The organism is Geobacter psychrophilus (genome assembly GCF_056821595.1).
Genome location: NZ_JBXDTU010000004.1, coordinates 4,648,630 through 4,706,300 on the forward strand (window position 1 = coordinate 4,648,630; position 57,671 = coordinate 4,706,300).

The 57,671-nt window shown below is 55.1% G+C and carries 53 protein-coding genes (2 of these 53 only partly in view); 32 read left to right on the forward strand and 21 right to left on the reverse strand.

Annotated elements, in window-relative coordinates; genetic code table 11:
- From ACOCF6_RS24130 to ACOCF6_RS24140, 3 genes are all read right to left on the reverse strand, one after another.
- Nucleotide 1 carries a 1-nt sliver of a prephenate dehydrogenase gene (locus tag ACOCF6_RS24130; protein WP_482463110.1) on the reverse strand. Its footprint begins 863 nt before the window's first position, so only 1 of the gene's 864 nt is visible here; only part of the start codon is in view: it crosses the left edge, with 1 base visible at nt 1; the stop codon falls past the left edge of the window.
- A gap of 12 nt (nt 2–13) precedes the next feature.
- Entirely contained in the window at nt 14–1,093 is a 1,080-nt protein-coding gene (gene pheA, locus ACOCF6_RS24135; RefSeq protein WP_482463112.1) for a prephenate dehydratase, read from the reverse strand.
- Between the two features lie 122 nt (nt 1,094–1,215).
- Nucleotides 1,216–1,764, reverse strand: coding sequence for an HD domain-containing protein (locus tag ACOCF6_RS24140; protein WP_482463114.1), 549 nt, complete (start codon nt 1,762–1,764; stop codon nt 1,216–1,218).
- A gap of 169 nt (nt 1,765–1,933) precedes the next feature.
- Here ACOCF6_RS24140 and ACOCF6_RS24145 point away from each other — a divergent pair, with 169 nt between their 5' ends.
- A complete protein-coding gene (locus tag ACOCF6_RS24145) occupies nt 1,934–2,092 on the forward strand; it encodes a hypothetical protein (RefSeq protein ID WP_482463116.1) in 159 nt (52 codons plus the stop codon).
- A gap of 122 nt (nt 2,093–2,214) precedes the next feature.
- Here the strand turns inward: ACOCF6_RS24145 and ACOCF6_RS24150 are convergent, their stop codons facing one another.
- From ACOCF6_RS24150 to ACOCF6_RS24220, 15 genes are all read right to left on the reverse strand, one after another.
- Entirely contained in the window at nt 2,215–3,282 is a 1,068-nt protein-coding gene (locus ACOCF6_RS24150) for a protein-glutamate methylesterase/protein-glutamine glutaminase (RefSeq protein WP_482463118.1), read from the reverse strand.
- 54 nt (nt 3,283–3,336) lie between these two features.
- On the reverse strand, nt 3,337–3,825 hold the full coding sequence (locus ACOCF6_RS24155; protein WP_482463120.1) for a chemotaxis protein CheD: 489 nt from the start codon (nt 3,823–3,825) through the stop codon (nt 3,337–3,339).
- A complete protein-coding gene (locus ACOCF6_RS24160; protein WP_482463122.1) occupies nt 3,822–4,691 on the reverse strand; it encodes a CheR family methyltransferase in 870 nt (289 codons plus the stop codon). The genes ACOCF6_RS24155 and ACOCF6_RS24160 overlap by 4 nt, the downstream gene beginning before the upstream one ends.
- 78 nt (nt 4,692–4,769) lie before the next feature.
- On the reverse strand, nt 4,770–5,246 hold the full coding sequence (locus ACOCF6_RS24165; RefSeq protein ID WP_482463124.1) for a chemotaxis protein CheW: 477 nt from the start codon (nt 5,244–5,246) through the stop codon (nt 4,770–4,772).
- A 73-nt stretch (nt 5,247–5,319) separates the two neighbouring features.
- Entirely contained in the window at nt 5,320–6,999 is a 1,680-nt protein-coding gene (locus tag ACOCF6_RS24170; protein WP_482463126.1) for a methyl-accepting chemotaxis protein, read from the reverse strand.
- 114 nt (nt 7,000–7,113) lie between these two features.
- Complete coding sequence (locus tag ACOCF6_RS24175) at nt 7,114–9,216, reverse strand: chemotaxis protein CheA (protein ID WP_482463128.1); 2,103 nt, start codon at nt 9,214–9,216, stop codon at nt 7,114–7,116.
- A gap of 4 nt (nt 9,217–9,220) precedes the next feature.
- On the reverse strand, nt 9,221–9,586 hold the full coding sequence (locus tag ACOCF6_RS24180) for a response regulator (RefSeq protein ID WP_482463130.1): 366 nt from the start codon (nt 9,584–9,586) through the stop codon (nt 9,221–9,223).
- Nucleotides 9,586–9,945, reverse strand: a complete 360-nt coding sequence (locus tag ACOCF6_RS24185) for an STAS domain-containing protein (RefSeq protein ID WP_482463132.1) — start codon at nt 9,943–9,945, stop codon at nt 9,586–9,588. Before ACOCF6_RS24185 ends, ACOCF6_RS24180 begins: the two co-directional genes overlap by 1 nt.
- A 33-nt stretch (nt 9,946–9,978) precedes the next feature.
- Nucleotides 9,979–11,820 (reverse strand): methyl-accepting chemotaxis protein, encoded by a 1,842-nt coding sequence (locus ACOCF6_RS24190; protein ID WP_482463134.1) that lies wholly within the window; start codon nt 11,818–11,820, stop codon nt 9,979–9,981.
- 84 nt (nt 11,821–11,904) lie between these two features.
- Nucleotides 11,905–12,303 (reverse strand): response regulator, encoded by a 399-nt coding sequence (locus tag ACOCF6_RS24195; protein WP_482463136.1) that lies wholly within the window; start codon nt 12,301–12,303, stop codon nt 11,905–11,907.
- Between the two features lie 74 nt (nt 12,304–12,377).
- Nucleotides 12,378–13,604, reverse strand: coding sequence for a sensor histidine kinase (locus ACOCF6_RS24200; RefSeq protein WP_482463138.1), 1,227 nt, complete (start codon nt 13,602–13,604; stop codon nt 12,378–12,380).
- Nucleotides 13,605–13,686: 82 nt separating this feature from the next.
- Complete coding sequence (locus tag ACOCF6_RS24205; protein WP_482463140.1) at nt 13,687–14,157, reverse strand: cytochrome P460 family protein; 471 nt, start codon at nt 14,155–14,157, stop codon at nt 13,687–13,689.
- 91 nt (nt 14,158–14,248) lie between these two features.
- Nucleotides 14,249–15,727 carry a DUF342 domain-containing protein gene (locus tag ACOCF6_RS24210; RefSeq protein ID WP_482463142.1) on the reverse strand — a complete coding sequence of 493 codons (1,479 nt, stop codon included), beginning with the start codon at nt 15,725–15,727 and terminating at the stop codon, nt 14,249–14,251.
- A 214-nt stretch (nt 15,728–15,941) separates the two neighbouring features.
- A complete protein-coding gene (locus ACOCF6_RS24215) occupies nt 15,942–16,838 on the reverse strand; it encodes a chemotaxis protein CheW (protein ID WP_482463144.1) in 897 nt (298 codons plus the stop codon).
- 53 nt (nt 16,839–16,891) lie between these two features.
- The gene (locus ACOCF6_RS24220) at nt 16,892–17,983 is read right to left on the reverse strand and encodes an HD domain-containing phosphohydrolase (RefSeq protein WP_482463146.1); all 1,092 of its coding nucleotides are present in this window, start codon (nt 17,981–17,983) and stop codon (nt 16,892–16,894) included.
- Nucleotides 17,984–18,214: 231 nt separating this feature from the next.
- Between ACOCF6_RS24220 and ACOCF6_RS24225 the strand changes: the two genes are divergently transcribed.
- The 19 genes from ACOCF6_RS24225 to ACOCF6_RS24315 all read left to right on the forward strand — a co-directional run bounded on the left by ACOCF6_RS24225 (nt 18,215) and on the right by ACOCF6_RS24315 (nt 43,282).
- Entirely contained in the window at nt 18,215–18,682 is a 468-nt protein-coding gene (locus tag ACOCF6_RS24225) for a deoxycytidylate deaminase (protein ID WP_482463148.1), read from the forward strand.
- Between the two features lie 12 nt (nt 18,683–18,694).
- Nucleotides 18,695–19,189 carry a transcriptional regulator NrdR gene (nrdR, locus tag ACOCF6_RS24230; protein WP_482463150.1) on the forward strand — a complete coding sequence of 165 codons (495 nt, stop codon included), beginning with the start codon at nt 18,695–18,697 and terminating at the stop codon, nt 19,187–19,189.
- 60 nt (nt 19,190–19,249) lie between these two features.
- A complete protein-coding gene (ribD, locus tag ACOCF6_RS24235) occupies nt 19,250–20,356 on the forward strand; it encodes a bifunctional diaminohydroxyphosphoribosylaminopyrimidine deaminase/5-amino-6-(5-phosphoribosylamino)uracil reductase RibD (protein ID WP_482463153.1) in 1,107 nt (368 codons plus the stop codon).
- A complete protein-coding gene (locus tag ACOCF6_RS24240; protein ID WP_482463155.1) occupies nt 20,341–20,982 on the forward strand; it encodes a riboflavin synthase in 642 nt (213 codons plus the stop codon). Before ribD ends, ACOCF6_RS24240 begins: the two co-directional genes overlap by 16 nt.
- 15 nt (nt 20,983–20,997) lie before the next feature.
- Nucleotides 20,998–22,203 carry a bifunctional 3,4-dihydroxy-2-butanone-4-phosphate synthase/GTP cyclohydrolase II gene (locus ACOCF6_RS24245; RefSeq protein WP_482463157.1) on the forward strand — a complete coding sequence of 402 codons (1,206 nt, stop codon included), beginning with the start codon at nt 20,998–21,000 and terminating at the stop codon, nt 22,201–22,203.
- Nucleotides 22,203–22,745 (forward strand): epoxyqueuosine reductase QueH, encoded by a 543-nt coding sequence (locus tag ACOCF6_RS24250; RefSeq protein ID WP_482463159.1) that lies wholly within the window; start codon nt 22,203–22,205, stop codon nt 22,743–22,745. The genes ACOCF6_RS24245 and ACOCF6_RS24250 overlap by 1 nt, the downstream gene beginning before the upstream one ends.
- Nucleotides 22,742–22,957 carry a DUF2905 domain-containing protein gene (locus ACOCF6_RS24255; protein ID WP_482463161.1) on the forward strand — a complete coding sequence of 72 codons (216 nt, stop codon included), beginning with the start codon at nt 22,742–22,744 and terminating at the stop codon, nt 22,955–22,957. Before ACOCF6_RS24250 ends, ACOCF6_RS24255 begins: the two co-directional genes overlap by 4 nt.
- 46 nt (nt 22,958–23,003) lie before the next feature.
- Nucleotides 23,004–23,756, forward strand: a complete 753-nt coding sequence (locus tag ACOCF6_RS24260; RefSeq protein WP_482463163.1) for an AAA family ATPase — start codon at nt 23,004–23,006, stop codon at nt 23,754–23,756.
- Nucleotides 23,757–24,129: 373 nt separating this feature from the next.
- Nucleotides 24,130–24,396: a hypothetical protein gene (locus tag ACOCF6_RS24265; protein WP_482463165.1), complete on the forward strand. Its 267-nt coding sequence runs from the start codon at nt 24,130–24,132 to the stop codon at nt 24,394–24,396.
- 156 nt (nt 24,397–24,552) lie between these two features.
- Entirely contained in the window at nt 24,553–27,405 is a 2,853-nt protein-coding gene (locus ACOCF6_RS24270) for a tail fiber domain-containing protein (protein WP_482463167.1), read from the forward strand.
- A 12-nt stretch (nt 27,406–27,417) separates the two neighbouring features.
- Nucleotides 27,418–28,455, forward strand: coding sequence for a hypothetical protein (locus ACOCF6_RS24275; protein WP_482463169.1), 1,038 nt, complete (start codon nt 27,418–27,420; stop codon nt 28,453–28,455).
- A gap of 741 nt (nt 28,456–29,196) precedes the next feature.
- Nucleotides 29,197–31,746 (forward strand): hypothetical protein, encoded by a 2,550-nt coding sequence (locus ACOCF6_RS24280; protein ID WP_482463171.1) that lies wholly within the window; start codon nt 29,197–29,199, stop codon nt 31,744–31,746.
- Between the two features lie 167 nt (nt 31,747–31,913).
- On the forward strand, nt 31,914–32,663 hold the full coding sequence (locus ACOCF6_RS24285) for a DsbA family protein (RefSeq protein WP_482463173.1): 750 nt from the start codon (nt 31,914–31,916) through the stop codon (nt 32,661–32,663).
- Nucleotides 32,664–32,695: 32 nt separating this feature from the next.
- Entirely contained in the window at nt 32,696–34,564 is a 1,869-nt protein-coding gene (locus ACOCF6_RS24290; protein ID WP_482463175.1) for a putative metal-binding motif-containing protein, read from the forward strand.
- Between the two features lie 17 nt (nt 34,565–34,581).
- Nucleotides 34,582–36,195 carry a hypothetical protein gene (locus ACOCF6_RS24295; RefSeq protein ID WP_482463177.1) on the forward strand — a complete coding sequence of 538 codons (1,614 nt, stop codon included), beginning with the start codon at nt 34,582–34,584 and terminating at the stop codon, nt 36,193–36,195.
- A gap of 51 nt (nt 36,196–36,246) precedes the next feature.
- Nucleotides 36,247–37,893, forward strand: a complete 1,647-nt coding sequence (locus tag ACOCF6_RS24300; RefSeq protein ID WP_482463178.1) for a putative metal-binding motif-containing protein — start codon at nt 36,247–36,249, stop codon at nt 37,891–37,893.
- Between the two features lie 30 nt (nt 37,894–37,923).
- Entirely contained in the window at nt 37,924–39,582 is a 1,659-nt protein-coding gene (locus tag ACOCF6_RS24305; protein ID WP_482463180.1) for a hypothetical protein, read from the forward strand.
- Between the two features lie 139 nt (nt 39,583–39,721).
- A complete protein-coding gene (locus ACOCF6_RS24310) occupies nt 39,722–42,109 on the forward strand; it encodes a hypothetical protein (RefSeq protein ID WP_482463182.1) in 2,388 nt (795 codons plus the stop codon).
- A gap of 48 nt (nt 42,110–42,157) precedes the next feature.
- The gene (locus ACOCF6_RS24315; RefSeq protein ID WP_482463184.1) at nt 42,158–43,282 is read left to right on the forward strand and encodes a BACON domain-containing protein; all 1,125 of its coding nucleotides are present in this window, start codon (nt 42,158–42,160) and stop codon (nt 43,280–43,282) included.
- Nucleotides 43,283–43,395: 113 nt separating this feature from the next.
- Here the strand turns inward: ACOCF6_RS24315 and ACOCF6_RS24320 are convergent, their stop codons facing one another.
- Nucleotides 43,396–43,563 carry a DUF362 domain-containing protein gene (locus ACOCF6_RS24320; RefSeq protein ID WP_482463186.1) on the reverse strand — a complete coding sequence of 56 codons (168 nt, stop codon included), beginning with the start codon at nt 43,561–43,563 and terminating at the stop codon, nt 43,396–43,398.
- Nucleotides 43,564–43,808: 245 nt separating this feature from the next.
- Between ACOCF6_RS24320 and ACOCF6_RS24325 the strand changes: the two genes are divergently transcribed.
- Complete coding sequence (locus tag ACOCF6_RS24325; protein WP_482463188.1) at nt 43,809–45,074, forward strand: acetate kinase; 1,266 nt, start codon at nt 43,809–43,811, stop codon at nt 45,072–45,074.
- A gap of 317 nt (nt 45,075–45,391) precedes the next feature.
- The gene (locus ACOCF6_RS24330) at nt 45,392–46,213 is read left to right on the forward strand and encodes an HDOD domain-containing protein (RefSeq protein WP_482463190.1); all 822 of its coding nucleotides are present in this window, start codon (nt 45,392–45,394) and stop codon (nt 46,211–46,213) included.
- A 15-nt stretch (nt 46,214–46,228) separates the two neighbouring features.
- Here ACOCF6_RS24330 and truD read toward each other — a convergent pair whose 3' ends face one another.
- Nucleotides 46,229–47,425, reverse strand: a complete 1,197-nt coding sequence (truD, locus tag ACOCF6_RS24335) for a tRNA pseudouridine(13) synthase TruD (protein ID WP_482463192.1) — start codon at nt 47,423–47,425, stop codon at nt 46,229–46,231.
- 28 nt (nt 47,426–47,453) lie between these two features.
- Nucleotides 47,454–47,918 carry a tRNA (cytidine(34)-2'-O)-methyltransferase gene (locus ACOCF6_RS24340; protein ID WP_482463194.1) on the reverse strand — a complete coding sequence of 155 codons (465 nt, stop codon included), beginning with the start codon at nt 47,916–47,918 and terminating at the stop codon, nt 47,454–47,456.
- 132 nt (nt 47,919–48,050) lie between these two features.
- Between ACOCF6_RS24340 and serA the strand changes: the two genes are divergently transcribed.
- From serA to folP, 10 genes are all read left to right on the forward strand, one after another.
- On the forward strand, nt 48,051–49,676 hold the full coding sequence (gene serA / locus ACOCF6_RS24345) for a phosphoglycerate dehydrogenase (protein WP_482463196.1): 1,626 nt from the start codon (nt 48,051–48,053) through the stop codon (nt 49,674–49,676).
- Nucleotides 49,677–49,691: 15 nt separating this feature from the next.
- Nucleotides 49,692–50,480 carry a prolipoprotein diacylglyceryl transferase gene (lgt, locus tag ACOCF6_RS24350; RefSeq protein WP_482463198.1) on the forward strand — a complete coding sequence of 263 codons (789 nt, stop codon included), beginning with the start codon at nt 49,692–49,694 and terminating at the stop codon, nt 50,478–50,480.
- Nucleotides 50,477–50,956 (forward strand): SRPBCC family protein, encoded by a 480-nt coding sequence (locus ACOCF6_RS24355; protein WP_482463200.1) that lies wholly within the window; start codon nt 50,477–50,479, stop codon nt 50,954–50,956. Before lgt ends, ACOCF6_RS24355 begins: the two co-directional genes overlap by 4 nt.
- Nucleotides 50,957–50,959: 3 nt before the next feature.
- Nucleotides 50,960–51,922, forward strand: a complete 963-nt coding sequence (pfkA, locus tag ACOCF6_RS24360) for a 6-phosphofructokinase (RefSeq protein ID WP_482463202.1) — start codon at nt 50,960–50,962, stop codon at nt 51,920–51,922.
- Nucleotides 51,882–52,997, forward strand: a complete 1,116-nt coding sequence (gene corA, locus ACOCF6_RS24365) for a magnesium/cobalt transporter CorA (protein ID WP_482463204.1) — start codon at nt 51,882–51,884, stop codon at nt 52,995–52,997. Before pfkA ends, corA begins: the two co-directional genes overlap by 41 nt.
- 15 nt (nt 52,998–53,012) lie before the next feature.
- Nucleotides 53,013–53,357 carry a phage holin family protein gene (locus tag ACOCF6_RS24370; RefSeq protein ID WP_482463206.1) on the forward strand — a complete coding sequence of 115 codons (345 nt, stop codon included), beginning with the start codon at nt 53,013–53,015 and terminating at the stop codon, nt 53,355–53,357.
- Between the two features lie 52 nt (nt 53,358–53,409).
- Nucleotides 53,410–54,036 carry a YajG family lipoprotein gene (locus ACOCF6_RS24375; RefSeq protein WP_482463208.1) on the forward strand — a complete coding sequence of 209 codons (627 nt, stop codon included), beginning with the start codon at nt 53,410–53,412 and terminating at the stop codon, nt 54,034–54,036.
- On the forward strand, nt 54,033–55,427 hold the full coding sequence (gene tilS / locus ACOCF6_RS24380; protein ID WP_482463210.1) for a tRNA lysidine(34) synthetase TilS: 1,395 nt from the start codon (nt 54,033–54,035) through the stop codon (nt 55,425–55,427). Before ACOCF6_RS24375 ends, tilS begins: the two co-directional genes overlap by 4 nt.
- A 96-nt stretch (nt 55,428–55,523) precedes the next feature.
- Complete coding sequence (gene ftsH / locus ACOCF6_RS24385) at nt 55,524–57,398, forward strand: ATP-dependent zinc metalloprotease FtsH (protein WP_482463212.1); 1,875 nt, start codon at nt 55,524–55,526, stop codon at nt 57,396–57,398.
- Between the two features lie 2 nt (nt 57,399–57,400).
- A protein-coding gene (gene folP, locus ACOCF6_RS24390) for a dihydropteroate synthase (protein ID WP_482463214.1) crosses the window boundary here: on the forward strand, nt 57,401–57,671 show its 5' end (the start). 938 nt of this gene lie beyond the right edge of the window; only the first 271 of its 1,209 coding nucleotides appear in the window; the start codon lies at nt 57,401–57,403; its stop codon lies beyond the right edge, outside the window.

Consider the following 57,671-nt stretch of genomic DNA (forward strand, 5'->3'; position numbering starts at 1 on the left):
TGGCATGGATTCCCTACATTGACCGCGGATACGAACCGAGGACTTTCAAAAACTGGCAGCAGCCTTTCAGCTCCTCCAGTGCAACCGCTACGTCCGGGTCAGAACCATGACCGAACAGGTCGAGGAAGAAGATGTATTCCCAGGCCTTCTTCTTGAAGGGGCGGGATTCGATCTTCGAAAGGTTGATGCCGCGCTTGGCAAACGGCTCCAGCATGCGGCACAGGATCCCCGGTTCATCCTTGACCGAGAACATGACCGATGTTTTGTCATTGCCGGAGCGCTCAGTGGCGGTACGGGAAATCACCAGGAAACGGGTGAAATTGTTGACCTGGTCTTCAATCCTGCTGCGGACGACCTTGAGATCGTAGAGAGTGGCAGCCAGCTCACTGGCTATGGCAGCGGCGGTATAATCGTCGCTGACAATCTGGGCCGCGGTGGCGGTTGAGGCAACATCCACCACGGGAATGCCGGGCAGATTCTCATCCAGCCACTGGCGGCACTGGGCCAGAGGCTGCGGATGGGAATAGACCTTTTTGATATCCTCCATGCGTCCGGTGCGGGACAGCAGGTCGTGATGGACCTCCAGCAGGATCTCGGCGGTAATTTTGAGGCCGCTTTCCATGAACATGTCCAGGGTGTGGGAAATAACCCCCTCCGTGGAATTCTCAACCGGCACCACCCCGTAGAGCGCCTTGCCCTTTTCCACCTCTTCGAATACGGCAGGAATCGACTTGAGTGGCACCAGCTCTGCCGACAACCCGAATTGCTGCATGGTCGCCAGATGACTGAAAGTAGCCTTGGGCCCCAGAAAAGCAACCTTCATGGGGGATTCCAGAGCCAGACAGGCCGAGATGACCTCACGGTAAATACTGCGCAGGGCATCATTGGGAAACGGCCCGGGATTGTTGTTCAGCAGGCGTTCATAGATCTGGCGTTCACGGCCGGGGACATGAAACTGTAGATTGCTGCCGGATTTGAGTTGACCGACTTCCAGCACGACCCGTGAGCGCTCGTTCAGGAGATCAACAATCCGGTCGTCGATACTGTCAATTGAGGTTCTAAGCTCTTCGATTGTATGTGTGGTCTTTTTCAAGGGAATCACCTGGAGGGACTGATATAAACTTCACGGTAAAACGGAACGCTTTTATACTGTAAAGACCCTTGAAATGCAACAACTTATTGTAATAGCGGAGCATCCTCACGGAAACACCTTGGTCAAATTGCCGCCCCGAACAACTCCATCCACCTGTCAAAAATTTGAACTTTGTCTTCACCAAAACCGGCAAGCTTGATTCTGACCTGTTCAGGTGACTTTTGCAGGGTAATTTTGCCCGGGCTCTTGGAATAAAACAGGTCGGCAAAACAGATGACCTGTTCAGGAAGCGACAGGGGCAGCATGTCCCGTTGCGGCAGGGGCAATTGCCGGCTGATGATATCTGCCACCGTAAGGCCGACACCGATATGCCGCTCACACACCAGTGCATGCAGCGGAAGACCCTCATTCTCAAGAATTTCCCGACCGATGATGCCATGCATGATATAGGGATGCTCACCATGCAACCCCAATTTAGGGGCATTTATCCGACACACACCGATATCATGCAGCAATGCGGCCTCCTCCACGAAACTGCACTCCTGCTCCGACAAGTTCAGCCGCTGGCATATATCCAGGGCAAGATCTGCTACAACCCTGCCGTGACAAGCAATTACAGCCAGGGATTCCCCCTTGAAAAACCTTCCCAACAGCTCAATCTCCCAGCTCATACAACCCCAAACCCTGTCAATTTATTGAATATCCCTTGAAAAAATCGCCCATACACGCGTCAACATTACGACACACCATCACAACAAGCTGTTTTAGCTACATTTATTTATTGGCACACAACATGCTATATTGAAATCACCCAAACTGCATCATAGCGAGGTAACGATCATGTATGCCAAATTTCCATTTTATTCTGTTGCCCAGATGTATGCAATAACACTTAATGCACCGGTCTCGATTCTGCTTGGACGGGACAACCTCTATTGGGTAGTCGACCAGGGCATGACAGTCCAGTATATGGGAGAGGGGTGCTCGCTTCTTCATTGAAACACCTGACCAGATCACGCACCATTACTCGATGCTCCCAACAAAAAAATGCCGGCATTAACCTTGCCGGCATTTTTATTCTTGTATCACACAATAAATTCCCGCGACACCTCTTTTCCGTTTCAATAGCAGAGCCGCAATACCTCATCCGCAATTTTATGCAGCGGCAGACTTTTGTGGACACCACCCATCTTGACCGCCTCATTCGGCATCCCGTACACAACACAGCTGGCTTCATCCTGGGCAATATTAATGGCCCCGGCGTCGAACATCTCCTTCATGCCACGGGCACCATCGTCTCCCATGCCGGTCATGATAACACCGACTACATTCTTGCCGGCATAGCGCGCGGCAGAGCGGAACAGCACATCCACCGAGGGACGGTGCCGGGATACCAGCGGCCCATCCTTGATCTCGACATAATAGCGGGCGCCGCTGCGCTTGAGCAGGGTATGATGATTACCCGGTGCTATCAAGGCCCTGCCACGTACAACCGAATCATTGTCAGCAGCCTCTTTGACGGTAACGCGGCAGATGGAATCCAGCCGTTTGGCAAAGGCGGCGGTAAAGTGTTCAGGCATGTGCTGAACGATGACAATACCCGGCGCGTCTTCCGGCAGCATCTCCAGAAAAATCTTCAGCGCTTCGGTGCCTCCGGTCGATGCCCCGACGATAACCACCTTTTCAGTTGTCTGTACCATCGCCTTGCTGGTCGCCTTCTCTATAATAACATCCGCGGTAAGCTTGGGGGCAACCTCACGAACCTGATGCACAGGACGCTGTCTCCCTTTTGTCATGGCAGCCGCCTTGACCGTGTCGCAGATACTGACCCGCGACTCTTCAATAAACTGTTTGGTGCCCATCTTGGGCTTGACAATGATATCAACAGCTCCGTACTCCAGCGCTCTCATGGCGGTTTCGCTGCCAGATTCGGTCAGGGTCGAACACATCACCACCGGAATGGGGTGCTGGCTCATGATTTTCTGGAGAAAGGTTATGCCATCCATGCGCGGCATTTCCACATCCAGCGTGATCACATCGGGAGTGCACTCCCGCATGCGCTCCGCGGCGACAAACGGGTCGGGAGCAGCAGCCATAACCTCAATCTGCGGGTCTGAAGAAAGTATCTCGGTTAGTGCCTGCCTGACAAGTGCAGAATCATCAACGATCAGAACCTTTATTTTTTGCATGTTTCATCTCCAAGCAGCTTCTGCAATTTCATGCAGGCGCTGGCACACAGGTAATCAGGCCATTGATTTGCCTATTTTTTTCAGGAAGACATCCCCGGTATGCGAATTAAAAAACAGCTTGCGGCCCTGCTTGCCGCCAACATCCGACGCCTTCGGGACTATTCCTAAGGCAGCAAGTCGGCGCCGGGCTTCCTGAATATTCTGGCAACCGACCGACAATCTGCTGCCCTGTAATTCGCGGGGCAGCAGGACGTCGGCTCCGCCGAATATTTTAACATCGCATTTTGCTGGCCGTATCCCCATGCCGGCGATCCTCTCAACCATGTAACCCAGCGTCGAATCGAGAAACTTGAATCCGTCATCCATGGGCCCGGACGGCAGCATCACATGACACATGGCCCCCAGACGCGCTCCAGGTTCAAAAAAGGTGATTGAGACACATGACCCCAGAACCGTTGTAACAATTGCAGGGTCACGGGAAAGAAACAGCTCTCCCGGTTTCAAAAATACGTGTGGCAGGTGGGTAGTGCGAAGACTTTTCATAGCTTGCGATAGACGGTTGAAGCCACCGCTGTCAACGGCACATTAAGGCCGCTCAGGGTTTCGGAATGCCCCAGAAACAGGTAACCGCCCGAAATCAGTTGCTTGCAGAACCTGTTCAGCAGGCGCTCCTGGGTCGGCTTGTCAAAATAGATGATCACATTTCGACAGAAGATTACGTCCATATGCTCATGCATGCCGAAATCCTCCATGAAATTCAACCGGCGAAACTGGATCATGGAACGAATGGCAGGGGCCATGCGCACAAGCGGTTTGCTCTTGTCCTTGCTCTTGAGCAGGTATTTTTTCTTCAGCTGTAGCGGGATGGTGTCGACACGGTCTTCGGCATAAATGGCATTTTTTGCTTTGGAGAGCACCACCGTCGAGATGTCCGTTGCCAGGATGGAGGACTTGAATCCTGGTTGAGATGCGGCAAATTCCGACAGTACCATGGACATGGTATACGGCTCTTCACCCGTGGAACAGCCAGCGCTCCAAATCTTGAAAGGCCTGCTGAAGCCGGCACCATGGGCATCTACCAGAGATGGAATGGCACTCTTTACCAGGTATTCAAAATGGACCGGTTCACGAAAAAAATCGGTCTTATTGGTCGTAACAACATCGATCAGATTGACAAGTTCTTCACTCCTGCCTTCGGCGCTGAAAACGAAATCCGCATACTCCTCGAAACTCCTGAAGGCATGAGCCTTGAGACGTTTATTCAGGCGGGCCTCCAGCATGGTCTTCTTGGCCGGCGGAAGCTTTATGCCAACCTCTTCGTAGATAAAGCTGCTGAAGCGATTGAAGACCTTGTCACTGAGAACTGCCGGAATATTGGCAGACTGGGATGTATGCGCGTGCTGCTTCATTGAACTCCTTAAACAAGAGGCAAGGGGCAAGAGAAGTAAATGACGTTAATTCTGCTTGCCCCATGTATCTGATTCCATCTACTCGTGCACCTTTGACAGTTCCTCACTGGTGAAAACCTTATCGATATCCAGAATCATGATAAAACGGCCGTCGTGCTTGCCCATGCCCTTGATAAAGTCAGTGTTCAGACGGGTACCGATATGGGGAGCTGCTTCGATCTGCTCCGGCTCCATCTCGATGACTTCCTGAACGCTGTCTGCCAGTGCGCCCAGTACAATTATCTCGTCCTCCATCTGCACTTCGGCGACAATGATGCAGGTATTGACGGTCTGCTCAGTAGCAGTCATGCCGAACTTGAGCCGCATGTCGATAACTGGCACCACACTGCCGCGCAGGTTGATGACCCCCCGCATGAAATCGGGGGTCTGGGGTACTTTGGTAATATTGCTCTGCTCCAGTATTTCACGGACTTTGGCCACATCCAGGGCAAAGGTCTCATCAGCCAGCTTGAAAGTCAGGTATTGAACAGTATCGTTTATATCAGTCACGCTCATCGCGCAATTCCTCCTTGAGAGGGGTAAAGACAGATCGCTTACCCCTGATTTTCCTGTTCATAGACACGCTGAATCAAAATTTTTCAAACTCGTCATCCAGGTGATCCGCCCCCATATCGAGTGCCACGCCGCCACTGGGTGCCCGACGGGCAGGAGGGGCTGATTTGTGGCCGACATGTGCGATCTGGGTATGCTTCTTCTGTGGTGGACGGCGGGCACTGCCTGCGGAACTGCTGCGCATGCTGTTGGCGTCGATGCGGAAGAAGCTGATGGTATCCTTCAACTGCTCGGCCTGGCCAGAGAGCTCTTCCGAAGTAGAGGCCATCTCTTCCGAGGCAGAGGCATTCTGCTGAATGACGCTGTCCAGTTGCTGGATGGCCTTGCTGATCTGCTCGGCACCGGTGTCCTGCTCTTTGCTGGAGGCGGAAATTTCCTGGACCAGTTCGGAGGTTTTCTGAATATCCGGAACCATCTTATTGAGCATCTCGCCGGCGGTTTCGGCGACCTGCACGCTGCGGGTAGAAAGGGTGCTGATCTCTCCGGCAGCCGCCTGGGAGCGCTCGGCCAGCTTGCGGACCTCGGAGGCGACAACGGCAAAACCCTTGCCGTGTTCGCCGGCGCGGGCCGCTTCGATGGCGGCATTCAGGGCCAGCAGGTTGGTCTGGCGGGCGATCTCTTCGATGATGGAAATCTTGGTGGCGATCTCTTTCATGGCGCTGACGGTTTCGGTGACGGCCTTGCCGCCCTCTTTGGCATCAACAGCTGATTTGATGGCGATCTTCTCGGTCTGACCCGAGTTATCGGAATTCTGCCTGATACTGGAGGTCATCTCTTCCATGGAGGAGGAGATCTCTTCAGCCGAAGCGGCCTGCTCGGTAGCGCCCTGGGAAAGCTGCTGGGCAGTGGCCGAGAGCTCCTGGCTGCCGGAGGCGACGTTGTCCGAGGCGCTCATGACATCACCGACGACCTGCTTGAGCTTGTCCACCATGGTCGCTATGGCGGCCATCATCACGCCGGTCTCGTCCTTGCTCTTGGACTCAACCGTGATGGTCAGGTCACCACTGGCCAGGGAGTTGGCGATCGATACGGCCTCATTCAAAGGGCGCACGATCCCGCGGGTAAGAAAGATTGCAGTTATAATTCCAATCAGCAATGCGACCGCACCCAGACCGAACATGGTATTTCTGGAGGATGCATATTCCTTGGTTGCTTCTTCAAAACGAATTTTGTTGCGTTCAGCGTTGTGATCAATAAGTTGATTGATCTCTTCAGACAATTTTCTTCCCAGGGGAGCTGCTTCCTTGCTCAGCAGAATCCCGGCCTCGGCATCTTTTCCTGCGATGGCGAGCTCGATAACCTTGTTATTTGCCGCGGCAAAGTTTGGAATAGTTTCTTTTATCTTCGCAATGATCTCCCAGGACTGTTTGTCATCCTTACTGGTCAATTCCTCTACTTTTTTAAAGCTGGCGGCATACTCTTCACGGTTTTTCACGATGCGCTGCTGATATTCCTTGATCTTTTCAGGATCATTGGAAATTATCATGTTGCGGACATTGATAGAAATCTGGTCTATGTTTTTATAGATATCATTGCTCAGATCCATACGGACATTATTGACCGTTACGATCCGTTCCAGATTTCCCTCAATACCTTTCATCCCGGAGATGCCTTCCCAGATCAGAATGACCATGATCAACAGCACCAGCCCGAAACCCAGCGTCATCCTCTTACCGATCTTCATGTTCGCCAGCATACTTCCTCCTTGGTGGTATCAATGAAATGACTTAATATATTGGAGAAAGCTTACCAGCAAAAATGCCGGACGCAAGCGCCCGGCATCATAAAAATCTTATAAATGCAATTTAAGCTAAATGGTGTGTTCCAGGTCCTCGGCCGCCTGGTACAGCACCCCCATATCCAGGATCAGGGCTACGGTGCCGTCCCCCAGGATCGTCGCACCCGATACGCCCTTGACATCGCGGTACATCCTCCCCAGCGTCTTGATGACTGTCTGGTGTTCGCCAATCACGCTGTCCACCACGAAGCCGACCTTGCTGCCGTTGATGCCGGTGATGACGATCTGCTCAATCTCAGGGCGATTGCTGGTGATCTTGAACTGCTCACGCAGCGGGATGTAGGGGATAATGCTGCCGCGCACATTGGCCAGGTTACGGCCATGGGAATTTGATATATCCTCACGGGTCAACTCGACACACTCCTCCACATGGGATAAGGGCAGCACGAAATAGTTGGTATCGATCCGCACCAGCAGGCTTTCGATGATGGCCAGGGTCAACGGAATCCGCAGGGTGATGGTACTGCCGACGCCCCTGGTGCTGGCGATCTCGATCGAACCACGCAGTGCCTCGATACCCTTCTTGACCACATCCATCCCCACGCCGCGGCCGGAGACACTGGTCACCTTGGCGGCAGTTGAGAAGCCGGGGGCGAAGATCATGTTATAGATCTCCTTGTCCGGCAGTTCGGCATTGGCGGCAATCAGGCCCCGTTCGACGGCCTTTTCGCGAATCCTGTCCCTGTCCAGACCGGCACCGTCGTCACGGATGGTTATCAGAACACTGTCGCCGGAATGAACCGCGCCCAGATGGACAATACCCTGAGCCGGTTTTCCGGCGGCCCTGCGCACTTCCGGCATTTCGATACCATGATCGATACTGTTGCGGATCAGGTGCACCAGGGGGTCATTGAGGCGCTCGATAACCGTTTTGTCCAGCTCGGTTTCAGCACCCTCTGTTTCCATCTCGATCTCCTTGCCCAGTTCCTGGGAGAGGTCACGCACCAGGCGTTTGAACTTGGTGAAGGTGGAACCGATCGGCAGCATGCGGATATTGAGGGCCGTGTCGCGCAACTCCTCGGTCAATCGTTCGACCTCTTCGGCGATAGCGGCAAACTCGGCATTATTCTGGAGAGCGGCGGTCTGGCTGAGATGGGCCTGAACAGTTACCAGTTCTCCCACCAGGTTCACCAACTGGTCGAGTCGCTCGGCCGGCACGCGGATGCTGGTGGCGGCATCCTGTGAAGCCCGTTCCTGGCGAACATTCTTGACCTGCTGTTGTTCCACCAAAGCCGACTGGATCTTGTCAGGCGTCACCGCACCGACAGAGACGGCCAGTTCCCCGAATCGTTTCTGCAGACTGAGGATTTTCTGCATCTCCACATGGCTCAAGTCACCGCGTTCCACCAGGATTTCACCCAGATTTTTGTATTCCTGGTCTGAGTCACTGTCTCCGTCGTCAACCAGATCGATCTTCAGTTCACAGTCGTCTTCACAGAAGATGAATACATCCTTAATGGCATCCATCCCGCGGGAAGTCGTCAGGACGACATCCCAGTACAGATAACAATGTTCCGGGTTCATCTCGCTCAGATGAGGGATCAGATCGGTGTGGGCGATCACATGGCAGGTGCCCAATTGGCGCAGTTCATTGATCAGCCCTAGAGGGTTTGTTCCTGACAGGAAAATCTCCGGAATCGGCTTGAAGCGGATGCGCCAGGTTTTCTGGTCCCCTGCGGGAGCCTGGGCAACAGGGGCAGATGCCTGGGCAGACCGGACGATTTCTACCGGCTCCACACCGGGAACAAGCTGCTTGAGCCCGGCAATAATGGCATCACCCTCAGTACGGTTGATTTCTCCACCCGACACCGATACGTCCAGCAGGGACTTGATATGATCGCGGGCCCGCAAGGTCAGATTGAGCAGCTGTTTCGTCACTGCCATCCTGCCGTTACGCACCATATCGAAGACCGTCTCAACCTCGTGGGTAAAGCCGGCGATCTCATCGAAGCCGAACATGGCGCCCGACCCCTTGATGGTATGCATGGCCCTGAACACACGCCCGATCAGCTCGGCATCATCGGGGGTTTCCTCCAGTTCAAGCAGTGACGTTTCCAGTTCCGTCAGCAGTTCATTGGCTTCTTCACGATAGGTGGCAATATGTGCTTCGATCATTGTTTCACCCCAGAACTTTTTTTATCACCGCAATCAATTGCTCCGGCTTGAAGGGTTTGACAATCCATCCGGTAGCTCCGGCGGCTTTGCCCTCCCCTTTTTTTGCCTCCTGGGACTCGGTCGTAAGCATGATGATCGGGATAAACTTGTTCAGTGTCCCGGCCCGCACCCCTCTGATCAGGCCGAACCCGTCAAGGTTGGGCATGTTCAGGTCTGTAATCAGCATATCGACCTTCTGGGTGCCGAGCTTGGTAAGGGCATCCTTGCCATCCACCGCTTCCACCACATCGTAACCGTTCTGTTTAAGAGTGAAGCTGACCATCTGACGCACACTGGCCGAATCATCTGCTGCCATAATCAATTTTGGCATTAACGTATACCTCCATACCAGATACATGGTTTATTATCATTCTGACTACAGGGCAAACCTTGGGGACCGCCCATGCTACTGCCAAATGAGGCCATGCAGACAGGCATGGAATCAGGCTCACAATCGTAGCCGCGCCCCATCTTTGCCGCAGTCTTGCAGCCTGCGCAAATCACCTGCATGCTGGTCATGTCGAGACTCTCAAGCGCACGCAGATTCAAGGTTACCTGTTGTGACTCGTCAAGCGACTCTGCCAGGATCTTATGCAGCTCGCCGCTTGTCTCGATGGACAACGTCCCGCCGAGAACGATTGAAATCGATCCGTCAGCATTGGTATTTTTAGCTATGGTGTAGTTGCTCATTGATTGCCTCCGTCTGCATCAATCATGTAACAATTAAAACAAATCCACATTGTCGCCAAATTCTGATTCATCTACGGCAGCGACCACCTTTTTATCAGCAATATCCACTGCGCTGCTGCCACTGCGTTTGCGGGCGATTGATTCGTGTATATGCCGCTCACTGTCCATGGTGTAACGCTCTTCCATATGGCGCAGATTGTCTTTGAATTCCAGGCTGGCCGGTTCAAGTTCCCGTGCAGTGGCTACGATCCTGTCGAGATTGGCCATGGCTTCATCTGCCATGCGCGATACCCGCTCATGAACATCAATGGAGGCGGTAGCCCGTTCAATATCTTCAGTCAACCCCCCTACACGCTGCCCCAAACCGGACAGAAGAACCATCAGGTTGTTGTTCATGCTGCCGAGCGAAGTCAGAATCATCGTCAGCTCCTCTTCCATAACTGTAATCCGTGAACCGAGCTGTTTCGTTTCATCAGTAGCCTCATGAAAGAGGTGTTCCGTGGACTGATTGATCTGCGTCAGCGTCTGGGAAACCAGTTCTGTCTGGGAAATGGCATCAACCGACAAGCGTTTGATGGCCTCTGCCAGCACACCCAGCGCAGCGCCTTCCTGTCCGGTATGGGCGGCTTTGATCTGGGCGTTGAGGGCAATCAGGTCGATTTCGGTGCCGATCTCCTCAATGTCCGTCACGAAACCGGAGACTTCCTGCATGGTATTGGCAACCTTCGATAGCGTAGTTGACATTTCGAGGTCCGAATGGGCGCACGACGCCAGCACGGCAGTAACGGTACCCATTCCGCGGCTCATGGCATCCATGAATGATCCGCCGGATGAATCTGCAACACCGGCAGTCGATAACGACTCGGATGCCATGAGCGCCTGCTTGCTGGCTACGTCCCGCAGGTTGTCCACGATGGAGTGCACGGCGCCGCACAATTCGGACGCGGCAAATCGCAACTGTGCGGACTGTAGCTCGCACACATCCCCTGTCTCGATGATCAGCTTGCGATAACGTTCCGGTTCAGATGCAACTTCGGCAGGATTCTGCAGCTTCACAGAGAGGCGATCCAGTGCTTCGACAATATGTTCGACCTGCTGGCGGGTCATGTCGTGCATCTGCATCGATGAAACAACCTCGCTGATATTGGCGCTCACCTCGCTGGAAACCGATGAGACCAGAGAGCCAAAGCTGCTGCAGCGACTGTTGACCGAGACCAGATCTTCAAGACTGTTGGAGGTACTGGCAAGCACGCCGCCCAACTCCTTGTCCTGAACCTCCTCGCTGCTGCGGACGATCCGCAGATTGTCGCCAATCATCCGGGCAAGCAGATGACGGTGACTGAGAATATTGGATGATTTTTCACTGACAAGCTGGGAAAGCTTTTCCACATCCTGGGCCAGGGTCAGAAAGCCGAGCCCCATTTCCCCCAGCCGTGAACTTTCGATCTTGGTAGACACCCCCAGCATGTGCAGGGTTTTGGTCATTTTCTGGAAGCCTTCCAGCGGACGGGAAACTAGATCAAGCTGTCCCAGAATCTGCTCCAGGGTGCCGCAACTGACGGAGCTCTGGCTGCGAGCGCTGGCGAGATAGGACTCCATATCAACCATCATCTGGCGCAGGCGGTCGATCAGGAACTGAACCTGTTCGCCTGAAACAGATTCCACCAACTGGTTGGCCATGGAGGTAATTTCAAATGAACGCTGGTAGAAATCCTGCATCTGAGAACCGATCTGGAGAAACTCATCCTCAGTCGTTCCGGCCAATTTCTGCAGTGTTTCCCGAGAAGGCGCAATAATGGCATACCATTCATCGATCACAGATGTATCTGCCGGCAGTTCAGCTTCTATGTTCAGATTGTGCGTTGAAATAGTCATGAAAAATCCTTGCGGGACATCCTGGTAAGGTTGAATCAGCTTTCAGCAGGTACTGGACCGGTTATCGCACTCACCTTTTCAGGGTCAGGCAATCAGCCCGAAGGTACGCAGCTCACGAATCAGCTTCTGCTTGCTGATTGGCTTTACCAGATACGACGTTGCGCCGCCCTTGTATAAGGAGTCGATCACTGTCTTGGGGTCATCCAGAGCGGTAGTCATGATGACCTTGACCTCGATCTCAGGAGGGATAGCCAATTCTTTTTCAAGCTGGCGAATCTGTTTGAGCGCTTCATTACCATCGAAACCGGGCATCATGATATCCATGCAGATCAGGTCGTAGGGGCGTTTGCCCTCGTGTGCCATACGAAATGACATAACGGCTTCCTCACCGTTGACGGCAATATCACACTCACAATAGCCTGACAGAAGTTCCTTCAGGATTCGACGGGATATAAAATCATCTTCAACAATCAGGCATTTCATTTGATATCCTCCCAAGCTCAGTTCTGATCACATATAATTCAACTTGCGAACCCTGCATTACAGGATACGTGCGATTACGAATTCACAGCCACCTGCATGATAAAATTGAAGCTGCTGCCCTCGCCGGGTGAACTCTCTACGTGAAGCTGGCCATTCAGCACCCGTGCAATCTGGCGGGCGATACTCAATCCCAGTCCGGCGCCACCGAAACGGCGGGTCGATGAACCATCCACCTGTGTGAACGGATCGAAAATACGCTCGTGCATGTCCGGAGGGATGCCGATACCGCTATCTGTAACGGTCACCCGGATAACCGCCCTATCGCCCTCCATCCGTTCCAGGGCAATATCCATCCGGGCACCCCCTTTTTCTGTGAATTTGAAGGCATTGCACAGCAGAATATCAAGCAGTCGAGAAAGCTGTTCACCGTCACACCTGATACGACGCGGCACACCCGGGGCCATCTGGACGTCGAAAGAGAGGCCTCTTTCGGCAAACCTGGAACGATGGTCCATGGTCACCGCTTCGATTGTGACCGCCAGGTCGAGCACTTCATGGCAGGCAGCAGCACCGCGACCGATACCATCAGAAAATGTGAGCATCCGGTCGACCAGTTCCATCATGTTATCCGCGGCCTGACGAGCCAGCAAAAGGTACTCCCGCTGCGTACCGGTCAGCCCGGCATCTGACAACAGGTCGAGTCCACCAATAACACCGTTCATGGGCGTACGCATCTCGTGAGTAACAGTAGCCATGAATTCGCTTTTGTCATTGGCGGCTTTAATCAGAGCCAACTTGGCTGTACTCAGTTGCGAAACCGCATTTTTCAGTTCTTCGGTGCGTTGTGCTACGGTCTGCTCGAGCTCAGCCCGGTAATTTTTTTCCATGTACAACAGCTTGGAGTAATTAACAGCTTTTTCGACAACCTTGCGCAGATAGGCAAAGTCAAACGGTTTGTGAATAAAATCAAAGGCACCGTTTTTTATTGCATTTACAGCGACCTGCAAATGAGCAAAACCGGTAATGATGATAACGGGGACTTCAGGCAGTCTTTGGTGAACCTTTCCAAGAAAAGTGATGCCATCCTCGCCCGGCATCATGACGTCGGTGATGATGGCATCAAACTCGAACGCATCTATCAAGCGGTGGGCTTCTTCGGCATTGGTGGCCAGGCTGACCTGATACTGTACCTGCTTGAAGCAAAAGGAAACCATCTGGAGAATATCCTCTTCGTCATCCACAACAAGGATATGCGGTGTTCGCTCCAGGGATGTTTTTTTCAGGTCAGGCGCATCAGCCATGGCATTACCTTTACCCTGATATAAATGATAACTTGTTAGCCACATGCTTTCCGCAAAGCGAGATCAAAAAATCAAGAGCAACTTACAAGCGCTTAAAATCCTTGATGGTTGAAATAACAAAATCGCGCCCGGCAGCATCTTTCTGATGACAACCGAAACAGGTACTGACAGGATCCAGACCACTCGGTTTGCCATCGGCGCCGTACCCCGCAAACAGCCAGCCTCCGGTCTCTTTTTTACGTTTGTCCTTGCGCATCAGCACGACCATGTTTTTCGGCCCGTCAACAGTGGTGTCACCACCTTTAAGGTTAAAATATTCGACAACGATCGAACTCCCCTCAGTAAACCTGTTGCCTGCCTGATAGCCCTTCATGGCCTTTTTGTCGGCATAAATGTAATGAATGCCATAAAAGAGAGAACTCTTGTCTGTCACCAGCTTGCGTTCGCTTTTCTGCCATGCGGTATAGCCCTTGGGCAGCGGCGGCGCAGCAGCGGCAGCAATCAAAGGAAAAATCAAAACAGTAATCAGGGATGTAATCAGTACCTTCATCATCAGTACACGTTCTCCTTATATTAATTTTACGAAACTATACCATACATACTTCGATTGTCACCTACTGTAAGCAAATACTCATTTTAAATAATCAATAGTTTCCGGGAAGCTGTCGTTTGTGGGCATTTTCCCTGACAAAGGCCAGCTCGATATCCGCCGCACGGACATCAAGGCTGGTCATGGACAGGAAGCGCAAACCGCCTTCGATAGTGTTCTCGATGACACTGAAAGGTCCGTCCCGTTCATCAACCTTCTCTTTGGCATTCAATCCAACCCGAAGAAAGGTATTATCATACAGGATCCCTTTGACATTTATTTTCGGGTTGGCGATTTCAGAAGAACGGCTACGAATAGCCATCAGACTTTCTGTCAATTCTGCTCTGGATTTGCGAAGAACCTCCATATCCTGAAACGAACTCGTCTGTTCCATCTGGGCCGTATTTTTTTCCAGCTCTTCGGTAATGCGCTCGAGTTCCGGCATATCGCGATAGTCAAAACCTGCCCTGAGGGTTGTTTTGATGGATGATGCAGATCCGGCCTTCTTTGTCTCGATTCCGCCCAGCGCCGTATAGCTGCCGCCTGCAATGGCGCCCCTGTTGACAACAATTCGACCGAGTGTCTTGACATGGCAGTTGTGCAGTTCGACATCGACATTCAGGTCCCCGGCACACGTCACCAGAGCACAATCGTGAATAAAGTTGGCCGTGATCGACCCGCCACATTCGATTGTCCCCTTTTCAATTCCGTCCATTCCACAAAAACTGATATCGCCATCACTCTTGATTTGACAGGCGCCGATATTGCCGCTGACACGCAAACCCTTGACGGCGGTGACATTGAAACCGTCCAGGATATCGCCGCGCACCTCCACATAGCCGTTAAAGTTGATCGATCCGACCCGGAAATTAACATCACCCGCCACAACGTATTCCTGGGCAACAGTGATTTCTCCGGAACCAGTACACACCCTGCCGGCAACATCGGCAATCAGCAGGGAGCCGTCATCAGTTGTGCGGATATTTTCACCAATTTTTATATTGAGCGGCTTGGGCGGCTGCGGCAGAATAACCTGTCCGGTCACGCTGCGACCAGCAGTTCCCTGTTCAGGCGGGATAATGCGACCGATCTCATCCCCGGGCATGACATTGATAAAGGTCTGCACATTGTGAAGATCAAGATTTTCAGATTCATCGACGTCGTGGGCAACTGTAACCGATGGTTGAGCAGTAAAGGAAAGCCAGCCATCCTTGCCAGGTACCGGCGGGGAACCTGCGGCAACCAGCACCATACTGAGCGCCTGACCGGCAGCAGCCTTGAGGGCAAAATCCTCCAGAGCATCCGGCATGAAGCCTTCTTTGACTCCGGACTGCGCCAAGAAGGCATTCAACTCGTCACGGGTCATCATGCTGCCCTGTTCACGGGGAACATAGCTGCAGCGGCACTCCAGCTTATCATCCGAGATCCAGACGTACAGGCTGTATCCGAGTTTTTTGCATTCCTTTCCGGCAATGCCGCCACTCGTTCCGGCAGCAGTATTTGGACCTGTGTTTTGGTTTGGATCAGCAGACATGAGTGCACTCTCCCCGGCGCTTGTGATTACTGACAGCACAAGGTTAAATTAGCACAAAACAGCCCCCCGGCACCAACATTAAAACATCCGCTTTCAGGCATCATCGGACATTCTGGCATCAAACATGGGAACTCAGCACAGCGGGGCAAGTCAGCCTTGAAGACCATACCCTTCAGATGCGGTGTTATGCCGGGTCATAAGTGTTACAGGCCCGTTACTGCACCAGACTGAAGATTTCTCCGGCCAGTGAATCAGGATCGAACTTGGCCACGAACCTGTCGGCACCGCACTGTTCGGCCTTGATCCGGTTGGAGGGGTTGCTCATCGAACTGTGCAGGATGACCTTGAGATGCTTGTAATGCTCATTTTCACGCATGGTGCGAGTGAAGGTGAACCCGTCCATTCCGGGCATTTCGATATCCGATATCACCAGGTCAACCCGGCTGTGTTCCTGTTCCAGGTACTCCAGTGCCTGGGTGGCCGACATCCGTGCGGTATTGGTAAAGCCCATTTTATCCAGTACGGATTGCAGCAGCAGGATAGCAGTACGCGAGTCATCCACCACCAGGACATGCCGGCCGCTTCCCTTGCCTTCAGCCTCTGTCATGGCCAGGCTTTTGAAATCGCGCTCAATGCCGATGATCTCGGATAGAATCGACTCGATATCCAGCAGCATAATGGCCTCACCGCCGTCGGCATATGCAATCGCCACCAGCGACTGGGCATTTACCCCTGCCGGCTTGTGTATATCCTGCCAGCTTCGCGTCAGGAGCGTGTCGGGGCTGTGGATGATGAAGGCCGTCAGGCTTTGGTTATATTCGCAGATAATGATGTATGCCAGCTCATCACGGAAATCCTTGGAGGGGAGCCCTACCGCTTCAGACAGGTCGATGACGGCCAGGGCGTTGCCGCGAAAATCAAGTGCCCCCTTGACCGCAGGATGCGAATTGGGCATGCGATCGATGTGGTGAGGGCACTCGATGATTTCAATGATCTTGAAAACATTTATGCCATACAGTTGTTCATCTGTCAGCCGGAAGGTCAGCATCTCCATCTGGTTGGACTGGGCAAGTTTCGTACGTTGCAGTGCTTCGTCGAGTGAGGATGTCATAATGCCTCCGGGAAATGTGTCTGCTCATGTGAAGTACAAAGATCACGGGGACATCACTCCACCGTATCGTTGATGTGGTTGAAGCGCTCTTCCAGCGCGATAAAGGCCTTGATAATCTCCGGATCAAAGTGGCTGCCGGACTCTTCCAGCAGAATCTCTCTCACCTTTGTATGATCAAGCCCCTTTCGATAGCAGCGATTTGAACGGATTGCATCGTAACAGTCCGCTACCGCCATGATCCTGGCAGAAAGGGGGATATTTTTCCCGACCAGCCCATCCGGATACCCGGAGCCATCCCAGCGCTCATGGTGGTACAGGGCTATTTCGATTCCCATGCCGATAAAAGGATTATCGGCATAGCGGTTAAAAACGGTCTGCATGTTTTCAGCACCGATAACAGTATGTGTCTTCATTACCTCAAATTCTTCAGGTGTCAACCTGCCCGGCTTTAAAAGAATCCTGTCAGGGATGGCCACCTTGCCGATATCATGAAGCGGCGAGGCATGCTGAATGCAGTCGATAAATTCAGCAGAGATATGGTCGTCATAGGGGGAACCATCGCCAAGCTGCTGCGCCAGCAATGCACAGTAGTCACGCACCCGCTCCAGATGGGCGCCGGTATCATCATCACGCAGCTCGGCCAGCTTTGCCAGGGTAAAGATGGTGGCCTGCTGCGCTGCAGACACCTCGCGAACTTTCATCTCGACCAGTTTCTGGTATTCGAGCTTATGGCGCAGGGAACTAAGCTTCAGGTGTGTTGCAACCCGGGCCTGAACCTCCTCGGATTGAAATGGCTTGGCAATATAGTCGACGCCTCCGGCATGGAATCCCCGGATCTTGTCCTCAGTTGCGTTCAGACCGCTCAGGAATATGACCGGTATATCCACCAGATCAGGATTCTGTTTGATATGTCCGCACAACTCCAGTCCGTTCATATCCGGCATGGTTATATCCAGCAGGAACAGATCCGGCTGTTCGTTTTTGGCCGCCTCAAGCGTAGCGGCACCGTTGGAACAGGAGATCACATCATAGCCGTGATGTTCCAGCATATACTTCAGCACTTCAAGGACATCAGGATCATCGTCCACGGCAATAATCCGCGCCTTCTTCTGCGACTCCGGATAGTCGCTTGATAATATTTTCACAGGCACCTCACAATAATCTTCGTACGTCGCCCCCAACAGGTTTATCCCGGCTGAGGTTGTTCCGGCTTTATGTCTCCTGAACAAATACCGACAAATTGTGCATAAATATACTACATCGTCTTTAAACAAAACAAATAATATAATATTGCCAAGATCGGCATCATTATTGACCTTATCGTCAGAGTGGGGTAATTTGTGTAAATTCTTGTCAGAGGAAGGAAACCACCATACATGCAGCGCCCCTCCTGGGATCAGTATTTCATGGATATCACCCGACTGGTGGCAACCCGTTCCTCCTGCCTGCGCCGGCAGGTAGGAGCGCTACTGGTCAAGGATCGCAATATCCTTGCAACCGGGTACAACGGTGTACCTTCCGGGATTACCCACTGCCAGGCGGTCGGCTGCCTGCGTGAGCGGCTCAAGGTACCGTCCGGCGAACGCCACGAACTCTGCCGTGGTCTTCATGCCGAGCAGAACGCCATTATCCAGGCCGCCAAGCACGGCACAAATATCGATGGCGCCACCCTGTACTGCACCACCATGCCCTGCATCATCTGTACAAAAATGATCATCAATGCCGGTATAACCAGGGTAATCTACGGCGAAGGATATGCCGACGAGCTGGCCCGGGAAATGATCACCGAGGCAGCCCTGGACGTAGTTCATTTTGCACAAAACCCTGACAAACAGGACCAGTAAAGGCGAATCACCATGAAATGTCCGTTTTGCGGCAACCCCGACAGCAAGGTTATCGATTCACGCCCGGACAAGGGGGGCACGGCCATCCGCCGCCGACGTGAATGTGAGGAGTGCACGAAACGTTTTACCACCCATGAACGGGTGGAAGAGATGCTGCCGCAGGTCTGCAAAAAGGACGGCCGCCGCGAACCGTTCGACCGTATGAAAATCATCTCCGGCATCAAGAAGGCCTGCGAAAAACGACCCATCCCGGTTGAGGACATCGAACATATGGTCGATCGCCTGGAAGCGCGCCTGCAGGAATCGACGGATAAAGAAATATCGACCACCGCCATCGGCGAATGGATCATGAAGGAACTGCACGGTATGGATGAAGTGGCCTACGTCCGCTTTGCCTCGGTCTACCGCTCGTTCCGCGATATTGGAGAATTCATGCAGGAGCTGCAGGATCTTTTAAAAACAGGGACAGGAAATCATGGGCAAGGTTCACAGGGCAAGCTGCGTTAAGCTGGCTGAACTACCCGTTCTCTTCTTTTCCATGGCCAATACCCCTGACAAAGGACTTCCATGACAACCACTGACGCCAGATACATGAAACGCGCCCTGACCCTGGCCCGCAAGGGTGCAGGCAAGACGTCACCCAACCCGGCCGTCGGCTGTGTCATTATAAAAAACGGTGATGTTATCGGGGAAGGCTGGCACAGGAAGGCAGGCGGACCGCACGCCGAGATCCACGCTCTGGAAATGGCCGGTGCTGACGCCCGCGGTGCCGATGTGTATGTAACCCTGGAACCGTGCTGCCACACCGGCAAGACCCCCCCCTGCAGCGAAGCGCTCATCAAAGCGGGTGTCAGACGTGTTGTTGTCGGCATGAGCGACCCCAACCCGCTGGTCAGCGGCGGCGGACTGGCGGCGCTTAAACGGGCCGGCATCGAGACTGCCTGCGGAGTGTTGGAGGAAGAGTGTCGCACGATTAACCTGCCGTTCATCAAACATGTCACAACCGGTTTGCCCTATGTTACCTACAAGTGCGCCATGACCCTGGACGGCAACATCGCCACCATCACCGGGGAATCACGCTGGATCAGCTGCGAGGAATCCCGGAAATATGTTCACCGGATGCGCGCCCGTATGGATGCGGTCATGGTAGGTGTCGATACGATTATCGCCGACAACCCCCAGCTGACGGTACGTCATGTGCAGGGAAAAAACCCGTTGCGGGTAATTGTGGACACCCGACTGCGAACCCCCGAGAGTGTCAACGTACTGAAAGGTCTGCATTCGTCCAAAACCATCATCGCCACCACGGAAAGCAATCCGCGCGTCCATGCCCGCTATCTCAAACAGGGCGCCACCATCGTGGTCTGCGAAGAATATGACGGCCGCGTCTCCATGAAAGACCTGCTACCGAAACTGGGGGCTCTGGGTGTGCAAACCATCCTGCTCGAAGGGGGCAGTCGCCTGGCGGGCGACATGCTGCAGCACGGCCTGATCGATGAACTTGCGTTCTTCGTAGCCCCGAAAATCATCGGCAACAACGGCTTTGCACCGTTCACCCTGCAGGATATCACCTGCATGGAGCAGGCCATCCGGCTGGTTTTTACCGACGTGAAACGCAGTGGAGTGGACTTCATCATCCACGCCCGTCCGGAGACCTCATGTTCACCGGCCTGATCGAATCCATCGGAAGGGTAAACGGCTGTGAACGACGAGGCGCGGCAGCGGTTTTGACCGTGGCCACAACTCTTCCGTTAACAGAGATCGCCATCGGCGATTCGGTGGCCGTCAACGGCGCCTGCCTGACGGTGACCGCAAAACGGGAGGCGGCACTGACCTTTGATGTCTCTCCGGAGACGCTGACAAGCACCACCATCGGGGGGCTGCGGAGCGGACAGAGCGTCAACCTTGAGCGTGCCCTGCGGTTGGGCGACAGAATGGGTGGACACATTGTCACCGGCCATATCGACTGCATCGGCAAGCTGGCCCGCACCAGTGAGACCTCGGGCAACCGCGTCCTCGAATTCAGCCTGGCGCCTGAACATGCCCGCTACCTGATAACCAAGGGCTCGGTGGCAATTAACGGCATCAGCCTGACGGTCAACACGGTCACAGCGAGCGGTTTTTCCGTCAACATCATCCCGCTCACCCAGACAGCAACGACCCTGTCCAACCTGAAAATCGGTGAAGCGGTCAACATCGAGACCGACATCATCGGCAAATATGTGGAACGACTGACCGCACCATGGAAGCCGGGTGGCGGCCTGAGCATGAAGACACTGGCAGAGAATGGATTTTTGTAGGACGAAAGGAACAACATGTCCGTAGCGACCATAGCAGCAGCAATTGAGGATATCCGCCAGGGGAAGATGGTTATACTGGTGGATGATGAGGACCGCGAAAACGAGGGCGACCTGACCCTGGCAGCCGAAGCGGCCACCCCGGAGAATATCAACTTCATGGCCAAATACGGCCGTGGTCTGATCTGCCTGACCCTGACAGCCGAGAAGTGCGATCAGTTGGGATTGCGGCCAATGGTGCGCGACAACACCTCGCCCTTTGAAACCGCGTTCACTGTTTCCATTGAAGCCAAGCACGGCGTCACCACCGGCATCTCGGCCGCCGACCGCGCCCATACCATCGTTACCGCAGTGGCTGAAGGTGCCTCGGCAAAAGACCTAGTCAGCCCCGGCCATATCTTCCCGCTCAGGGCCAAGCCGGGTGGTGTTCTGGTGCGCACCGGACAGACCGAAGGCTCGGTGGACCTGGCACGCCTGGCAGGCCTCAAGCCGGCCGGCGTGATCTGCGAGATCATGAACGACGACGGCACCATGGCGCGCATGCCCGAATTGAAGAAATTCGCAAAAGAGCACGGCATCAAGATCTGCACCATTGCCGACCTGGTGGCCTACCGCCTCAAGAACGAGATCCTGGTGCGGGTTGTGGCCGATGCCCAGCTCCCCTCGCGCTTCGGTGGCGACTGGCGGGCGATTGCCTTCGAAAATGACGTGGACCGACTGGATCACCTGGCGCTGGTCAAGGGAGACGTCAACACGGGAGACCCCGTGCTGGTTCGGGTCCATTCCGAATGCTTGACCGGCGACGTGCTGGGCAGCCTGCGCTGTGACTGCGGTGAACAGCTGCACAGCGCCATGGAGATGATCGACAAGGAAGGCAGAGGCGTGATTCTGTACATGCGTCAGGAAGGGCGCGGCATCGGCCTGATCAACAAGCTCAAGGCCTATGAACTGCAGGACCGGGGGCGTGACACCGTCGAAGCCAATCTGGAACTGGGCTTCAAGGCCGATTTGCGCGACTACGGCATCGGTGCCCAGATGCTCGTATCCCTGGGCATCCGCAAGATGCGCCTGATGACCAACAACCCCAAGAAACTGATCGGCCTGCAGGGCTACGGCATCGACGTCGTCGAGCGGGTCTCCATCGAAGCGGTCGCCACAAAGAGCAACAAAGGATATCTCAAGACCAAGCGCGACAAGATGGGGCATCTGCTGGAGAATCTGTAATGCGCATCCTGCTTCATACCTGTTGCGGCCCCTGTGCCCTCTATCCCTTGCGAACACTGCGAACTGCCGGTCACGACGTGACCGGCTTTTTCTATAACCATAACATCCACCCCTACCAGGAGTATATTCTCCGCCGCGATGCGGTCATCCAGATGTCCGAGCTGGAGGCCATGCCGCTGATCATGCAGGACGATTACGACCTGGAAGGCTTTCTGGTCAACGTAGCCGCCGCGCCGGATGGTCGCTGCAGCTATTGCTACGCCTCGCGCCTGCGGGCCACTGCCCAGGCTGCCGCCGAAGGAGGATTCGAAGCCTATACCGCCTCGTTGCTCTACAGCCGCTACCAGAGACATGACGAAATCCGGGAACTGGGCGAACAGATTGGTCGTGAGTTCGGTGTTCCCTTCCACTACCAGGACTTCCGCCCCGGCTGGCAGGAGGGCATCAGACTCTCCAAGGAGCTGGGGCTGTACCGCCAGCAGTACTGCGGCTGTATCTACAGCGAAAAAGAGCGCTACCAGCCCAAGGTAAAAGCGGCATGAACGGCCTGGGACGCCCGCTGATCATCATGGGACTGATCCTGGTTGCGGCCGGCCTGGCCATCAGTTTTTCACCCAAACTTCCCACCTGGCTCGGCCGCCTGCCGGGCGACATCAACATCAAACGCGACAACTTCAGCATCCACTTCCCCCTGGCTACCTGCCTGCTGATCTCTGCTCTGCTTTCGCTTGTGATGTGGCTGTTCAGAAAATAATTTGATGTGATCCCCTGCCTTACAATTATTCGAGGTGATTTAACATATGACCATACCCGCCAACCTGAAGATCGATGAAAACCCCTTTGCCCAAAAGTTGGGAATCAAAGAGTGGCAGAATCTGGAACTGATTACGCCCCGGCCGGAGGACTACCTGATCGCGGAGCTGATCCCGGCCAACGCCCTGGTCTCCCTGCAGGCCAGTTCACTCTTCGGCAAAACCACTCTGGCGACCCAACTGGCCATGTCGGTCGCCTTCGGACTGCCGTTTCTCGATCGCTACACCTGCCTGCAGCCGGGCAAAGTTTTGTATATTAATGCCCGCGATACAGACGCAGACAGCCATCGCCGTTTCAAGCGACTGGTCAGGGAATGGACCAGCATTCCGAATCTATCGGAGCGTATCGACGAGCACCTGGACAACCTCACCCACATCTCGCTGTTCGACGAATGCTTCGGCACATCCCCGCAACTGATCGACGTTTCCGGCAGCATGACCAAGACCTACACCTACCTGCACCAGTTCAGCGAGTATTTCAAATGCAAGCTGATTGTCCTCGATCCGATCGAGGATTTTTTCCCCGAAAATCTCAAAAACATCTCCGAGCTCTATCTCAAGCTGCGGCAGATCAAATCCACCGTCCTGCTGGTGGCCGACCACAGCCGCAACGAAGCCTTCCACAAGGTCGAGGTCGGCATGTCCATCGTCGAAAACGGCCTGCGGATTCATAGCGACTACCTGGGATGCCGCGATGTCGGCATGACCATGGGCGCCGGGATCTGGTTACCAACAAGCTGACGTTTTTGTCTGCCGCTATTTTGAATACGGCCTCTGCCGAACATATCTTCCTACCAACCCCACTAGCAGCGACACCTCGTTTGCCCTCATGCAGCTTAACGCACCTCTAAAAAATTCCCGTTGCAATCAAACCGTGTATCACTTACTATAACAGTCACTATTTTTTCTTTGTTTACGATATGTTGCAACAAGACCAACTCAGTCTCAATTAATAAATACAATTTAATTTGTTGCAGAGAAGCACCAGGCTGCCGACCATATCCGGAATCTTCAGTACAGTGGTACCTTGGTATCTGACTGCGCCTGGAGTGCCGGCACCAACCGGTCATATCGAAACAGTGACATGCGAACTTATTCAAATACTGGAGACACAATGAAAACCATCGTTTTATGGACAGCAGCTATCATTCTGACCCTAGCCGCCCTGGCCTTCGCCGGGGTACCTCGGACCATCAACTATCAGGGGTACCTGAAGGATACAACCACCCAGGAGCGGACACCGCCTGTGGAACACGGACCTGCGTCGGCAACATCTGTGGATTGGCGAATAAAACCGACGGTACGCTCTGTGAAGACGGCAACCTCTGCACCCAGGGCGATCACTGCGCCGCCGGAGTCTGCACCCCCGGAACACCGGTAAGCTGCACGATATTTCAGGTGTGTAATCCAGCGACCGGTCTATGCCAGTAAGGCTCTGCCGATACCTGCGAGGTTTTCAAAACCTCGCAGGTCTTGCCTGAAATCAAAACCATCTTGAACGCAATATAAGACACCATTACCACCGAAGGAGACACACATGAAAACAACCATCATCTGGACAACCGCCATCAGCCTGATCCTGGCCGCCCTGGCCTTCGCCGGGGTACCCCAAACCATCAACTACCAGGGGTATGTGACCAACAGCGGCACCAATGTTCCGCTCAACAGCAATGCGGTCAGCATGACCTTCTCGCTGTACTCGTCGGCCAATTCAACCCGCAACAACCCGGTCTGGCGCGAGACGCTGAGCCCTGTTGATGTCAAAAACGGCATCTTCAGCGTACAGCTCGGCTCGGTGGTACCGATCACCGCGCCCTTTGACGTGCCGTACAGGCTGGGGGTTAATGTCAACGGCAGCGGTGAATTGCCGCTGCAACCGCTTTCCAGCACCGGCTACGCCTTCCGGGCCGGGGTAGCGGATGCGGTCAGCGGCAGCGCCACCCTGAGCGGCCAGACCCTGTCCCAGTTGGACAACCGCTACGCCCCGGCGGTCTTCACCAATTCCAGCTCCGCCGCCCGCATCGCCGCCCAGCGCTGGGACAAGCCGATCCAATCCGGAACCACCTTTTCAAGCGGTTCAACTAGTTCGTGGGGTATAACATTCGACGGCAGCAACATTTGGGCAACCAATTGGGACGGCACACTGCACAAATTTCGGGCCAGCGACGGCGAACTGCTGGGCATATATAGTGTTGGAGCCCATGCCTACGGCGTGGTGTCCGATGGCATCCACATCTGGACAACAGACTGGGGTACCAACGTCCGTATGTTCAACTCAGCCGACGGGGCGTTTATCAAGGACATTACCGTCAGTAACGGGGCCGCCGGCCTTGCCTTTGACGGCAGCCAGGTCTGGGTGGCAAACTATTATTCAAACTCAGTCACAGTTCTTAACGCCAACGACGGCAACGTGGTAACCACCATCCCGAATCTGCCCGGAGCGCGCTGGTTGGCCTTCGACGGCAGCAGTATGTGGGTATCCGCCTCATCAAGCAATGCGGTATACAAGTTTAACAAGGACGGAACCCCCGGTACGCCTGCCAGCATTACCCTTCCAAACTCCACACCAGAGGGGCTCGCCTTTGACGGCAGCAACATCTGGGTGGCACATCTCACCTCGAATACCGTCAGTAAATTTCCCATCACCATGGGAGCCGGTGGCATCGTAACATCGTTTTCACTGCCAGCTCTTACGAATAATAATTTAGGCATCGCTTATGACGGCGCCAACATCTGGGTGGCATCAATCAACGGGATTGTCAGCCGACTGGGAACCGACGGCACCCAGATTGGCTCCTATAACGTGCCGCCCTCCTATGCCATCGCCTTCGACGGCAACAACGTCTGGGTCAGCGGTAATAAGGTAATTACTCGCATCCCGGCCGGCAACACCCCCACCATGGCGGTTGGATCTGGCAGTATTGCCGCCGGTGCGGTGGGCACAACGCAGATGGCAACAAGTGCGGTAACAACCGCAGCGATTGCCGACAATGCCGTGACGAACACCAAGATTGCCGACGGCGCAGTGACCACCGCAAAGCTGGCCGACGGTGCCATAACAAGTGCCAAGATCGCCGCCCCGTTAGGGATCGGCACAACAACACCCGGAGCGGGCTTACACCTAAAAGGAAACAACTTCCCGAACTCATTCATGTTCCTCGACACCACCGCCGCCGCACAAGACTCAGGCATCCGCTTTTATGAAAACGGTGCCGTCAAGTCCCATCTGTACTGGGGTGCTGCCGACAAAAACCTGAAATTGTACAATGAGACCGGCTATGCCGGTATTGATGTTGCGGCTGGAGGCAAAGTCGGCATTGGCACCGCCACCCCCGGTTTCACCCTCGATGTCAACGGCACAGGAAGAGTCACCAGCAATTTTGACCTGACCGCTTATAATGGCCAGATCGGCTTTAACCGCAACTCCACCAACGGCATCATCTACAACAACACCAATAATGCCTGGCAGATGGGGCCCACCGGGACCAACGACCCGTTCATAATCAGTGCATGGAGGGGGTCTGACGGGGCTTTCTTATCCAACCCGCTTGTCTTGACGACTGCCGGTAATGTTGGCATAGGGACATCAACCCCCGGAGCCAAGCTGCATGTGAAAGGCGCCGGCTATCCCGACTCCTTCATATATCTGGATACAAACGCAGCAGGTCAGGATTCGGGTATCCGTTTCTACGAAAACGGCGTCGTTAAATCACACCTGTTCTGGTCAGGCGGCGGGCAAGACCTGAGGATCTACAATGCCAACAACTTCGGACTGGATGTAACTTCGACGGGCTATCTGGGAGTCGGCACAATCACGCCAAATCGCACCCTGCATATCGCACGGAACGACGGCGTAGAGTTCAGCATGGAGGTCAGTAACGGTTTGCCCAACTGGAAGACTTGGAACATCTGGACCAGTGGTGGTCCAGGTGCTGCGCAAAACCTTAATTTTCGGATACTCAATGATTTAGGGACAGGTCCCACAAAAGACGTTATGACGCTTGCCAGTACCGGTAATGTGACCATTGCCGGCACGGTCACCGCCAACGGCAACCTCCTTACCTCTGACCTCCGCCTGAAAACCGACATTCTGCCGCTGGAAGATACACTCTACAAAGTGCAGCGCCTGCGCGGCGTCAGTTATCTCCTCAAGGCCGACGAAGCAGGCGGGAGGAAGATCGGCGTCATCGCCCAGGAACTGGAGCAGGAGTACCCGGAACTGGTGGCTACCGACGACAAGGGCATGAAGAGCGTGGCCTACGCCAACCTGACGGCGGTGCTGATCGAAGCGGTGAAAGGGCTGAAAGCGGAAAACGATGCGCTGAAGGCAAATAACGACGCAATGAAACTGAGATTGAACAGGCTTGAAAAAGCCCTGTTCGGCCAGTAGGGAGGGCGTCCCATGAAACTGGTTACAACCATACTGACCACCCTCTGCCTCGCCTCCCCTGCTCTGGCGATCCAGGGACCGGGCAGCTACGCAATCGTCTCCGACGTCATCTCCGAGGGCGGACAGGAGGTGAGCGGCGGCTACACCCTGAACGGCACCATCGGCCAGTCATCGGCCATCGGCCTCTCCACCGGCACCACCTACAGCAACCACGGCGGTTTCTGGAACCTGCGCACTGCGGATACGGTCGCCCCCTCAGGTTTGATCTTCGTCCTGCCTGGCACCAACAAGACCCTGACAATCCCGATCACGCAGCTAACCGCCACCGATGCCCATGGCGTGACCGGCTATTACATCAGCGAAGTCCCGGCCGCTCCGGACCCCTGGGGGCCGGGCTGGGTTCCGCCCGATCCGGGCAAGGTCGTCTCCCTGGGTACCGGTCCGAGGACATTCTATGTCTGGGCCAAGGACGAGGCCGGCAACATCTCGACCGGTGCCAGCGCCCCGTCCGATATCATCAGCCGCTTCCTCACCGTCGCCTTTGGCGGCAGCGGCGGCAGCTCGATCAGCAGCACCCCCTCGGGTATCGTCTGCATGACCGGCAACAGCGGCACCTGCAGTGCCCTGTTTGATGTGGATTCCGTCGTCAGCCTCTCCACCACCGCCAACTGGACGGCAACCCTGACCACCTGGAGCGGCGCCGACAGCACCAGCGGCGACCCGGTCAACGTGACCATGAGCGCCGACAAGGGCGTCACCGCCACCTTCGGCACGGCCTTGAACGCCCGGATTGCATCGGCTCCAGCCATCCCCTACGGCATGATCAGCGACGCCTATACAGCTGCAACGATGGGCGCCACCATCGAGGCCCGCAACATCCTCTTTACCGAATCGCCCGTATTTAACCGTGCCGGGGTAATCTACACCCTGAACGGAGGCTTCGTGGGAAGCGCGTTCGGGCAGCCGGGGACCGGCGACTACTCGACTGTCAAGGGGACGCTGATCGTCAGGAACGGTAGATTGAACATCAGCAGAATTAAGGTGCAGTAGTAGAAACGGGAGGGGGGAATTGATTCCCGACCCTGCTCGCATTTGTGATGTGGCTGCAGATTCCACATCGAGTTCAAGTTGACTGTTTCAAACCTCCGAGGTTTTCAAAACCCCGGAGGTTTCGCCTGAAACTGCTTTTCCCAGGTTCAATATTTCCTGCCCTTTGCCCCCTGTTTCTCTTGCATTAGAACAGCGTATCATTTATCCTGATGTGCACGATTACACTATTTTCCGGCAATTTCCGGATACCGCACACGACCTCCTGAGTTCCCTGAAACCGGGAAAAATCTTGCTGCAACGTTTCTTGGAATGCGGGATGGTCTGTTCCTGTCCCAGCGATCAACAAAACTGCAACAGCACCTGCGCCAATACGGGCTGACTAACTGTTATGGCAGTTGCGCCAGTCTGCAGACAGACATCTATAACTGCGGGGCATGCGCTAAGGTGTGTGCTTCCGGCCAAGTATGCAGCAGCGGTGCCTGTGTCACCTCCTGCCAAACAGGGCAGACCAACTGCAATGGCACCAGAGTTAACCTGCAGACGGATAATGCCTTTTATAGTAGTGCCTGCCATTAGGAGGCGCCAAGTTACTTGTGAAGCGTGCTTCGACTCGGCTCAATGCACGGATGGGAGAGTCAGCTCTATGACATCATATCTTGTGGTGTCTTTGGTAATTTCCTAGGTAGTGATTTTGTCCCCCGTTCCGTCGCCGGGGGGGCGAATAAAAAACGGGAGGGCATAATGAGAGCTATGCGGCAGTTTTTCAATGTGGTTGCTGTATCAGGACTGAGCTTTGTATTAACCGGTTTTCCCGCTGCAGCCAATGCCAACGACTCCGCCCGGGTGGCGGGCGACCTGAAGGTGGACGGTATCCACTTCACCGCCGATGGCAGCGTGGTCCGCAAACTGGCCGACCTGATTTCGCCCTGGACCCTGCTCGGCGGGAACATCTACTACCTGAACGGCAACGTGGGGATCGGCACCATGACCCCCGGCGCACCCCTGCATGTGAACGGCAACGCCATCGTCAGCGGCAGCCTGGCGACCGGTTCACTGACTTCGTCCGGCCAGATAATCGTTGCCCCCTACGACGTTGTCTCGGGCAGTACCGGAGAAATTCGCTTTAAAGAGTTGGCTGCCAACGGCACCAACCATGCCGGCTTCAAGGCGCCGGATGCCATAACAACCGACACGATTTGGACCCTGCCGGCTGCCGACGGCAGCAGCGGTCAGTTCCTGGCCACCAACGGCAGCGGCGAACTCGGCTGGTCAACCCCGAGTATCACCACCACCACCATCGTCGATGCCAATGTCACCACCGCCAAGCTGGCCAACAGCAGCGTGACAACAGCCAAACTGGCCGACGGCGCCGTCACCGACGCCAAGCTCAGCGGCACCGTGGCCGACGTTCACCTGTCCGCCAATGTTGACCTATTGAACACGGACCAGACTTTCACGGGCCTGAAAACCTTCAGCCAGCCGATCGTCGGCAGCATCACCGGCAATGCTGGAACCGCGACGTCGGCGCTGAATTTTACCGGCACACTCGCCGGTGACATAACGGGCCCCCAGAGCGCCGTTTCAGTGGTAAAGATTCAGGGTAACTCCGTAGCGGTTACTGCGCCGGCCATGGGGCAGGTCCTGAAGTGGAACGGCGCCCAATGGGCTCCCGCAGTCGATGCAGGAGCCGCTTCCGGCTCCAATACTGATATAACTGCCCTGACCGGGTTGACGTCACAGAATGCCCTGCAAATAGGTCCCTACGGAACAGTCACCGGCAATACCGGTGAAGTCCGCTTCAAAGAACTGGCCGCCAACGGCACCAATCATGTTGGCCTCAAGGCGCCTGACGCTATCACCACCGATACAATCTGGACCCTGCCGGCCTCTGACGGCAGCAGCGGCCAGTTCCTGTCCACAAATGGCAGCGGTGCACTCGGCTGGTCAACCCCGATGATAACCGGACAGATGATTGCAGATGGAACAATCACCTCTGATAAGCTTGCTCCTGGTGTTGTACTGACAGGTCCGCAAGGACCAAAGGGAGACACCGGTGCAGCCGGTTCACAGGGGCCAGCAGGGCCAGCAGGGCCAGCAGGGCCAACAGGACCGCAAGGCCCCGGCCTTAACTGGGTGAATGTTAGTGGAACAACACAGCAGGCAGCTTCAAACACGGGTTATCTGGCTAATAATGTGGGACAGGTTACCATTACGCTGCCTGTAGCCCCTTCCATCGGTGACACTGTTCGCATATCGGGTGTCGGAACAGGCGGCTGGAAGGTCGCCCAGAACGCCGGACAATCTATCACCGGCAACATACCTGATATTTTCGGCGCAGTCTGGTCCCCCCGCGCTACCACTAGAGCTTGGACATACGTAGCATCTTCCTCAGACGGCAGCAAACTGGTTGCAGTGCAATATAGCGGACTGATTTATACATCTACGGATTCAGGTGTTTCCTGGATCTCGCGCGATAGCAGCAGAACCTGGCAGTCAGTAGCCTCTTCTGCCGATGGCGCTAAGCTGGTCGCGGTCACATATGGCGGCCAAATCTATACATCGACAGATTCAGGTCAGACGTGGAGCCCGAACTACAGCAGCCTGTCCTGGAGGGCCGTGGCTTCCTCAACAGACGGCAGTAAATTGGTCGCTGTAGTATCCGCCGGCCAGATTTATACATCTACGGATTCAGGCTTAAACTGGACCCCGCGAGACAGCAATCGGAATTGGCAAGCTGTTGCCTCCTCCTCTGACGGCAGCAAACTGGTTGCAGTGGTGTTTGGCGGCCAAATATATACGTCAACTGATTCTGGCGCGAACTGGACTCCGCGTGATAGCAGTAGGTATTGGAATTCCGTAGCCTCCTCATCTGACGGCACCAAGCTGGTTGCGGTTGAGTGGAATGGCCAAATATACACATCTACGGATTCAGGCTTGTCCTGGACCCCTCGCGAAAACAACAGGGTCTGGTATTCCGTAGCCTCATCTTCTGACGGCAGAAAACTGGTTGCAGTAGTTCAGGGCGGTCAAATCTATACGTCTGTGGATTCCGGAATAACCTGGTCTCCTCACGAAAGCAGCAGGAATTGGCTGTCGGTTGCTTCATCCTCCGATGGTACCAAATTGGTTGTAGTGACGAATGGCGACCAAATCTATACGTCTGGGCCGAACACGACAACGGGGACTGCGGGGGCTCTCATAGGTGGGCAATGGGCAACGGCGGAACTTCAGTATATCGGGGGGAATCAGTTCCTTTTGCTAAACTATCTGGGATCAATAACTCCGCAGTAATGAGCAGACGTAACATCAGAATTGGGTTAATAACTCCACCAAGCAGTTTTATTACTTACTATTGTTAACCGCATTGCTACCGATTACCGGACTTGGATTTGAAGTTCGGCTGACAATCACCGGAATGCATATCGACACAACGTATCACCAACACCACCGGAGGTATCATGTTTACACGTAACAAAAATCTTTTCCTGACCACCGCTATCATCTGCACATCCGCCACCCTGGCTTGTGCCGAACCGATGACCAAAGAGCAGGGCGATGCCATGCTCAACGAGCTGCGCCAGATCAAACTGCTGCTGCAAAAACCGCAGCAGCAGGCCCAGCCAGCACCCCAGGCACCCAAAGCGGACGAACCGGCCACGGTCTCCGTTGCCGGAGTGCCGTTCCTCGGCAAAGCCAACGCCCCCCTGACCCTAGTGATGTTTACCGATTACCAGTGCCCCTTCTGCAGCCGCTTCGAGTCCCAAACCCTGCCGGAGATCAAGCGGCAGTACATCGACACCGGCCTACTGCGCTTCGTGGTACGAGATCTGCCGCTCCCCTTCCACCCCAACGCCCCCAAGGCAGCCGAGGCGGCCCACTGTGCCGGAGAACAGGGCAAATACTGGGAGCTGCGCGAAAAACTGGTAACAAACGGCGATAAGCTGGATGCCAAGCTGCTGCCCGGCTACGCCCAGCAGGTCGGCCTGGATGTAGCCAAGTTCTCCGCCTGCCTGGAGAGCGGCCGGAACGCAGAAAAGGTCAAGGCCAGTGCCGACCTGGCCGGATCGGCTGGAATCTCCGGCACACCCAGTTTCGTTGTGGGTAGGTCGAAAGGGGACAGCGTGAATGGCGTCAAGATTGTGGGGGCCCAGCCCTTTGCCGCTTTTGATCAGAAATTGAAGGAGCTGCTGAAGCCGGCGACTAAATAGGCCATTCATCAGGATAAAACGGGGGGGGCGCCATGATCGGCAAGGGATTGTTAAAGGGGTTGGTTGTAGTGCTGTTGTTGTGCAGTGCAGTGGCTGCCTTCGCCGAGGTACCCCACACGATCAGCTACCAGGGCTACCTGAAAGCAGGGGCTGTTCCTGCCACTGGACCGGTCAACATTACCTTCAGCATCTACTCCTCACCGTCTGCAGCAGAATCACTCTGGACAGAAACCCACACAATTATTGCACTTGAAAACGGCATCTACAGCGTTCAGCTCGGAAGTGTCAACACGTTTACCCTCACGTTCGACACGCCCTACTGGCTCGGAATCGCTGTCGGGACCGACGCGGAACAGTCACCGCGCCTTCCGCTGACCAGTGTGCCCTATGCGGTGAATGCAGCGAACGCTGAACGGCTGAGCCTGATGTGCACACCCGGCGACTTCCTGCATTGCTACACCGGCGACATCGCTCTGATGGGAACCGGACAATGCCGCTCCGGTAACCGTTTTTGTCTTCCCACCCGCGACGGGTTCTCGGCTACCTGTGCCGGCGAGATACTTCCGGCACAGGAGTTGTGCGACAACCTTGATAATGACTGCGATGGCGTGATCGACAACAAGGTTTCTCCCCAGGAGTGCTACACCGGACCGCCGGGCACCCTAAATGTCGGCACCTGTGTTGGGGGCCAGCAGACCTGTTCTGCCGGTCAATGGGGCAGCTGTACCGGTCAGGTTGTGCCGGTTGCGGAAATCTGCGACAACAAGGATAACGACTGCAATGGGGTGGTTGATTCTTTCTCATCCCCCTGTTACAGCGGTCCGGGAGGCACGCAGGGTGTCGGCATCTGCAAAGCGGGACTAAAAACCTGTTCAGCCGGTGTTTTTGGAGCCTGCCTCGGAGAAGTACTCCCAGCAGCAGCCGAGGTCTGTGGAAACGCCATCGACGACAACTGCAACGGCCTGACTGACGAAGAAAATGCCACCGGTTGCACTATCTATCGTAAAGACGCTGATCAGGATGGCTACGGAATATCCACAGACACAAAATGCCTCTGCGCACCGGTTGTACCCTATACCGCATCGAATTCAGGACCATCGGATTGCGATGACAGCAATGCACTGGTCAATCCCGGCAGAACCGAAATCTGCTCAAATGGAATTGACGACAACTGTAACGCCCAGATTGATGAGCCGGGCGCATCAGGCTGCACGATCTATTATCGGGACGTTGATCGCGACGGCTACGGCACCACTTCAAGCCAGTGCCTCTGCGCACCGGCAGCCCCCTACGACTCCCTGTATTCAACTGACTGCAACGATTCAAACGCCGCCATCCACCCCGGTGCAACAGAGGTATGCGACGGAATCGATAATAACTGCAATACCTTAACAGATACGTCTGACCTTCCACTCTCCACGCTCTGTCCAAATACTGCCCACGCCGTATCATCCTGCGGCGGCGCGTCCGGCTGCGGAATATCCTCCTGTGAACCCACATGGTACAACGTTGACGGGCTCTACTCCACCGGCTGTGAGGCCCAGGAGGACAGTTACGACCAGGTCAGCCAGGGGGATCTATGCGCAAACAGTGTTAATCTCGGCACACTGGCTACAGGGCAGTCCAGCAGTTTCTTCGCAAACATAGTCCCGAACGGCGATGTCGACTGGTACACCGCTACAGCAACAGGCATCACAAGATTTGATGTGCGCTTCACGACAAACCCGGGATCGGCATACCGCTTCGATATCTACCAGACGAGCTGTTCGACTCTGCTTACATCCGCTGTTTCTACCAACTATCTCGCAACGACTCCGGCAACCTATTACATCAAAGTGTACCGCCCCAGCGGCGCATCGGCAGAGAATTATATTATGAGTGTCAGTAATGGAGTTTATTAAAAGATCGTGAGGAACAAATGAATAACAAATACTTTCGTCTGTCGTTAATGGTGTTAATCGCTCTAACTATTTCGGTTCTGGCTTTTGCCGGAGTTCCAAAAACCATCAGCTATCAGGGATACCTCAAGACCACCGGCAACGTGCCGGTAAACACCCCTACAAAACTGACATTTTCGCTCTACTCCTCCAATCCGCAGCGCAACAACCCGATCTGGAGCGAAACCCAAAATAATGTCGAGGTCAAACAGGGCATATACAGCATCGAGCTGGGCTCGGTGACGCCGATCAGCGCGCCCTTCGATATCCGCTACTGGCTGGGTGTGGCGGTCAATGACGAACCACAGCTGACCCCTCTGCATCCGCTGGCCAGCGTGCCCTACTCAATCAAGTCAGGCTGTAACCCCGGTGATATGATTAATTGTTACACCGGATCGCCCGGAACCATGGGCACCGGCATCTGCCTGCCGGGGATACGGACCTGCCTCCCGGATGGAAGTGGTTACAGCGCCTGTATTGGAGAAATTGTACCGGCCCCCATTACCGGGTGCAATCAGCCCAATTGTGCAGATATGGCAAAGAATCTGAACGAAACCGATGTAGACTGCGGCGGCTCTTGTGCCCCGTGTGTCGCCGGCAAAGCCTGCCTGATCGCTGCAGATTGCGAAAATCTCAATTGTGAGAATAGCATTTGCAGTGCAGTAGCGCCGACCTGCATGGATGCTAATCGAAATGGCACCGAAACCGACGTGGACTGCGGCGGCCCGGCATGCGGACCCTGCACCATCGGCAACCACTGCGTCGCTAATCGTGACTGCAGCAGCCAGATCTGCCAGGACAGTTTCTGTGTCGTCAATCCCTGCCTGGACGGGGTCAAGAACAACAAAGAGACCGACGTGGATTGCGGTGGCGGTACCTGCTCAACCTGCCCAACTGGAAAAACCTGCACTGCGGCCTTCGACTGCCAAAGCGGCGTATGTACCGGCAATGTTTGTCAGGCTCCAGGCTGTTCTGATTCCGTCAAAAACGGCACTGAAACCGATGTGGATTGCGGTGGTTCCTGCACGAGCAAATGTTCAACCGGCAAAATCTGCTCCATCAATAGCGACTGCCAGAGCAACTACTGCAGCAACGGGATTTGTGCCGCGCCAACCTGTAATGATGCGATTAAAAACGGCAACGAGTCCGATGTCGATTGCGGGGGCGTGACTTGCTCGACATGTCCGAATGGCAAGACATGTGTTGCACCGACTGACTGCCAGAGCGGGAGTTGCGTTGGTGGCACCTGTACAAGTGTCAATCTATGTGCCGGTGTCACCTGCACGGCCCAGGACCAGTGCCATGATGTCGGTGTCTGCAACCCTGCAACCGGGTCATGTTCCAATCCCGTCAAAGCCAACGGCACGGCCTGTAACGACGGCAATGCCTGCACACAAACCGATTTCTGCCAAGCCGGGATATGCACCGGCAGCAACCCGCTTACCTGTAATGCCCAGGATCAGTGCCATGATGCCGGTGCCTGCAATCCTGCAACCGGTGTATGCACCAATCCCAACAAGGCTGACGGCACGGCCTGTGATGACGGGAATCCGGCCACCAACAATGAGGTCTGCATTGCAGGTGTCTGCCAGTAGAATGTAGCGGGATTGTGCATTGCCCCTTCATCAAAAGAAAGTGAGAACACCATGAACTACAAAGGGTTGTTGATAGGGTTAGGTATTGTTCTGCTGGCATACAGCGCAAAGGAGGTCTTCGCCTCTGCCCCCACAACCATCAGCTACCAGGGGTACCTGAAGGACACCGGCAGCGGCGCACCGGTGACGGCGACCGCCAAACCAATGGGTTTTGCCCTGTACAGCAGCGCAGTTGGCTCGACACCACTCTGGAGCGAGAACCAGAACGTGAAGGTGGATAACGGGATCTATCAGGTTGAGCTTGGCGCCAGCGTGCCGATCACCCTCCCCTTCGACACCCGGTACTACCTGGGCATTGCAGTTTCACCCGACCCGGAGATGACGCCGCGCCAGGCACTCACCAATGCTCCCTACACCTTCCGTGCCAGGGTCGCCGAAGGGGTCAGCATGGCCTGCCAGGAGGGCGGCGTACTGATCTACAGGTCCGGGGCATGGCAATGCGGTACGGTAAAGACATTTCCCAATGCGACCGAAATCTGTGTCGGGTCAGACTGTACAATAAGCACCTGTTCACCCGGGTGGGGCAACTGCAACGGATCTCTGGCAGATGGTTGCGAAACCGATCTGAATACCAGCATGACCAGTTGCGGCGTCTGCGGTTCCCCATGCTTTGCCTGGCCCGGACTTACCTCCCCAAATGTCACCTGTTCCGCAGGTGTCTGCACAACCGCCTACAAGATCAATGTGAACGTCAGCGGTTTGGGCCTGGCCGGTCTCGTGCTGCAGAACAACGGGTCCGATCCCTTATCCGTTTCCACCAATGGGACCTATACCTTCAGCAAGGCTATCGTCAACAATGGCAGTTATGCGGTAACCGTCAAGGCTCAACCACCAACTCAATCCTGTCAGGTAAGCAATGGCTCAGGCAATGTGAACGGTATTAATGCCATGAATATCTCCGTCACCTGCGCCTGTCTCCAATGGTGGCCGGATAAGGATGGTGATAGTTATGGAGACAATACGGCGACCCCCATCAGCGAATGCGTCACCTCAAAAGTGGGATATGTATCCCGGGCAGGCGACTGCAACGATAACGACAAGACCATTAATCCCGATGCGCCTGAAATTTGCGACCACATAGATAACAACTGCAACAACCAGATCGATGAGGGGGTACATTTTTGCAATTATGGCAAGACCTGCTGCAGTTGGGGAAATAAAACGGGCTACGATTCATGCATGGCCAGCTATCTTGCCTCCGGACCATCATTCAATCTGGCATTGCTGCCTTGTGTGACACCACCGCAATCGACCGACCCCGCGTATTGGCTCTGCATCGATCCGGGCGAAGGCACCATATGTGACAATGTTGATAATAATTGCAATGGACAGATCGACGAAGGGTTCCTGAAATGCGGAAATCCTCTCCACTGCGCAACAACCGAGGTCTGCAACGGGCAGGACGACAACTGTAACGGCATCGCGGATGAGGGCGGGGTGTGCGGCAGCTGTACCTGGTCGTTCGAGGTCTGCGACGGGTGCGACAATGACTGCGATGGCATGGTGGATAACGGTAGTTTTGGACCCGAGCCATGCCTCAAGGAAGATGGTTCTCTGGGCACCAGGACATGCAAACCTCCCGTTGCTGTTCCTGTTGGGACATGCTCCCCGAATGGCGGCTGGAGTGCCTGCCAATAGCATGAATACAAAACTATCACGGAGGACTGCATGCAAATGAGAATATGCTTTTCGGTTATAGCAACTATACTGCTGTTCATCGGCCTCACCCCGGCCTTAGCCGCACCACCGCGGACCATCAGCTACCAGGGGTATTTGAAGGACGGCAGCGGTGCACCGGTGACGGCTGCAGCCAAACCGATGGGCTTTGCCCTGTACAGCACCGCAGGCGGCACAACCCCGCTCTGGAGCGAAAACCAGAATGTGAAGGTGGACAAAGGCATTTACAGTGTCGAGCTCGGAGCAGTTGCTCCGCTGAATATCCCGTCTGATGCCCGTTATTACCTGGGCATCACTATTCCGCCCGACAATGAAATGACACCCCGAACAGCCCTGACCGGCAGCATCTATGCCTTCCGCGCCGGCTGCAATCCGGGTGACATGATCACGTGTTATACGGGTTCCTCCGGCACTCTCAATGTTGGGGTATGCAAATCCGGAACCCGTACCTGCGCCAGCGACGGCAGCTCGTTCGGTCCTTGTACCGGGGAAATCATCCCTTCCCAGGAGATCTGCTACAACCTCTTCGATGAAGACTGCGACGGTAAAAATGACAACGGCTGCACGCCACGCTTCTGCGAACCAGGCACGTCAGTTGCCTGCTACTCTGGCCCTCCAGGCACTCAAAACATCGGCGCCTGTCATGCAGGGACCCAAAATTGTACTACAGATGGGAGTGCATATAGTCCCTGCGTTGGTGAGCAGGGCCCCTCCGTTGAGGTCTGTGATGGAATGGATAACAACTGCAACGGAGTAGTAGATGAAGGCATCAGTTACCCACCTGTAAGCAATGGCCAGGTTGTCTGCAGCAACGGAGCGACTCTGCTGCTATGCAGCATTGGATTTGCCAGTTGCCTCACCTCCGGCGCCTGCGACACCCTCATTACCAATGACCCCCAGAATTGCGGTGGCTGTGGAAATTTGTGCCCCGCTGTAGCTAATGGCATCCCCGGCTGCAACAACAGCAGTTGCACAATAACCGCATGCAACACCGGTTTTGCCGACTGCGACGGCAACGCGGGCACCGGCTGTGAAACCAACCTTTCTGCCAGCTCCGCCAATTGTGGCAAGTGCGGTACTGCCTGTGGCGCCGGGCAAACCTGCCAAGGCGGGGCCTGCCTTAATCCCCAAGGATTGGCCTGCTCCTCAAACCTCCAGTGTACCAGCGGATTCTGCGCAGACGGCGTCTGCTGCAACAGCGCCTGCAGCGGCACCTGCCAGGCATGCAACCTGTCGGGACAGATGGGAACCTGCTCCAACGTTCCAGTCGGAACCGACCCGGGCAACGAATGTAATAGCCAGCCCCAGATCTCCTGCGGCACGACGGGTCTCTGTAATGGCGCCGGGGCATGCTCCATGTATCCTAATGGTACTGTTTCGTCGGAGCAAAGCTGCTCCGGCAGCACACTTACACTGGCCAGTACCTGCAACGGGTTGGGCTCAATCACACCAGGCGGGACCGTTTCCTGTGCTCCCTACTTCTGCGCAAGCGGTTCAGAATGCGGCAACTCATGCAGCACAGATCCTGAGTGTGCCAGTGGTTTTTACTGCAACGGCAACGTATGCTCTGCCAAGCTTAGCTCAGGAAGCGCCTGTACTTCAGCCAATCAATGCATGAGCGGAACCTGCAACAACACTGTCTGCTTATAACGTTGCATGAGACAGATACATTTCAGGAAAATCCATGAGAAGAATGCACTGAAAGATCACCTGGAACAACAGGAACGGATGCTTGAAAAAAACAACGGCGCAGTTCACCCGTAATTGACCTACCTTACTGGAGACGTACATGAAAAAAAGCATCATCACCTGGACAACAGCTTTTGTGACCCTCGCCGCCCTGGCCTTCGCCGGAGTACCCCAGACGATCAACTACCAGGGGTATCTGAAGGACACGGCCGGTGCGCCGGTGTCAACTGCCACCAGCGTCCGCTTTGCGCTCTACTCCTCCACCCCGTCACGCGGCAACCCGCTCTGGCAGGAGACGCGGAGCGTCACCCCGGCCAACGGTATCTACAGTATCCAACTCGGTTCCCAGACCCCGATCACCGCCCCCTTCGATGTGCCCTACTACCTGGGCATCAAGGTGGGTGCTGATGCGGAGATGGCGCTGCAGCCGCTCTCCAGCGTGCCATATGCGCAACGTGCCACCATTGCGGACAACGCGACCAGTGTCAGCGGCCAAACCCTGACTTCCCTGGACAGCCGCTACACCGACCCGACCCAGCCGCCCCGGCCGACCACCCAGCAGATTGCCCTGCAACGCTGGGATCAGGCCATCGGCACCCCCACCGGCTGGCCAACTCAGGTGGGGACCGCCCCCAGTGCCATGGTGTATGACGGGGCCTACCTGTGGGTCGCCCTGGCGGGCGACGGCACCACAGCCGGGACAGTGCAGCGGGTGAATCCGGCCACGGGGGGGCTGGTGGGGAACCCCGTTACGGTCGGCATCAACCCGGCGGCCCTGGCCTTTGACGGCACTTACGTCTGGGTAGCCAACAGCGGAAACCTGGGAGACGGCAGCACGGTCACCCGGATAACCGCCGCAACCGGTGCCACTGCCACTTACGACATCGGCGCGTTTGGTCCTTCGGCCCTTGCCTGGGACGGCACCAGTATCTGGGTTGCCGCCAGCGCCAGCAACAGCCTTGTCCGGGTCAATCCGGCCACCGGCGCCACCGTGGGCAGCGCAATCTTCATCGGGGCAAGCGCCAATCCCGTGGCCCTGGCCTTTGACGGCACATCTATCTGGTCCGCCAACAAGGGCGGCAACAGCATAACCAAAATCACCACCGCCACCGGCGCAAAGGTCGGCACCTATCCCGTTGGAACAGCACCGGTCTCCCTGGTCTATGACCCGCGCTACGCCAGTCTCTGGGTGGCCAGCAGCGGCGACAACAGCATATGGCGGGTGGACCCGAATACACCCACTGTTACCCACCAGCACCCCATGGGCAGCACCCCTACCACGATCATCACGGACGGCCTGTACCAATGGGCCGTGATCGGCAATCAGACCACCAAGCTGGCCTTCGGCACCTCTGTCGGCGTCTCCGCCACCACCGGCACCATCACCGCGCTCGCCTATGACGGCGCCAACGCCTGGGTGTCGATCCGGGAGATCGGCGCCGTTGTCAAGATAGCAAACGTCGGCACTATACCGGGAGTGGCGGCCGTCGGCACGGCACAGATGCAGGACAAGGCGGTCACCACAAGCAAAATAGCCGACGGCGCCATCAACAACTCTCAGCTTGCCAGCGGAAGCGTTACCAGTGCCAATATCAGCGGTCCCCTTTCGGTCACTGTTGGAGGCACCGGCATAACAACCCTCAGCGGCTATATCAAAGGGAATGATACTGCGCCTATGACCGCTTCGGCTACCATCCCCGGCAGCGATGTTTCGGGTAATATTTCCGGTAATGCCGCCAATGTTACCGGTACCGTGGCAATTGCCAACGGCGGCACCGGTGCTACTACTCAAGCCTCAGCAACCAACAACATATTACCTGTGCAAACAGGTAACGCGGGGAAAGTAATTGGTACTGATGGTATCAATGCTAGCTGGGTACCGTCTTCCACTGCAACTTATAGATGGGCAACTTTTTCAACTTACGTACAAGCTCTCGGTTGGGCGATGAATGCGACTAATGGGAATGGCGATCCATCATTATTTGGTGGTGTTACTCCACAAACGTGGTCGGATAATAATGGCCTTGCTTCTCAAATGTCCTCGGACAAGGAGGTGTTACGAACCCTTTTCACCCAAAAAGGGTATGCAAAAAAAAATGCGATGATTATGAATGATGAATGGCAATCTTATTCCTCAACGAATGGAAAGTTTGTAACGGCACTTTTCCGGATCAATAATACAACCGGGGCAGCGATTGACTGGACACCCTGTTTTTTCTACTCTGCATATAATAGTTGGGGGGAATACGCCAGTGTAACCTTGAATGGGGCAAATAGCTGGAGCTCTGGCACATATGGAAATACCTGTATTACGCTTTCCATCCCGGCGGCAAGGGTTAGCACGGCAATTTTTGTTTCAGCAAGTGGGACATATAGTGGTAACACGCGAAATACTCGTCTGGCATTTTATAACGATTCATTGTTGCTACCTGCCGGACTAAGTTTTATTGATGATCTTGACACTGCTACAGGTGGCTGGGAGCAGTAATCAAAAATATAATTAATCACGTCTCTGCACTATCAAGGAGGTAACACCATGAAACGAGCACCAGCAATCGCAACACTGACCCTGCTGGCAGCCCTGTCGCTGCCAGCCACCCCGGCCCTGGCGGCCTACACACAGGAGGCCTCAACCTTCTCGGCCGGAGGCGGTATTTCCTCCTCCATCAACTATGAAAATCTGGGGGTTATCGGTCAGCCGGGGATCGTCGGCAGCTCCACCGTTGCCGGTGGCCATACGGCCAATCACGGTTTCCTGTCCGTACTTGGGGATGGCTTCAAGATTCTGTATCCGGTGATCGCCGTTAACAAGGGCAGTATCTCCTTTACTCTTGCTACCAATTCCATCGGCAGCGACACGCTTGCCATCAGCAACAGCGGCGGCAGCACCCTCAACTGGAGCATTGCCAAGGCCCAGGGATCGAGCTGGTTGACCACGACACCCGCATCCGGCATCGGCCCTCTAACCGTCAACATCAGCGCCAACACCTCCGGTCTGGCTGTCAGCGCTACTCCCTACACCGAGACCCTGACCATCAGCGGCGTCGGGATCAACCAGACCGCACAGGTGCTGCTTTCCCTGACCGTGACGGCACCGGCGACCTACCGCCTGACTGTGACCGTTGTGAGCGACCATGCCACCAAGGGTGGCGGTATCGTGGCCGGCGGTTCAGGTGCCATTACCTGTTCCAACACCGGCAATAATCCGGCGACCCAGTCCTCCGGTACCTGCCAAGCCGACCTGACAGCCGGCACCAGTATCACGCTCTCACAGTTCCCGGACACCAACTCGACCGTGGCCACCTGGAGCGGCGCTTGCACGGGGACAGGAGACTGCGGAGTTGCAAATATCACCGCTGATACGGCAGTTACGGCAACATTTCCCTATGCCTACATGGCAAAGATAAACTCCGGTAACCGTTACGATACGCTTGCTGCTGCCTACACCAATGCCTCCTCCACGGATACGATCAAGATCCGAGGAGTTACCTTCGACGAGGGGCCCGTCACATTCAGTGGGGGGAAGATCATCTCGCTGTATGGCGGTTTTGATACCTATTATGCAACAGCAAGCGGATATTCTGCGATCAAGGGCAAACTGAATGTCGGTGGAACCGGCAGCAGGCTGAACATCAAGGGTGGAATCAAGGTTCATCCCTAGAATCTGAGCAAAAATGTATTCCTGGATTTTAAGACGTAAAAAGGCCCGTGTCACCACGGGCCTTTTTACGTTGCTTGATGTGCATCAATGCTTAAGCCGGTAAGACCGGTTAATTAGGCATGGATAGCATTTACGGGACAGGTATCCACGCAAGCGCCGCAGTCGATGCAGGTATCGGCGTCAATTACACGCTTGCTACCCTGCTCGCTGATAGCGTTGACAGGACAGGAATCCTCACATGCTGCACAGTTTGTGCAATCGTCGGTAATGGAATGGGACACGGTTTTTCCTCCTTCTAAGATTGGTCTTCCACATGGGAATGTTGAGAATTTACCATAGCCCTTTTCAAAATGTCCAGCAAAGAATATGCCCCCGCTTTACCGGCAATCCGACAAAATGTGTTGAAATCAGAGATATACTAATGTATATATCAAAAACAGTTTTATTTCAGCTATTTATTTTAGCCAGTCTGTTGATTTTTTATTGATATTATAAATAAATCTCTGTTTATTCAAGGGAGGCAACCATGATCATAATGGCACTCAACTGTGGCAGTTCTTCGGTAAAATACCAGCTATTTGACTGGGATAAAAAAGAGGTTGTAGCCAAGGGAATGGTTGAACGTGTTATTATCGGCGATTCCTTTATCATGCATGAAGTCCCCGGTCGCGAGACCTACCACCATGAACAGGATTGCGCCAATCATCAGGCCGCAATTGATCTACTTATCAAGACCGTTACCGATCCGGTTCACGGCGTACTGAAAAGCGTCGATGAAATTTCAGCCGTTGGCCACCGGGTAGTACATGGCGGCGAAAAATTCACCTGTTCGGTGATGATCGACGAGAATGTGCTCGACGCTGTTAAAGAGGTCCAGCACCTGGCACCCTTGCACAACCCGCCCAACATTGAGGGGATCGAGGCCGCCCAGGCGCTCATGCCGACCATTCCGCACGTGGCTATCTTTGATACCGCATTCCACCAGACCATGCCGGAAAAGGCCTATATCTATCCCCTGCCCTATGAGTGGTACGAAAAATATCAAGTCCGTCGCTACGGTTTCCATGGCACCTCGCACCTGTACGTTTCCAAGCGGGCTGCGGCACTGCTGGGCAAGAAGGCTTCCGAGTGCAACATCGTCACCATGCACATCGGAAACGGTGTGTCCCACTGCGCCATTAAGAATGGTATTTCGGTGGATACAACCATGGGCCTGACCCCGCTGGAAGGCGCTGTCATGGGTACCCGCTGCGGCGATATCGATCCGGCCATTCCGGCCTTCATGATGCAGAAGGAGAACCTTTCCGCCAAGGAGATCGACAGCATCCTCAACAAGAAAAGCGGTGTCATGGGTGTTACCGGCCGCTTTACCGACCGCCGCGACGTGATCGAAAACGCCATCGCCGGTGACAAGCGCTGCCAGTTGTCGCTGGATATCGAGTCGTACCGGTTGAAGAAGTACATCGGCGCCTTCATGGCCGCCGTAGGCCGACTGGATGCTGTCGTTTTCACCGCCGGCGTGGGAGAGATGGGCGCACTGATTCGCGAAAAGGCCATCGAAGGACTGGAACACATCGGCATCCACCTGGACAAAGCCCGCAACAGCGGCGCTATGACCCGCAAGCGCGAAACACTGATCACCACCGATGACTCGCCGGTCAAGGTGTATGTCATCCCCACCGATGAAGAGCTGGTCTTTACCGAAGACGTTGTCGCCATCCTGAACGGGACCTACACCGACCATATGCACTTTGAATATTCCTTTGCCAAGGATGATTTCGTTCGCAAATAGCCGCACCGATCACATCAGAACCAGCGCAGAAAAAGCCGGCTTATACCGGCTTTTTCTGCGCCTGCTGACAGTAGTACCCTTCCTGAATAACAACCTTCTCCATCCGGTTCCACTCCCGCATTATTAATAGATTTTATTTTAAGACATGACAAATGCTTTTTCTTTGATATACTGCTTTCTACTATGATCATTTTGGTGCTATTGTCCAACGATCGCGACAAATGGAAGCGATTTAGTCTTAATGATGCTATTGGATATTCAACCTGATCCCGGTTAACCAGAAACATCCAGCCACCTGAAAGGAAACGATATTGACTATGTATAGTCACCTACATAACGTTCTCTCCAGACAACCAATCGATTTGCCGGTCTTTAATCCTGTTGCCCTGGAACTGCTGCAGCTGCTGGCAGATCAGGACATTAATTATTTTGACGTCATCAGAACCATAAAGGAAGATGCGGCCTTATCAGCCCAGGTTCTCAGGATATCCAATTCACCTTCATACATGGGACTGATCAAGTGCGAAACCATTGAAAATTCGGCCATACGACTGGGAACCCAACAAATAGCCAATATTGCAATTGCTGCATCCCACGCCTCTCTGCACACATCCGACACCCCGGTAGTGAATGAAATCATGCAGGATCTGTGGCTGCATTCACATGCCTGTGCGCTCGGCTGCCGGACCATTGCCTTAAAAACCAACCACCAGCGCTTTGCCGATCACGCCTATATGGCAGGGCTACTGCACGATATCGGCAAACTGTATCTGCTCAAGGCCATGGAGCGTATCAGCAAATTCAAGGTCTACGGTATCAGGCTTGAACGCGAGGCCCTGCATGGGGTTTTCTCTGATATGCATGTAGAGTTCGGGGACCGCATCATGGAATACTGGAATATTCCCGATATCTACCGGAACATTGTTGCGAATCATCACTCTGCGCATTCAGACACCGATGACTTTCTGCTGACTATCGTGCGCGTGGTGAATTACAGCAGCAAAAAATTCAATGTCAGCAAGTTCCCTACCATGGACTGCTGTGAAGAAGCTGAATCCGACTTACATTCCCTACAGCTGATAGAATCAAATTTATCTGCACTGGAAACTGTTATGAAAGGATCCCAGGGTATACTGTAGCGTTCATCCGCCTTTTCAGAATGACTTGGTTACCTCCCGCAGCACCGAGGTCGCATAACTCCCCTTTGGAAGACTAAATTCCAACTGCAGCTGGTCGTCTTCCACCTGACAGGTTGCAGCTCCCAAAGGTACCCGCAGCGGCCGTCGTTCCCCTTCCATGCACAAACCGCTCCCCAGATCAAAATCGCCACCCCGGATACCCTCATCGGCCAAGATCCGTTGTTCCAGTGCCAGAACCACACCACCCGGCGGTTTCATCCGGCTGCCGAACATCGGACCACTGGCGGAAATCTCGAAGGCGGCCGCCCGCGGCGCTTCATCCTCTGCATGCTCCACCAGAAAACAGGCGCCATTCAGATGTTTCCAGGCCAAATCCCCTTCCATGACCTGATCTATGATCTCAAGGCGTAACGCCACAACCTTGTCAAATAGATAGGACTGGTAGGCCGACAGGTACAGTTTTTTCAGCCGGGGATGAATGGCGGAGAAAGCCTTTTCCCAAGAGTCAGGCTTTGCCACCAGTCGCTGCAGCACATCACGTTCACTGCGGCAATGACGCGGCATCTGTTCCAGTGCCGCTGCCAGGTCACCTTGTTGAAAAGAAACGACTGCCGACCGCCAGGCAGGGTCACGTACCGTATCCGGTTCACCCATCATATGATTGACGGCACCCTGCCAGTCGTGTCGCAGCATGGCAGCGCCGATCAGGTGCGAATTGCCCAGGGCACCGTAACGCTGATAGCCAAAATAATTGGGCACACCGCGCTGCTGCAGGACCCGCAATACGGCTGCAGCTGTCGTGGCCGCCTCGGCTGCCACATCTCGAACAACGATCCGGAAATGGTTGCCTTTAAGATGACCGAGCTTGAGTTTATTGCTGTGACGGTCAGCAGAAACGACCCGGATACCGTCCAGTGACAACGCCAGTGCTTCTTCCGCTGAAACACGCTGCACCGAGAGCGTCTGACGGGTAATCCCGACCGCATCCTTCATGCCGGCATAGCCGATATCGCGCTCGGTGACCTTCAATGCCCGGGCAATCCTGCGGATCGCTTCCAGCGTTGTAATTCCCCGTTTTTCAATCGTCAGATAGAGGTGTTCTCCCGAGCCGCACGGTTCGTAGGCCGGGATCTCGCTGACAATAAAATCATCAGGGGATTCCTTGATAACGCCGCCGGTGCCGGGGATGTCTGCGGTCAGATAGGGGTGCACGTTAATTCAATACCTCTCAATCAAAGAGTTACCCCAGCGCCCCGACCTGACGCAGCGCCTCGTACAGCACTATTCCGGCCGAGGTCGACAGGTTGAGGCTGCGCACAGCATTGGCCGGCATGGGGATGGTGATGGAGGTATCAGGGTTGGCCTGCAGCAGCTCCTCCGGCAGCCCCTTGGTCTCTTTGCCGAAGACGATAAAATCTCCGGGAGTAAAACAAGCTTCCAGGTAGGTACGGGCGACCTTGGTGCTGAGATAAAAAAAGCGACCGTCCGGAACAGCAGCTTTCAATTCATCAAGGTCCTGCCAGTAACGGATATCAACAAATTCCCAGTAGTCCAGACCGGCACGTTTCAGGTAACGGTCATCAGTGGAGAATCCAAGCTTGCCGACCAGATGCAGACGTGTGCCTGTGGCTGCGCACAGCCGGGCAATATTGCCGGTATTTGGCGGGATTTCGGGTTCAATGAGTACAATATTAAAAGGTTGCATGACGGACTGTATACCACTAATTATGTCTGCCGTGCTTGCATTTTTTTACGTGCAGGGCTATTATTCCTGTTCATTTCCTGCAGACAACGAAGTCCTTTAATGAATCAAAACAATACCGACCAAGGAGCAGCAATGAAGATTATTGTCACAGATGAAGTATCGGCAGAAGGGCTTGCCCTGCTGACCCAGGAACCGCGCATCCAGCTGGATGTCAAGCTGGGACTGAGCAAGGAACAACTACTGGAAGTCATTGGCGAATATGATGTCATCATTACCCGCAGCGGTACGACCGTTGACAAAGCGCTTCTGGATGCCGGCACACGCCTCAAGATGATTGCCCGGGCCGGCGTCGGCATCGACAATGTGGATGTTGACTACGCCAGCTCCAAAGGGGTGATCGTAGTCAACGCCCCCTTCGGCAACACCAACAGCGCAGCCGAGCACACTATGGCACTGCTGCTCTCCTTTTGCCGCAATGTTACCATCGCCAACAACAGCCTGAAAAACGGCGAATGGAAGCGGGCCCCCTTTACCGGACACGAACTGAAAGGCAAGACCGCCGGCGTCATTGGTATCGGCAAGGTCGGAGGCCGCGTGGTTTCACGGCTGAAGGCCTTCGAATGCGAGGTTCTGGCCTGCGACCCCTACATCGGCGTTAAGCGCGCCCACGACCTGGGTGTCAAGCTGGTATCCCACGACGAGATCTACAAGCATTGCGATATCATCACGGTCCACACCCCGCTCAATGAAGAGACCAAAGGGATGATCGGCCCCCGTGAATTCGGTCTGATGAAGACCGGCGTGATCGTGCTGAATGTTGCCAGGGGCGGTATCATCGAGGAGCAGGCCATGCTGGACAACCTCAACTCCGGCAAGGTAATCGGTGCGGCCTTTGATGTGTGGAGCGTGGAGCCACCGGCGACAGACGTCCTCAAGCAGCTCATCGGCCACAAAAACATGGTGGTGACGCCGCACCTGGGTGCCAACACCTTCGAGGCCCAGGTCAATGTGGCCATCGACGTATCCAAAGAGATTATCAACTACCTGGACGACCAGCCCCTGGAGAACGCCGTCAATATTCCGCGTTTCGATATGGCCCTGATGGACCAGATGCGACCGTTCCTGAACCTGATGAGCGTTATGTGCGACTTCGGTGTACAGCTGGTGGACGGCAATCCTGAAAAACTCATCTTCGCCTATGCCGGCAGCATCGCCCACTATGACTGTTCGCCCCTGACCGTCTGCGGCCTGTCAGCCCTGCTGAACCGCATGGTCGACCAGGATGTTAACATGGTCAATGCCACGCTGATTGCCGAGCAGATGGGTATTGTAGTGGAGGAGACCAAATCCACCCAGTCCGACGCCTTCTCCAATGTCATCACCCTGATCATCGAAGGGGGCGGCAAGCGCCGCCTGGTCTCGGGTACGCTCTTTGAGGGCGCACCGCGCATCGTCAAGCTGCGTGACTACACCATGGACTTTGCCCCGGAAGAACATATGCTGCTGCTCAATTATAACGACCGACCCGGCATGATCGGCAAGATCGGCACCATCATGGGCCAGCATGAGATCAACATCGGCTCGATGAACCTGGGACGCCGCGAGAAAAAGGGTGAGGCCATGGTAATCCTCTCCCTTGACTCGGCCGTGCAGCCACATGTTCAGGCAGAAATCCAGGCTGCAACCGAAGCAACATACATCAAGGCCCTGCATATGAGGGTCGGTGCCTGTACCCGCAATTGCGGCTGCGGCGTTTAGCCAGCACGAGACACTATGCAATTCCCGCACATCGACCCGGTTTTTCTCAGCATCGGCCCGCTCCAGTTTCGCTGGTACGGGCTGATGTACGTTCTGGCATTCGTTGCCACCTACCTGATCCTCCGTTCCGAAACCCGTCGCAAACAGTTGCCGCTTACACCCGACGATGTAGCTGACCTGGTATTTTTCGGTGCCATGGGTGTCGTCCTGGGGGGGCGACTCGGTTATATCCTGTTCTACAAACTACCCTTCTACCTGTCGCACCCACTGCAGATCTTCGCCGTCTGGGAAGGGGGCATGTCCTTTCACGGCGGCTTCCTGGGTGTCATCTGCGCCTTTGTGATCTACGCCCGTCGCAAACAGATACCTTTTTTTACGCTGATCGACATGGCGGCACTGTGTGCTCCGGTTGGGCTGGGTCTGGGCCGGATCGGTAACTTTATTAACGGCGAACTATACGGCCGGCAAACCGATGTACCCTGGGGCATTGTATTTCCCGGCGGCGGTCAGCTGCCGCGCCACCCGTCGCAACTGTACGAAGCCTTTCTTGAGGGTCTGCTGCTGTTTTTTATTGTCCGGACAATATCCCGCAGGTCCACTGCTACCGGAGTGGCCGGTTGGACGTTTGTCGCCGGCTATGGCCTGTTCCGCTTCATCGTGGAATTTTTCCGCCAGCCCGACGACCATCTCGGATTACTGATTGCCTTTTTTTCAATGGGACAGCTGTTGAGCCTGCCCATGTTTCTGCTCGGCAGTTTCATGGCCTTCAGGCTGTACCGTTCACACCCTGACCAGACAACATGAAACCATTCGTTTTCGAACGCATACAGCAACTCCCTACATCCATAGAAACGGCCTGGGCGTTTTTCTCAGATCCCGGCAACCTGGCCAGAATCACGCCGCCCGCGATGGATTTCCGCATCACCTCGCCCCCGCAGACAACGACCTACGCCGGTCAAATTTTCACCTACAAGATACGTCCGCTCATGGGTATCAGCATGTCCTGGACTACCGAGATCACCCATGTTTCCAGGCCCGATTTCTTTGTTGACGAACAGCGTTTTGGACCGTATCGTTTCTGGCACCATCAGCATTTTTTCCGCGAGGTGGACGGAGGCGTTGAGGTGCGGGACCTGGTCCACTACCTGCTGTTCCACGACCAGCTGGCCGGGTTGGTGAACCGCTTGATTGTGGCGCCTCGACTGAGAAAAATATTCGATTTCCGCCTGAAAGCGCTGCACGATATATTCACGCAACCTACCACGCACAGTACGAGGTGAATCATGAAACGACTTGCAATCCTGACCAGCGGCGGTGACTGTTCCGGCATGAACGCAGCTATCCGCGCAGCGGCCCGCACCGCTGTTGCCAATGATGTTGAGATGATCGGTTACCACAAAGGGTATGCCGGCCTGTTGAAAAACGATTACCAAGTGCTGGATACCAGGGCGGTCTCCGGCGTGCTCCAACGGGGCGGTACGTTTCTGCAATCGGCCCGCTCCCTGGAATTCCGGACTGAGGAGGGCAGACAGAAAGCCCTGGACAATTTGATGAAAGAGCGGGTTGAAGGGCTGATCGTGATCGGCGGCGACGGATCACTGAACGGCGCCCTGGCGCTTGACAAGATGGGTTTCCCGGTGATCGGCATACCTGCCAGCATCGACAACGACATACCCTACACCGATATGGCCCTAGGTGTGGATACGGCCCTCAACAACATCATCTACGCCGTAGACTGCATCAAGGACACCGCCAGTTCCCATGACCGCGCCTTCATCGTTGAAGTCATGGGGCGCAATTCCGGCTACCTGGCATCCACCTCCGCCATTGCTACTGGTGCCGAATTTGCCATCGTACCGGAGGTAGAATTCGACCTGTCGGAGATGTGCCTGCAACTGCGTCGACGGTATGAGGAGGGGCGCACCAATGCCTTGATCATCATGGCTGAAGGGGCCGGCAATGCACAGTCGATTGCTGACGGCATCAAGGATTCAGTCGGTTTTGAAACGCGGGTTACCGTGCTGGGACATTATCAGCGCGGCGGCGCACCTTCGGTTTTTGACCGGCTGCTGGGCAGCCGTTTCGGCCGCAAATCGGTCGAACTGCTGCTGAACGGCACAAAGGGGGTCATGGTCGGCCTGTCGGCCTCATCCCTGACCACAACACTCCTGGAAATGGTCGCCAATGGCGGCCAGAAAAAGCTGAATGAAGACCTGCTGCGCATGGCCGACATCCTGGGTATCTGAGATGCACGGCGGCCGCAGGTTTCTCAAAAAACGTTCCATCAAGGCCGGTCTGCCTCCGGGCAGTCTGGTTCACATCGGCGAGATCCCTGCTGATGCCGTCTCTATTGAATTGATCGGATACAGCCAGGAAACCGTTGAAGAGCAGAGATTTGCAACGGTCGATGACTGCCTGCCGCACCTGGAGCGTTCCGGCATCACCTGGGTGAATGTGGAAGGGGTCCACAACGTCGATATCATCCGCCATCTGGGGGAGCAATTCGACCTGCATCCACTGGTGCTCGAAGATATCGTCAATACCGTGCAACGCCCCAAGATTGAGGACTACGACCGTTACCTGTTTATTGTCCTGCGTATGCTGCGGCCTACCGGGGGAGGTGAATTCTCCTCCGAACAACTCAGCATCATCCTCGGTCCCGGTCACCTGTTCACCTTTCAGGAGGGGATCCAGGGGGATGTCTTCGATACCGTGCGGGAGCGGATTCGCAACGGCAAGGGCAAGATCAGGGGCATGGGAGCCGATTATCTGGCCTACGCCCTGATCGACGCCATTGTTGACAGCTATTTCAGCGTGCTGGAGGATCTGGGGGAGCGGATCGTCAATCTTGAGGAACAGCTGACTGCGCTGCCGGACCGCAGCACCCTGCATATGATCAACGGTATCAAGAAAGAGATCATCTTTCTCCGCAAAGCGGTCTGGCCACTCAGGGAGGCGGTTTCTTTCCTGGAACGGGGCGATTCCGAGCTCTTGAGCGACGCCACCCGGGTCTATTTCCGCGATGTCTACGACCACACCGTCCAGGTCATTGATACCGTGGAAACCTATCGTGATCTGCTTTCAGGCATGTTTGACCTGTATCTCTCCAGCATCAGCAACCGTACCAATGAAATCATGAAATTCCTGACCGTGATCGGCACCATCTTCATGCCGCTGACCTTTCTGGTGGGGGTGTACGGCATGAATTTCAAGCATCTGCCGGAACTGGAGTGGCGCAACGGGTACTTCCTGCTGTGGGGATTCATGCTGGCATTGGCTATCGCAATGATCATCTATTTCAGGAGGAAGCGCTGGCTGTAACGGCCGGACCATGCTATGACACGACTGATACTTACGTGGGTACTCAACTCATTCGCACTTTTTTTCGTCATGAAACTGGTGCCGGGGATCCAGATCGATCACTTCCGCGACCTGCTGGTGGCAACACTGGTTCTCGGCCTGCTGAACGCCTTTCTGAGACCGATCGTGCTGCTGTTCACCCTGCCGGTAACAATCCTGACCCTGGGCCTGTTCACACTGGTAATCAACGGGGTGATGTTCTATCTGGCGGCCTCGCTGGTGGATGGTTTTCATGTAACCGGATTTGGTGCCGCCTTTGTAGCGGCCCTGCTGTTCAGCCTGTTCAGCTCCGTTCTCAATGTGATGTTCCAGTCGAAATGAGGCTGTTCGCCTGAAATTCGTTTCACACCGTGATCTCTACGAGGTAACCGTCATGCATACAAACAGAACCACCCCGGCCGCGTTCCTGCTGGCATGCCTGGTCACCCTGACCGGTCTCAGCGGATGCGCCGCAGTCGACCAGAAAATCGGACTCAACTATGCTCGGCAGAACACGTCACTGGTCAGACACACGGGCGAAATAGCCATTGCCCGTATCGAATCAAAACCCGCTGCAAAAAACGTTGCAGGAGCATGGATCATCGGCTCGCTCAACAATGTGTACGGGGTACACCAGGCTGATCTGCTTTCCGACCGCAGCCTGCCAGAATGGATCTCGGAGGCGCTGCTGTTTGAGCTGAAACAGGCCGGCTATACCGTCTCCTCAGCCCCCGCACTGCCTGTCGGGGCCGTTCACGGCATCATAATCTCCGACATCGACATGGCCTTTAACCTCAATAAAGGCGTCGTCAGTACGGATACACGGCATGAGCTTAAATTCAACGTAAGTGTGTTCAGGAACGGCATAAAGGCCAAGACCTTTTCCGTCGCCTCCCGCGACGACAGGACAGTGCCGCTGGCCGCCTCAAAAGAGGATACCGAGAAGATCCTGCTCCACTCCCTGCAGGATGCCATGCAGCAGATCATCCCCGACATCATCGTTCTGATCGACAAAAAGTGATACATCCTTCCGATCTACCAGCCCGCGTTGCCGGCATAGTTCGCGAACAGCAGCTCTTCAGGCCGGGCGATACACTGATTATCGGCCTTTCCGGCGGTGCTGACTCCACAGCACTGCTCGACCTGCTCGTGTGCCTGCCGGAAATGCCACTGCGGCTGATTGCGGCCCATCTCAACCATTGTCTGCGTGGTGCCGAATCCGATGCCGATGTAGAATTCTGCCGGGGGCTGGCCGAACAGTACGGGATCCCTTTTGTATCGCGCCGTGTCGATGTCAAGGCATCAGCCGTCTCAAACCATCTCAATCTTGAAGATGCTGGACGACGTGTACGCATCGCCTTCTTTGATGAGCTTCTGACCACCTGGCAGGCAACCGCCGTTGTCCTGGCACACCATGCCGATGACCAGGCTGAAACCGTTCTGATGCGCCTGCTGCGCGGCTCGGGCATGACCGGACTGGCCGGGATGCCCTATCGCAATGGTCGCGGCTACGTCCGCCCCCTGCTGAGTTTCACCCGGGCCGAGATAGAGGCCCACCTGGTTGGTCGCGAACTCAGCTGGCGTGAAGACGACTCGAACCTCGACCGGACCTTCCTGCGCAACCGCATACGTCATGAACTGCTGCCACTGCTGGAACAGTACAACCCCTCTGTCCGCGCTAGCCTCTCGACCACAGCCGACGTACTTTCCGCCGAAAACGACCTGCTTGATGACCTGGCGACCCAGGCTGCCGAACGGATCAGCCACGCAACAGTGCACGGCAGCTCCTGCAGCATCCGGCTTCTGCTGTCCGAGCCACTGGCCCTGCAGCGCCGCATCATCCGCCTGTTGTTATCACGGCTGCACAACAGCCTGAAACAGATCAGCTACCGCCACGTAGCTGACATCCGCCGGATGGCTGGTTCGGAACGCCCCAATGCCCAGATCAGCCTGCCCCAGGGTATCGTTATCTTAAAAGAGTACGATGCGCTTGTATTCAGAAGCGGGGAGGAAAACCAGCCTCTGCCAGACGAAGTTCTAATTCCGGGTCCCGGTACCTATCGACTCCCCGGAATCGCCCGGCTGACAATTGAACCGTCAACAGCTACGGCACAGCTTGACATACCCTGCCCTGACAGCGCCTATTTTGATCTCGACAAAGCCCCCTTTCCCTGGCAGCTCCGCACCTTCCTCCCCGGAGACCGGATCCAGCCGCTCGGCATGACCGGAACAAAAAAACTCAAGGACATCTTTATAGACAGCAAGATTCCCCTGTCACAGCGCAGCCGGACTCCGCTCGTATTCAGCAAAGAAGTGCTGATCTGGGTGTGTGGCCTGCGGATGTCGCACCACGCCCGCCTTGACAGCAGTTCATCACGCGTCATAAAGATTGTGTTTTCGCGAGAGGAGTAACGCGGCAACCGTCAATTGACTTGTATCTCCGCCTCCAATATGGTAGTTATGTAAAATTTTCAAGGGCACAAATCGAACACATCGCCGGGGGTATCCGTGAATCAGTTTTACAAGAATCTTTCGCTCTGGCTGGTCATCAGCCTGATGATGATCCTGCTGTTCAACATGTTCAACAAGCCGAAACCAACGGCTGACAAAATCTCATACAGCGACTTCATCTCCCAGGTGGAGGCGGGCAAGATCACTGCCGTCACCATTCAGGGGAACGACGTATTCGGCAAGTACGAAGGCAAGGACGGGAAAGATTTCCGCACCTACAAACCGAACTCGGATGCCGATCTGACCCAGATGCTCCTGGACAAGAAAGTAGCCATACAGGCCAAGCCGGATGAAGAGAAGTTCTCCTGGTTCTCAATCTTCATCTCCTGGTTCCCCTTGATTCTGCTGGTGGGCGTCTGGATCTTCTTCATGCGTCAGATGCAGGTGGGCGGCGGCAAAGCCATGTCATTCGGCAAAAGCCGGGCCAAACTCCTGACTGAGAATCAGGTCAAAATCACCTTTGAAGATGTTGCCGGAATTGAAGAGGCCAAGGAAGAACTGAACGAGATCATTTCGTTCCTCAAGGATCCCAAAAAGTTCACCAAACTGGGCGGCAGAATACCGAAAGGGGTGCTATTGATGGGCCCTCCCGGTACCGGCAAAACCCTGCTGGCCCGCGCCATTGCCGGTGAAGCCGGTGTGCCGTTCTTTTCCATCTCCGGTTCCGATTTCGTTGAAATGTTCGTGGGCGTCGGCGCCAGCCGGGTGCGCGATCTGTTTCTGCAGGGCAAAAAAAGTGCACCCTGCATCATCTTCATTGATGAGATCGATGCCGTCGGACGTCACCGTGGAGCCGGCCTGGGGGGGGGACATGACGAGCGCGAGCAGACCCTTAACCAGCTGCTGGTGGAGATGGACGGATTTGAATCCAACGAGGGCGTCATCCTGATTGCCGCCACCAACCGCCCCGATGTGCTCGACCCGGCCCTGCTCCGTCCCGGACGCTTTGACCGCCAGGTGGTTGTGCCCCGTCCGGATGTCAAGGGTCGCGAGATGATCCTCAAGGTCCATGCCAAGAAGGTGCCGCTTTCACCCGATGTCGATCTGGCGGTAATCGCCCGTGGGACTCCCGGCTTCTCTGGTGCCGACCTGGCCAACGTAGTCAACGAGGCCGCCCTGCTGGCGGCACGCGTGGATAAAACCGTTGTGGAGTCCATAGATTTTGACGATGCCAAAGACAAGGTCCTGATGGGCGTTGAACGGCGCAGCATGGTCATCTCCGACGAGGAGAAAAAGAGCACCGCCTATCATGAAGCCGGCCACACCCTGGTTGCCAGAACGATCCCCGGCACCGACCCGATCCACAAGGTCTCCATTATCCCTCGCGGTCGCGCCCTGGGTGTCACCATGCAATTGCCTATCGAGGACAAGCACAGCTATTCCCGCGAAGCACTCCTGGCCCGTATTGCCGTTTTAATGGGAGGGCGCGCTGCCGAAGATATCATATTCAATTCCTTTACCACCGGAGCCGGCAACGACATTGAACAGGCCACCGAAATGGCCCGCAAGATGGTCTGCGAATGGGGTATGAGCGACAAACTGGGTCCCCTTTCCTTCGGAAAGAAGGATGAGCAGATCTTCCTGGGGCGCGAAATGTCTACCCACAAGAACTACAGCGAAGCCACCGCAGTTGAAATCGACACCGAGATCAGACGCATCGTCGACGAGAGCTATGCCAAGGCTCATTCCATCCTCTTGGAAAACATCAAGAATCTGCACAACCTGTCCGTGTGCCTGATCGAGAAAGAAAACCTGACCGGCGCCGAGGTTGATGAAATCATCGCCGCCGGCACACCGATCTATGGCCATGTTCACCAGGAACAGGCGGATGCTGAGGCACCTGCAGCGCAACACACCGACCTTCAGGCATAAGTATGAGCAGTTTCCAGGCGAGAGTGCTTCACATCGCCAGCCCGCAGGATGCGGAACGGGAACTGCGCTGTATCAGCGTTGACCCCGCGGGCATCGGCATGATGGCAACCAAAATGCTGACCCGCTGCGTAAAGCTGCACGAACTGCAATGTCGCCAGGCCAACATCCTCAAGCAGGAAATGCTTGCTCTGGGCGGCGACGCCGCCGTCGCCCGGGGTACCGTGGCTTGCAGCATCGACCACACCGACGTCATCCTGATCGGCACCGACAAAC

Coding starts and splice junctions, on each gene's coding strand:
- ACOCF6_RS24140 (WP_482463114.1), bottom strand. CDS start 1,764: ATGAGCTGGGAGATTGAGCTGTTGGGAAGGTTTTTCAAGGGGGAATCC.
- ACOCF6_RS24145 (WP_482463116.1), top strand. CDS start 1,934: ATGTATGCCAAATTTCCATTTTATTCTGTTGCCCAGATGTATGCAATA.
- ACOCF6_RS24150 (WP_482463118.1), bottom strand. CDS start 3,282: ATGCAAAAAATAAAGGTTCTGATCGTTGATGATTCTGCACTTGTCAGG.
- ACOCF6_RS24155 (WP_482463120.1), bottom strand. CDS start 3,825: ATGAAAAGTCTTCGCACTACCCACCTGCCACACGTATTTTTGAAACCG.
- ACOCF6_RS24160 (WP_482463122.1), bottom strand. CDS start 4,691: ATGAAGCAGCACGCGCATACATCCCAGTCTGCCAATATTCCGGCAGTT.
- ACOCF6_RS24165 (WP_482463124.1), bottom strand. CDS start 5,246: ATGAGCGTGACTGATATAAACGATACTGTTCAATACCTGACTTTCAAG.
- ACOCF6_RS24170 (WP_482463126.1), bottom strand. CDS start 6,999: ATGCTGGCGAACATGAAGATCGGTAAGAGGATGACGCTGGGTTTCGGG.
- ACOCF6_RS24175 (WP_482463128.1), bottom strand. CDS start 9,216: ATGATCGAAGCACATATTGCCACCTATCGTGAAGAAGCCAATGAACTG.
- ACOCF6_RS24180 (WP_482463130.1), bottom strand. CDS start 9,586: ATGCCAAAATTGATTATGGCAGCAGATGATTCGGCCAGTGTGCGTCAG.
- ACOCF6_RS24185 (WP_482463132.1), bottom strand. CDS start 9,945: ATGAGCAACTACACCATAGCTAAAAATACCAATGCTGACGGATCGATT.
- ACOCF6_RS24190 (WP_482463134.1), bottom strand. CDS start 11,820: ATGACTATTTCAACGCACAATCTGAACATAGAAGCTGAACTGCCGGCA.
- ACOCF6_RS24195 (WP_482463136.1), bottom strand. CDS start 12,303: ATGAAATGCCTGATTGTTGAAGATGATTTTATATCCCGTCGAATCCTG.
- ACOCF6_RS24200 (WP_482463138.1), bottom strand. CDS start 13,604: ATGGCTGATGCGCCTGACCTGAAAAAAACATCCCTGGAGCGAACACCG.
- ACOCF6_RS24205 (WP_482463140.1), bottom strand. CDS start 14,157: ATGATGAAGGTACTGATTACATCCCTGATTACTGTTTTGATTTTTCCT.
- ACOCF6_RS24210 (WP_482463142.1), bottom strand. CDS start 15,727: ATGTCTGCTGATCCAAACCAAAACACAGGTCCAAATACTGCTGCCGGA.
- ACOCF6_RS24215 (WP_482463144.1), bottom strand. CDS start 16,838: ATGACATCCTCACTCGACGAAGCACTGCAACGTACGAAACTTGCCCAG.
- ACOCF6_RS24225 (WP_482463148.1), top strand. CDS start 18,215: ATGCAGCGCCCCTCCTGGGATCAGTATTTCATGGATATCACCCGACTG.
- nrdR (WP_482463150.1), top strand. CDS start 18,695: ATGAAATGTCCGTTTTGCGGCAACCCCGACAGCAAGGTTATCGATTCA.
- ribD (WP_482463153.1), top strand. CDS start 19,250: ATGACAACCACTGACGCCAGATACATGAAACGCGCCCTGACCCTGGCC.
- ACOCF6_RS24240 (WP_482463155.1), top strand. CDS start 20,341: ATGTTCACCGGCCTGATCGAATCCATCGGAAGGGTAAACGGCTGTGAA.
- ACOCF6_RS24245 (WP_482463157.1), top strand. CDS start 20,998: ATGTCCGTAGCGACCATAGCAGCAGCAATTGAGGATATCCGCCAGGGG.
- ACOCF6_RS24250 (WP_482463159.1), top strand. CDS start 22,203: ATGCGCATCCTGCTTCATACCTGTTGCGGCCCCTGTGCCCTCTATCCC.
- ACOCF6_RS24255 (WP_482463161.1), top strand. CDS start 22,742: ATGAACGGCCTGGGACGCCCGCTGATCATCATGGGACTGATCCTGGTT.
- ACOCF6_RS24260 (WP_482463163.1), top strand. CDS start 23,004: ATGACCATACCCGCCAACCTGAAGATCGATGAAAACCCCTTTGCCCAA.
- ACOCF6_RS24265 (WP_482463165.1), top strand. CDS start 24,130: ATGAAAACCATCGTTTTATGGACAGCAGCTATCATTCTGACCCTAGCC.
- ACOCF6_RS24270 (WP_482463167.1), top strand. CDS start 24,553: ATGAAAACAACCATCATCTGGACAACCGCCATCAGCCTGATCCTGGCC.
- ACOCF6_RS24275 (WP_482463169.1), top strand. CDS start 27,418: ATGAAACTGGTTACAACCATACTGACCACCCTCTGCCTCGCCTCCCCT.
- ACOCF6_RS24280 (WP_482463171.1), top strand. CDS start 29,197: ATGAGAGCTATGCGGCAGTTTTTCAATGTGGTTGCTGTATCAGGACTG.
- ACOCF6_RS24285 (WP_482463173.1), top strand. CDS start 31,914: ATGTTTACACGTAACAAAAATCTTTTCCTGACCACCGCTATCATCTGC.
- ACOCF6_RS24290 (WP_482463175.1), top strand. CDS start 32,696: ATGATCGGCAAGGGATTGTTAAAGGGGTTGGTTGTAGTGCTGTTGTTG.
- ACOCF6_RS24295 (WP_482463177.1), top strand. CDS start 34,582: ATGAATAACAAATACTTTCGTCTGTCGTTAATGGTGTTAATCGCTCTA.
- ACOCF6_RS24300 (WP_482463178.1), top strand. CDS start 36,247: ATGAACTACAAAGGGTTGTTGATAGGGTTAGGTATTGTTCTGCTGGCA.
- ACOCF6_RS24305 (WP_482463180.1), top strand. CDS start 37,924: ATGCAAATGAGAATATGCTTTTCGGTTATAGCAACTATACTGCTGTTC.
- ACOCF6_RS24310 (WP_482463182.1), top strand. CDS start 39,722: ATGAAAAAAAGCATCATCACCTGGACAACAGCTTTTGTGACCCTCGCC.
- ACOCF6_RS24315 (WP_482463184.1), top strand. CDS start 42,158: ATGAAACGAGCACCAGCAATCGCAACACTGACCCTGCTGGCAGCCCTG.
- ACOCF6_RS24325 (WP_482463188.1), top strand. CDS start 43,809: ATGATCATAATGGCACTCAACTGTGGCAGTTCTTCGGTAAAATACCAG.
- ACOCF6_RS24330 (WP_482463190.1), top strand. CDS start 45,392: ATGTATAGTCACCTACATAACGTTCTCTCCAGACAACCAATCGATTTG.
- ACOCF6_RS24340 (WP_482463194.1), bottom strand. CDS start 47,918: ATGCAACCTTTTAATATTGTACTCATTGAACCCGAAATCCCGCCAAAT.
- serA (WP_482463196.1), top strand. CDS start 48,051: ATGAAGATTATTGTCACAGATGAAGTATCGGCAGAAGGGCTTGCCCTG.
- lgt (WP_482463198.1), top strand. CDS start 49,692: ATGCAATTCCCGCACATCGACCCGGTTTTTCTCAGCATCGGCCCGCTC.
- ACOCF6_RS24355 (WP_482463200.1), top strand. CDS start 50,477: ATGAAACCATTCGTTTTCGAACGCATACAGCAACTCCCTACATCCATA.
- pfkA (WP_482463202.1), top strand. CDS start 50,960: ATGAAACGACTTGCAATCCTGACCAGCGGCGGTGACTGTTCCGGCATG.
- corA (WP_482463204.1), top strand. CDS start 51,882: ATGAAGACCTGCTGCGCATGGCCGACATCCTGGGTATCTGAGATGCAC.
- ACOCF6_RS24370 (WP_482463206.1), top strand. CDS start 53,013: ATGACACGACTGATACTTACGTGGGTACTCAACTCATTCGCACTTTTT.
- ACOCF6_RS24375 (WP_482463208.1), top strand. CDS start 53,410: ATGCATACAAACAGAACCACCCCGGCCGCGTTCCTGCTGGCATGCCTG.